The sequence below is a fragment of the Streptomyces sp. CB02959 genome (assembly GCF_002803155.1).
GTDB lineage: Bacteria > Actinomycetota > Actinomycetes > Streptomycetales > Streptomycetaceae > Streptomyces.
The window spans coordinates 1-57,671 of sequence record NZ_NNBP01000005.1 but is presented as its reverse complement, the minus strand read 5'-3'; the positions used below and the strand labels follow the sequence as shown (position 1 = coordinate 57,671).

At 72.3% G+C, this 57,671-nt stretch carries 50 protein-coding genes (1 of these 50 running past the window's edge); 32 read left to right on the top strand and 18 right to left on the bottom strand.

Features of this window, described 5'->3' with window-relative positions; translation table 11 throughout:
* The 5 genes from dnaG to CG747_RS09995 all read right to left on the bottom strand — a co-directional run.
* Positions 1–1,692, bottom strand: the 5' portion of a protein-coding gene (gene dnaG / locus CG747_RS10015) for a DNA primase (protein ID WP_100601324.1). The gene continues 219 nt to the left of window position 1, outside the view; only the first 1,692 of its 1,911 coding nucleotides appear in the window; it begins with the start codon at positions 1,690–1,692; the stop codon falls past the left edge of the window.
* Between the two features lie 67 nt (positions 1,693–1,759).
* The gene (locus CG747_RS10010) at positions 1,760–2,770 is read right to left on the bottom strand and encodes a pyridoxal-phosphate dependent enzyme (RefSeq protein WP_100601323.1); all 1,011 of its coding nucleotides are present in this window, start codon (positions 2,768–2,770) and stop codon (positions 1,760–1,762) included.
* A gap of 9 nt (positions 2,771–2,779) precedes the next feature.
* Entirely contained in the window at positions 2,780–4,042 is a 1,263-nt protein-coding gene (locus tag CG747_RS10005) for an NAD(P)/FAD-dependent oxidoreductase (protein ID WP_100601322.1), read from the bottom strand.
* Between the two features lie 224 nt (positions 4,043–4,266).
* Positions 4,267–5,601, bottom strand: coding sequence for a deoxyguanosinetriphosphate triphosphohydrolase (locus CG747_RS10000; protein ID WP_100601321.1), 1,335 nt, complete (start codon positions 5,599–5,601; stop codon positions 4,267–4,269).
* Positions 5,598–6,629 carry a sirohydrochlorin chelatase gene (locus CG747_RS09995; RefSeq protein ID WP_100601320.1) on the bottom strand — a complete coding sequence of 344 codons (1,032 nt, stop codon included), beginning with the start codon at positions 6,627–6,629 and terminating at the stop codon, positions 5,598–5,600. The genes CG747_RS10000 and CG747_RS09995 overlap by 4 nt, the downstream gene beginning before the upstream one ends.
* A 161-nt stretch (positions 6,630–6,790) precedes the next feature.
* Between CG747_RS09995 and CG747_RS09990 the strand changes: the two genes are divergently transcribed.
* Positions 6,791–8,944: a molybdopterin oxidoreductase family protein gene (locus CG747_RS09990; protein WP_100601319.1), complete on the top strand. Its 2,154-nt coding sequence runs from the start codon at positions 6,791–6,793 to the stop codon at positions 8,942–8,944.
* Between the two features lie 24 nt (positions 8,945–8,968).
* On the opposite strand, the gene CG747_RS09985 is transcribed toward CG747_RS09990, so the two are convergent.
* Positions 8,969–9,979 (bottom strand): adenosine deaminase, encoded by a 1,011-nt coding sequence (locus CG747_RS09985; RefSeq protein WP_100601577.1) that lies wholly within the window; start codon positions 9,977–9,979, stop codon positions 8,969–8,971.
* Between the two features lie 106 nt (positions 9,980–10,085).
* A complete protein-coding gene (locus CG747_RS09980) occupies positions 10,086–10,541 on the bottom strand; it encodes a gamma-glutamylcyclotransferase family protein (RefSeq protein ID WP_100601318.1) in 456 nt (151 codons plus the stop codon).
* Between the two features lie 195 nt (positions 10,542–10,736).
* On the opposite strand from CG747_RS09980, the gene CG747_RS09975 reads away from it, so the two are divergent.
* Positions 10,737–11,429, top strand: a complete 693-nt coding sequence (locus tag CG747_RS09975) for a vancomycin high temperature exclusion protein (protein ID WP_100601317.1) — start codon at positions 10,737–10,739, stop codon at positions 11,427–11,429.
* A 74-nt stretch (positions 11,430–11,503) separates the two neighbouring features.
* On the opposite strand, the gene CG747_RS09970 is transcribed toward CG747_RS09975, so the two are convergent.
* The gene (locus CG747_RS09970) at positions 11,504–12,445 is read right to left on the bottom strand and encodes a serine protease (RefSeq protein ID WP_257980313.1); all 942 of its coding nucleotides are present in this window, start codon (positions 12,443–12,445) and stop codon (positions 11,504–11,506) included.
* A 154-nt stretch (positions 12,446–12,599) separates the two neighbouring features.
* Positions 12,600–12,974, bottom strand: coding sequence for a divalent-cation tolerance protein CutA (gene cutA, locus CG747_RS09965; RefSeq protein ID WP_180985466.1), 375 nt, complete (start codon positions 12,972–12,974; stop codon positions 12,600–12,602).
* Positions 12,975–13,283: 309 nt separating this feature from the next.
* Here cutA and CG747_RS09960 point away from each other — a divergent pair, with 309 nt between their 5' ends.
* Both CG747_RS09960 and CG747_RS09955 read left to right on the top strand, forming a co-directional pair.
* Positions 13,284–13,649, top strand: a complete 366-nt coding sequence (locus CG747_RS09960; RefSeq protein WP_100601315.1) for a cupin — start codon at positions 13,284–13,286, stop codon at positions 13,647–13,649.
* 89 nt (positions 13,650–13,738) lie between these two features.
* Positions 13,739–14,788: a class I SAM-dependent methyltransferase gene (locus tag CG747_RS09955; RefSeq protein WP_257980312.1), complete on the top strand. Its 1,050-nt coding sequence runs from the start codon at positions 13,739–13,741 to the stop codon at positions 14,786–14,788.
* 31 nt (positions 14,789–14,819) lie between these two features.
* Here CG747_RS09955 and CG747_RS09950 read toward each other — a convergent pair whose 3' ends face one another.
* Positions 14,820–15,608 carry a TSUP family transporter gene (locus CG747_RS09950; protein ID WP_100601314.1) on the bottom strand — a complete coding sequence of 263 codons (789 nt, stop codon included), beginning with the start codon at positions 15,606–15,608 and terminating at the stop codon, positions 14,820–14,822.
* A gap of 58 nt (positions 15,609–15,666) precedes the next feature.
* Here CG747_RS09950 and CG747_RS09945 point away from each other — a divergent pair, with 58 nt between their 5' ends.
* The 9 genes from CG747_RS09945 to CG747_RS09910 all read left to right on the top strand — a co-directional run bounded on the left by CG747_RS09945 (position 15,667) and on the right by CG747_RS09910 (position 26,316).
* On the top strand, positions 15,667–16,731 hold the full coding sequence (locus tag CG747_RS09945) for an aldo/keto reductase (protein WP_100601313.1): 1,065 nt from the start codon (positions 15,667–15,669) through the stop codon (positions 16,729–16,731).
* A 401-nt stretch (positions 16,732–17,132) separates the two neighbouring features.
* Entirely contained in the window at positions 17,133–17,615 is a 483-nt protein-coding gene (locus CG747_RS09940) for a hypothetical protein (protein ID WP_257980311.1), read from the top strand.
* Between the two features lie 138 nt (positions 17,616–17,753).
* On the top strand, positions 17,754–23,930 hold the full coding sequence (locus CG747_RS09935) for a toxin glutamine deamidase domain-containing protein (RefSeq protein ID WP_146022050.1): 6,177 nt from the start codon (positions 17,754–17,756) through the stop codon (positions 23,928–23,930).
* Positions 23,927–24,283, top strand: a complete 357-nt coding sequence (locus tag CG747_RS09930) for a toxin-antitoxin system YwqK family antitoxin (protein ID WP_146022049.1) — start codon at positions 23,927–23,929, stop codon at positions 24,281–24,283. Before CG747_RS09935 ends, CG747_RS09930 begins: the two co-directional genes overlap by 4 nt.
* A gap of 145 nt (positions 24,284–24,428) precedes the next feature.
* Complete coding sequence (locus tag CG747_RS47095; RefSeq protein WP_146022048.1) at positions 24,429–24,674, top strand: toxin-antitoxin system YwqK family antitoxin; 246 nt, start codon at positions 24,429–24,431, stop codon at positions 24,672–24,674.
* Positions 24,671–25,075, top strand: a complete 405-nt coding sequence (locus tag CG747_RS09925) for a toxin-antitoxin system YwqK family antitoxin (RefSeq protein WP_100601310.1) — start codon at positions 24,671–24,673, stop codon at positions 25,073–25,075. Before CG747_RS47095 ends, CG747_RS09925 begins: the two co-directional genes overlap by 4 nt.
* Before the next feature lie 88 nt (positions 25,076–25,163).
* The gene (locus CG747_RS09920) at positions 25,164–25,475 is read left to right on the top strand and encodes a hypothetical protein (RefSeq protein ID WP_100601309.1); all 312 of its coding nucleotides are present in this window, start codon (positions 25,164–25,166) and stop codon (positions 25,473–25,475) included.
* Positions 25,476–25,605: 130 nt separating this feature from the next.
* Entirely contained in the window at positions 25,606–25,953 is a 348-nt protein-coding gene (locus CG747_RS09915) for a toxin-antitoxin system YwqK family antitoxin (protein ID WP_100601308.1), read from the top strand.
* Between the two features lie 51 nt (positions 25,954–26,004).
* Positions 26,005–26,316, top strand: coding sequence for a hypothetical protein (locus CG747_RS09910; protein WP_100601307.1), 312 nt, complete (start codon positions 26,005–26,007; stop codon positions 26,314–26,316).
* A 17-nt stretch (positions 26,317–26,333) separates the two neighbouring features.
* Here CG747_RS09910 and CG747_RS09905 read toward each other — a convergent pair whose 3' ends face one another.
* The gene (locus tag CG747_RS09905) at positions 26,334–26,636 is read right to left on the bottom strand and encodes a hypothetical protein (RefSeq protein WP_100601306.1); all 303 of its coding nucleotides are present in this window, start codon (positions 26,634–26,636) and stop codon (positions 26,334–26,336) included.
* Between the two features lie 203 nt (positions 26,637–26,839).
* Between CG747_RS09905 and CG747_RS09900 the strand changes: the two genes are divergently transcribed.
* The 4 genes from CG747_RS09900 to CG747_RS09885 all read left to right on the top strand — a co-directional run bounded on the left by CG747_RS09900 (position 26,840) and on the right by CG747_RS09885 (position 31,157).
* Positions 26,840–27,664, top strand: a complete 825-nt coding sequence (locus CG747_RS09900) for a helix-turn-helix transcriptional regulator (protein WP_100601305.1) — start codon at positions 26,840–26,842, stop codon at positions 27,662–27,664.
* Between the two features lie 2 nt (positions 27,665–27,666).
* On the top strand, positions 27,667–27,888 hold the full coding sequence (locus CG747_RS09895; protein WP_100601304.1) for a DUF397 domain-containing protein: 222 nt from the start codon (positions 27,667–27,669) through the stop codon (positions 27,886–27,888).
* A 22-nt stretch (positions 27,889–27,910) separates the two neighbouring features.
* On the top strand, positions 27,911–29,101 hold the full coding sequence (locus tag CG747_RS09890; protein WP_100601303.1) for a M20 family metallopeptidase: 1,191 nt from the start codon (positions 27,911–27,913) through the stop codon (positions 29,099–29,101).
* Between the two features lie 64 nt (positions 29,102–29,165).
* The gene (locus CG747_RS09885; RefSeq protein WP_257980310.1) at positions 29,166–31,157 is read left to right on the top strand and encodes a glycoside hydrolase; all 1,992 of its coding nucleotides are present in this window, start codon (positions 29,166–29,168) and stop codon (positions 31,155–31,157) included.
* A gap of 31 nt (positions 31,158–31,188) precedes the next feature.
* On the opposite strand, the gene CG747_RS09880 is transcribed toward CG747_RS09885, so the two are convergent.
* Both CG747_RS09880 and CG747_RS09875 read right to left on the bottom strand, forming a co-directional pair.
* Positions 31,189–31,851 (bottom strand): response regulator transcription factor, encoded by a 663-nt coding sequence (locus tag CG747_RS09880; protein WP_100601301.1) that lies wholly within the window; start codon positions 31,849–31,851, stop codon positions 31,189–31,191.
* A 28-nt stretch (positions 31,852–31,879) separates the two neighbouring features.
* Positions 31,880–33,262 (bottom strand): sensor domain-containing protein, encoded by a 1,383-nt coding sequence (locus CG747_RS09875; protein ID WP_100601300.1) that lies wholly within the window; start codon positions 33,260–33,262, stop codon positions 31,880–31,882.
* 109 nt (positions 33,263–33,371) lie between these two features.
* On the opposite strand from CG747_RS09875, the gene CG747_RS09870 reads away from it, so the two are divergent.
* The 11 genes from CG747_RS09870 to CG747_RS09820 all read left to right on the top strand — a co-directional run bounded on the left by CG747_RS09870 (position 33,372) and on the right by CG747_RS09820 (position 46,432).
* Positions 33,372–34,733, top strand: coding sequence for an NAD(P)/FAD-dependent oxidoreductase (locus tag CG747_RS09870; RefSeq protein ID WP_180985465.1), 1,362 nt, complete (start codon positions 33,372–33,374; stop codon positions 34,731–34,733).
* On the top strand, positions 34,733–37,372 hold the full coding sequence (gene nirB / locus CG747_RS09865) for a nitrite reductase large subunit NirB (protein ID WP_100601298.1): 2,640 nt from the start codon (positions 34,733–34,735) through the stop codon (positions 37,370–37,372). Before CG747_RS09870 ends, nirB begins: the two co-directional genes overlap by 1 nt.
* Complete coding sequence (nirD, locus tag CG747_RS09860) at positions 37,369–37,725, top strand: nitrite reductase small subunit NirD (RefSeq protein WP_100601297.1); 357 nt, start codon at positions 37,369–37,371, stop codon at positions 37,723–37,725. The genes nirB and nirD overlap by 4 nt, the downstream gene beginning before the upstream one ends.
* Positions 37,726–37,767: 42 nt before the next feature.
* Positions 37,768–38,706, top strand: coding sequence for an oxidoreductase (locus tag CG747_RS09855; protein ID WP_100601296.1), 939 nt, complete (start codon positions 37,768–37,770; stop codon positions 38,704–38,706).
* Between the two features lie 200 nt (positions 38,707–38,906).
* Positions 38,907–40,796 carry an APC family permease gene (locus CG747_RS09850; RefSeq protein WP_100601295.1) on the top strand — a complete coding sequence of 630 codons (1,890 nt, stop codon included), beginning with the start codon at positions 38,907–38,909 and terminating at the stop codon, positions 40,794–40,796.
* 452 nt (positions 40,797–41,248) lie between these two features.
* The gene (locus CG747_RS09845; RefSeq protein WP_100601294.1) at positions 41,249–41,908 is read left to right on the top strand and encodes a DUF5753 domain-containing protein; all 660 of its coding nucleotides are present in this window, start codon (positions 41,249–41,251) and stop codon (positions 41,906–41,908) included.
* Positions 41,909–41,911: 3 nt separating this feature from the next.
* Entirely contained in the window at positions 41,912–42,106 is a 195-nt protein-coding gene (locus tag CG747_RS09840) for a DUF397 domain-containing protein (protein ID WP_100601293.1), read from the top strand.
* A 54-nt stretch (positions 42,107–42,160) separates the two neighbouring features.
* A complete protein-coding gene (locus CG747_RS09835) occupies positions 42,161–43,417 on the top strand; it encodes an ABC transporter substrate-binding protein (RefSeq protein ID WP_100601292.1) in 1,257 nt (418 codons plus the stop codon).
* Positions 43,414–44,337, top strand: a complete 924-nt coding sequence (locus CG747_RS09830; RefSeq protein WP_100601291.1) for a carbohydrate ABC transporter permease — start codon at positions 43,414–43,416, stop codon at positions 44,335–44,337. Before CG747_RS09835 ends, CG747_RS09830 begins: the two co-directional genes overlap by 4 nt.
* 5 nt (positions 44,338–44,342) lie before the next feature.
* Positions 44,343–45,179, top strand: coding sequence for a carbohydrate ABC transporter permease (locus CG747_RS09825; protein WP_100601290.1), 837 nt, complete (start codon positions 44,343–44,345; stop codon positions 45,177–45,179).
* A 302-nt stretch (positions 45,180–45,481) separates the two neighbouring features.
* Positions 45,482–46,432 carry a TauD/TfdA family dioxygenase gene (locus tag CG747_RS09820; protein ID WP_100601289.1) on the top strand — a complete coding sequence of 317 codons (951 nt, stop codon included), beginning with the start codon at positions 45,482–45,484 and terminating at the stop codon, positions 46,430–46,432.
* Positions 46,433–46,460: 28 nt separating this feature from the next.
* Here the strand turns inward: CG747_RS09820 and CG747_RS09815 are convergent, their stop codons facing one another.
* Positions 46,461–47,303: a helix-turn-helix transcriptional regulator gene (locus CG747_RS09815; protein ID WP_100601288.1), complete on the bottom strand. Its 843-nt coding sequence runs from the start codon at positions 47,301–47,303 to the stop codon at positions 46,461–46,463.
* An 867-nt stretch (positions 47,304–48,170) separates the two neighbouring features.
* Here CG747_RS09815 and CG747_RS09810 point away from each other — a divergent pair.
* Complete coding sequence (locus CG747_RS09810; protein WP_100601287.1) at positions 48,171–48,737, top strand: GNAT family N-acetyltransferase; 567 nt, start codon at positions 48,171–48,173, stop codon at positions 48,735–48,737.
* A 162-nt stretch (positions 48,738–48,899) separates the two neighbouring features.
* Here the strand turns inward: CG747_RS09810 and ppdK are convergent, their stop codons facing one another.
* Both ppdK and CG747_RS09795 read right to left on the bottom strand, forming a co-directional pair.
* The gene (ppdK, locus tag CG747_RS09805) at positions 48,900–51,593 is read right to left on the bottom strand and encodes a pyruvate, phosphate dikinase (RefSeq protein ID WP_100601286.1); all 2,694 of its coding nucleotides are present in this window, start codon (positions 51,591–51,593) and stop codon (positions 48,900–48,902) included.
* Positions 51,594–52,411: 818 nt separating this feature from the next.
* Positions 52,412–52,606 (bottom strand): hypothetical protein, encoded by a 195-nt coding sequence (locus CG747_RS09795; protein WP_257980309.1) that lies wholly within the window; start codon positions 52,604–52,606, stop codon positions 52,412–52,414.
* Positions 52,607–52,610: 4 nt separating this feature from the next.
* On the opposite strand from CG747_RS09795, the gene CG747_RS09790 reads away from it, so the two are divergent.
* Entirely contained in the window at positions 52,611–52,739 is a 129-nt protein-coding gene (locus tag CG747_RS09790; protein WP_257980308.1) for a hypothetical protein, read from the top strand.
* Between the two features lie 86 nt (positions 52,740–52,825).
* On the opposite strand, the gene dusB is transcribed toward CG747_RS09790, so the two are convergent.
* A complete protein-coding gene (dusB, locus tag CG747_RS09785) occupies positions 52,826–53,953 on the bottom strand; it encodes a tRNA dihydrouridine synthase DusB (RefSeq protein WP_374701755.1) in 1,128 nt (375 codons plus the stop codon).
* Positions 53,954–54,027: 74 nt separating this feature from the next.
* On the opposite strand from dusB, the gene CG747_RS09780 reads away from it, so the two are divergent.
* A complete protein-coding gene (locus CG747_RS09780; RefSeq protein ID WP_100601283.1) occupies positions 54,028–55,485 on the top strand; it encodes an MFS transporter in 1,458 nt (485 codons plus the stop codon).
* 31 nt (positions 55,486–55,516) lie between these two features.
* Here CG747_RS09780 and CG747_RS09775 read toward each other — a convergent pair whose 3' ends face one another.
* Positions 55,517–56,485: a helix-turn-helix transcriptional regulator gene (locus CG747_RS09775; RefSeq protein ID WP_100601282.1), complete on the bottom strand. Its 969-nt coding sequence runs from the start codon at positions 56,483–56,485 to the stop codon at positions 55,517–55,519.
* A gap of 89 nt (positions 56,486–56,574) precedes the next feature.
* On the opposite strand from CG747_RS09775, the gene CG747_RS09770 reads away from it, so the two are divergent.
* Positions 56,575–57,671, top strand: a 1,097-nt coding sequence (locus CG747_RS09770) for an MFS transporter (RefSeq protein WP_100601281.1), incomplete at its 3' end; no start/stop codon positions are given.

Below are 57,671 nucleotides of genomic sequence, written 5' to 3'. Positions count from 1 at the left end.
CGGCTCGACGGCGAGTTCGGTGACCATGGCGCGGACGGTGTCGTCGGGGGCGGCTTCGCGCACCCGGGCCAGGTAGTCGCCGTCGGTGGATCCGGCGGTGGCGCCGCCGGCCTCCTCGATGCACTGGCGGACGACGGCGTACGGGGGTGCGGTGAACTCGTCGGCACCGTAGGCGTCGAAGGTCGGGGAGACGAGGTCGGGGCGCTGCAGGGCGAGTTTGAGGAGTTCCCGCTCGACGCGGTGGGCGGGGCTGCGGAGGTTGAGGGCGGGGCCGCCGGGGGCGGGGCGCTGCGGCTCGGCGGCGGGGGATGCCGCGCGGCGCTGCGGGCGGTCCTGGCCGGGGCCGCCGTCGCGGCCGCGCTCGCGGGCCCAGCGGGCGAGCTGGGAGACCCGGCGGACGACGAACTGGGTGTCCAGGATGCCGAGGATGCCGGCCAGCTGGACGGCGGATTCGTGCTGGATGGCGCTGTTCTTGATGCGGGCGACGATGGGGGCGGCCTCGTCGAGGGCGGCGGCGCGGCCGACCGGGGTGTCGAGGTTGTGCCGGGAGACGACGTGGCGGAGGGCGAACTCGAAGAGCGGGGTGCGGGACTCGACGAGGTCGGCGACGGCCTGGTCGCCCTTGGCGAGCCGCAGGTCGCAGGGGTCCATGCCGCCGGGGGTGATGGCGATGGAGGTTTCGGCGGCGAACTTCTGGTCGTCCTCGAAGGCGCGCAGGGCGGCCTTCTGGCCGGCGGCGTCGCCGTCGAAGGTGAAGACCACCTCGGAGCCGGAGTTGTCCATCAGCAGCCGGCGGAGGATCTTGATGTGGCCCTCGCCGAAGGAGGTGCCGCAGGTGGCGATGGCGGTGGTGATGCCGGCGAGGTGGCAGGCCATGACGTCGGTGTAGCCCTCGACGACCACCGCGCGGTTGGTGCGGGCGATCTCCTTCTTGGCGAGGTCGATGCCGTAGAGGACCTGGGACTTGCGGTAGAGGGGGGTCTCGGGGGTGTTGAGGTACTTGGGGCCGTTGTCGTCGTCGCGGAGCTTGCGGGCGCCGAAGCCGACGACCTCGCCGGCGATGTCGCGGATGGGCCACATCAGGCGGCCGCGGAAGCGGTCGATGGGGCCGCGGCGGCCTTCCTGGGAGAGGCCGGAGAGGATCAGTTCCTTGTCGGTGAAGCCGCGGCCGCGCAGGAAGCGGGTGAGGTGGTCCCAGCCGGCGGGGCTGTAGCCGACGCTGAAGTGCCGGGCGGCGTCCTGGTCGAAGCCGCGGTCGGCGAGGAACCGGCGGCCGATCTCCGCCTCGGGGCTGTCGAGCTGGTCGGTGTAGTACTGGGCGGCGGCCTTGTGGGCCTCGACGAGGCGGGTGCGTTCGCCCTGCTGGCGGCCGGGGGTGTAGCCGCCCTCCTCGTAGCGGAGGGTGATGCCGGCCTGGGCGGCGAGGCGTTCGATGGTCTCGGCGAAGGAGAGGTGGTCGATCTTCATGACGAAGTCGACGGTGTCGCCGCCCTCCTGGCAGCCGAAGCAGTGGTAGAGCCCCTTGGCGGGGCTCACGTGGAACGACGGGGACTTCTCGTCGTGGAAGGGGCACAGGCCCTTGAGGTTGCCGCCGCCGGCGTTGCGGAGCTGGAGGTACTCGGACACGACGGCGTCGATCGGGACCGCGTCCCGTACCGCCTTCACATCGTCATCGTTGATCCTGCCTGCCACGGGTGAATTCTACGGTGGGGGTCCGACAGTTCCCGTCGGGTGCGGGTCGGCCGGGGTGCGGGGCGGGTCAGCCGAGGAGTTCCCGGAAGCGGTCCGGGCCGATGTTGCCGCCGGAGATGATCACGCCGGTGCGGGCCGGGGGGTGGTCGAGGTGCCCGGCGAGCAGGGCGGCTAGGGCGCTGGCGCCGCTGGGTTCGACGACGATCTTGAGTCGTTCGAAGGCGAAGGCCATGGCGGCGCGGATCTCGTCGTCGGTGACGAGGACCACGGAGTCGACCAGCCGCCGGTTGATCGCGAAGGTCAGCTCGCCGGGGGTCTCGACGGCCTGGCCGTCGGCGATGGTGCGGGGTACGGGGACGGTGACGCGGTGGCCGGCGGCCAGGGAGCGGCGGGTGTCGTCGCCGGCGGCGGGTTCGACGCCGATCATGCGGATGCCGGGGGTCAGCGCGGTGGCGGCGGTGGCGGCGCCGGCCATCAGCCCGCCGCCGCCGACGGGCACCAGGAGGGCGTCGAGCGGGCCGGTCTCCTCCAGGAGCTCCAGGGCGGTGGTGCCCTGGCCGGCGATGACGTGCGGGTGGTCGTACGGGGGGATCAGGGTCAGGCCCCGTTCCCGGGCGATCCGGCCGCTGATGGCCGCGCGGTCCTCGGTGTAGCGGTCGTAGGTGACGATCTCGGCGCCGTAGCCGGCGGTGGCGTCCCTTTTGGAGCGCGGGGTGTCCGCGGGCATGACGATGACGGCGCGGGTGCCGAGTTCCCGGGCGGCGAGGGCGACGGCCTGGGCGTGGTTGCCGGAGGAGTAGGCGACGACGCCGTGGGCGAGTTCTTCGGGGGTGAGGTGGGAGAGGGCGTGGTAGGCGCCGCGGAATTTGAAGGCGCCGGCCCGCTGGAAGTTCTCGCACTTGAGGAATGTCTGCGTGCCGGTGCGCGCGTCGAGGGTGCGGGAGCGCAGTACCGGGGTGCGGTGGGCCGCGCCGGACAGCCGGCGGGCGGCGTCCCGGACGTCGTCGAGGGTGACGGCCGGGGCGCCGGTTCCGCCGGGGGCGGCGCTGCCGGTGGGGCTTGTGGGGCCAGGGCTCATACGGGCACGTTACGTGTGCAGGGAGGCCAGTGGAATGGTGGGATCGGCCAGTTCCTCGGGGTTCAACGGGGCACCGGAGCGGATCAGTTGCTGGATGTGTTCGGCGACGTCCCAGACGTTGACGTTCATGCCGGCCAGGACCCGTCCCTCGCTGAGCCAGAAGGCGATGAACTCCCGTTTGCCGACGTCGCCGCGGCAGACGACCTGGTCGTAGGAGCCGGGCGGGGCGTAGCCGGAGTACTCCATGCCGAGGTCGTACTGGTCGGAGAAGAAGTACGGGACGCGGTCGTAGCTGATGTCCTGCCCGAGCATGGCGCGGGCGGCGGCCGGGCCGCCGTTGAGTGCGTTGGCCCAGTGCTCGACGCGCAGCCGGGTGTCCAGGAGGGGGTGGTCGGCGGCGGCGACGTCGCCGGCGGCGTGGATGTACGGGTCGGAGGTGCGCAGTGCGGCGTCGACGGCGATGCCGCCGCCGTCGGCGCGGTCGACGACGTCGAGGCCGGCCTGTTCGGCGAGGGCGGTGCGGGGGGCGGCGCCGATGGCGGCGAGCACGTCGTGGGCGGGGTGTTCCTCGCCGTCGTCGGTGCGGACCGAGACCACCATGCCGTCGTGGCCGACGATCTCGGTGAGGCGGGCGCCGAAGTGGAAGCGGACGCCGTGTTCGCTGTGCAGGTCGGTGAAGAGGGCGCCGAGTTCGGGTCCGAGGATGCCGTGCAGGGGGGTCGGTTCGGGCTCGATGATGGTGACCTCGGCGCCGTAGGAGCGGGCCGCGGCGGCGACTTCGAGGCCGATCCAGCCGGCGCCGGCGATGACCAGGTGGCCGTTCTCGCGCCCTAGGGAGGCGAGGACGCCGCGGAGCCGTTCGGCGTGCGCGAGGCGGCGGAGGTGGTGCACGCCGGCCAGGCCGGTGCCGGGGATGTCCAGGCGGCGGGGTTCGGCGCCGGTGGCCAGCAGGAGCTTGTCGTAGGCGATGAGGGTGCCGTCGCCCAGGCGGACGGTGCGGCCCGCGGGGTCCAGGTGGACGGCGGGCTGGCCGAGGTGGAGTTCGATCCGGGCCTGGGCGTAGAAGGCGGGTTCGTGGACGAAGACGCTGTCCCGTTCCTCCTTGCCGAGCAGGTACCCCTTGGAGAGCGGGGGGCGCTCGTAGGGGTGGTCGCGTTCGTCGCAGATGAGGATCACCCGGCCGGTGAACCCTTCCGCGCGGAGTGTCTCCGCGGCCTTCGCCCCGGCCAGGCCACCCCCGACGATGACGAACGTCTGGTGCGTGTCGACCACTTGCTTCCTCCTCGTTGCGGTGCCGTACGTCCGCGTCCGCGTCCGTGAACGCCCCCGTTGGTCCCCCCGTTGCTGCCCCGTTTCCGGTGCCCCCCGTTTCCTCCTCGTTCCGTTGATGCGTTCGACGGTTTTCGGGTTCCCGTACGTCCGTGCGGGGACGAGCGTCCCGCACGGAGCGTGAGGGGGGAAGAGGGGCCGCCCCCCAAGGGTCACCCAGGGTTGCCCTAACGGTTACCAGGGGGACGTGTGAGGCGGGCGTGAAGAGTACGCGCCGAGGCGTCGGTGAGCGCGGCGATCTGGTCGATGACGGCCCGCATACGGGCGGTGTCGTCGGGGGCCGTGTCGAACAGCGAACGGAACTGCGGGTCAAGGCCGTCGGGGGCGCGGGAGAGCAGTGCCTCGGCGAGTTCGGCGATGACCACGCGCTGGTCGGCGCGGAGCGCTTCCTGGTCGCGGCGCTGCATGACGTAGCGGTCGGCGACCGCCTTGAGAACGGCGCATTCCAGCCGGGTTTCGGCCGGAACCACCAACTCCGCCGCGTAGCGGGTGAGCCGCCCGGTGCCGTGCCCGGCCCGGGTGGCGGCCTCCGCGGCCAGGCAGAACCGGCCGATGAGCTGGCTGGTGGCGTCCTTGAGGCGGGCCTGGGCGAGCGCCGAGCCGTCGTAGCCGTGCGGCCACCACTCCTGCTCCAGGAGGCGGTCCAGGGCGGCCGCCAGCTCCGCCTCGGCGGCGCCGGGGGCGTAGCGTTCCGCGGCGACCGCGAAGATCTCGGCGCGCTCGGGGTCGGCGAGCAGGACGTTGGGGTCCAGGTGGCCGGCGTGCAGCCCGTCCTCGACGTCGTGGACCGAGTAGGCGACGTCGTCGGACCAGTCCATGACCTGCGCCTCGAAGCTGCGCCGGGCGGGCGGGGCGCCCTGCCGGAACCACGCGAAGACCGGCTGGTCGTCGGCGTAGACGCCGAATTTCGGGGCGGTGGGGCCGTCGGGGTGGGCGCCGCGCGGCCAGGGGTACTTGGTGGCGGCGTCCAGGGCGGCGCGGGTGAGGTTGAGGCCGACGCTGACCGGGGTGCCGTCCGGGGACGGCACGAACCGCTTGGGTTCCAGGCGGGCCAGTAGGCGCAGCGACTGGGCGTTGCCCTCGAAGCCGCCGCAGGGGGCGGCGACCTCGTTGAGGGCCTGTTCGCCGTTGTGCCCGAAGGGCGGGTGGCCGAGGTCGTGCGCGAGGCAGGCGACCTCGACCAGGTCCGGGTCGCAGCCGAGGGCGGCGCCCAGTTCGCGGCCCACCTGGGCGCACTCCAGGGAGTGCGTGAGCCGGGTGCGGGGGCTGGCGTCCCATGCCTGGGTGGCGCTGCCCGGGGTGACGACCTGGGTCTTGCCGGCGAGCCGGCGCAGTGCGGCGGAGTGCAGGACCCGGGCGCGGTCGCGCTGGAAGGCGGTGCGCCCGGGACGCTTGTCCGGTTCGGGGACCCAGCGCTCGGCGTCCGCCGCGGTGTAGCCGGGGAGCGCCGCGTGCGGGTCCTGGCCCGGACTGGGAGGGGTTGCCCGTGTTGTGCCCGTCATACCGCGACGGTAGCCGCCCTGATGCCCTCGGCGCCGGATCCGGTACGTGCGGAGATCGCCTGGTCGTAGCGGTGCAGTACGAGGCGGGCCAGTGCGGGGTGGTCGCCCAGGGGTGCGGCGGCGGGCCCGGGGGCGAGGGCCGCGCACCGGTCGGCGAAGTGGCCGGGGGCGGCGAAGCAGCCGGCGACGGCGATGTCGCGGGGGTGGTGGCCGCGGTCGACCAGGGTGCGGACGGCTTCGGGGACGGTCGGGGACGCGGCAGTCGGGGAGGGGCGACGCGACGCGTCTCCGCTCGGGGCGGTGGCGGGCGACGGGTGGGCGTAGGCGGGCAGGACGGGGACGCCGCCGAGGCGGGTGGAGAGCAGGCGGGCGGTGCGGGCGGTGTCCCGGGCGGAGCGGGCGGCGCGGGAGCCGGCGGCGGCCAGGACGACGGCGGGGCGGCCGCCGCGGTGGGGGCCGGTGCGGAGGCCGGCTTCCAGGAGCCGGGCGTGCAGCGCCTCCACCAGGAGCGGGTGCGGGCCCAGGGGGGCGGCTGTCCGTCCGTTGAGGTGCGGGGCGGCGGCGAGCGCGGCGGGCAGGTCCCGGGTGACGTGGTGGCCGTGGCCGAACAACAGCGGTACGAGGACGACCTCGCCGACCTCCCCGGCCGGGCCGGTCGCGTCGGCTGGGGCGCGCAGTCCGGCGAGGGTGTCGGTGAGCAGCGGCCGGTCGAGTTCGAGGTGGCCGAGGTGGACGGGGAGGCCCGGGCGGAGTGCGCGGATCCGGGCGAGGAGGGCCCGCACGGCGGGCGCGGCCCCGGGGTGGCGGCTGCCGTGGGCGACGGCCACCAGGGCGGGGGGCGGTGCCGCGGGGTGGCGGAAGCCGTGCAGGCGGACCGTGCGGAGCCGGCTGCCGAGTTCGGCGCTGATCTCGGAGGCGAGGCCGGCGGCGCCCAGGGAGGCGAGGGGCGGGGTGTACGGGTCGGGGGCCGGCGGGGCGGCGGAGGGGCTCGGTTCCGGGGCGGGGTGGTTCGCTGTCGGCGCCGTCATGGGCCGAGCCTGGCAGCCGGTCGTTGCGGTGCTGTTTCCCGTCGGGGAACTCCGTGTACCGGGGCGGCGCCCCGGGCTCGGCGCCCGGTGGGAGGAGTCCGCCGCGTGCCGGAAACCGGGGCGACCCACCGGCGTAACACGCCCGTTCGACGCTGGCCGGTATGAACGCCGCCGGCACCGCCACCGTCGAGACCCACTGCCCCTACTGCGCCCTCCAGTGCGGCATGGGGCTGCGGACCGCCACCGGGGCGGACGGCCCGGCCGTGGAGGTCGTGGCGCGGACCTCCTTCCCCGTGAACCGGGGCGCGCTGTGCGGCAAGGGGCGGACCGCGCCGGAACTGCTGGCCCCCGGGGCGCGGTTGACCTCCCCTCTGGTGCGCGATCCGGCGACCGGGGAGTTGGTGCCGGCCGACTGGGACACCGCTCTGGACCAGGTCGCGGACGGGCTGCGGCGGGCCGGCGCGGCGTACGGGCGGGACGCGGTCGGGGTGTTCGGCGGTGGGGGGCTGACCAACGAGAAGGCTTATGCGCTGGGGAAGTTCGCCCGGGTGGTGCTCGGCACGTCGCAGATCGACTACAACGGTCGGTTCTGCATGTCGTCGGCGGCGGCGGCACAGGGCCGGGCGTTCGGGTTGGACCGGGGGCTGCCGTTCCCGCTGGCGGATGTGGCGCGTACCGGGTGCGTGCTGCTGGTCGGCTCCAACCTGGCGGAGACCATGCCGCCCGCGCTGCGCTACCTGACCGAGCTGAAGGAGAACGGCGGCCGGTTGATCGTCGTCGATCCGCGCCGGACCCGCACCGCCGAGCAGGCCGATCTGCATCTGGCGCCGCGCCCGGGCACGGACCTGGCGCTGGCGCTGGGGCTGCTGCACCTGGTGGTCGCCGAGGGCCGCACGGACGAGGAGTTCCTCGCCGGACGCACCACCGGCTGGCCGGCGGCCCGGGCTGCCGCGATGGCGCACTGGCCGGAGCTGGTCGAGCGCCTCACGGGGGTGCCGGTGCCGCAACTCCGCGAGGCCGTCGCGATGTTCTGCGACGCGCCGTCCTCGATGGTGCTGACGGCGCGCGGCCCGGAACAACAGGCGAAGGGCACGGACACGGTGGGGGCGTGGATCAACCTGTGCCTGGCCACCGGGCGGGCGGGCCGGGAGCTGTCCGGTTACGGCTGCCTGACCGGTCAGGGCAACGGCCAGGGGGGCCGTGAACACGGCCAGAAGGCCGACCAGTTGCCCGGATACCGGCGGCTGGACGATCCGGCGGCGCGCCGCCACGTGGCGGGGGTGGGGGGGGTGGAGCCGGATGCGCTCCCCGGGCCGGGCCGCAGTGCGTACGAGTTGCTGGACGCGCTGGGCGGGGAGGTCCGGGCGCTGCTGCTGATGGGCTCCAACCCGGCGGTGTCGGCGCCGCGCGCCGCCCATGTGGAGGAGCGCATACGGGCGTTGGACTTCCTGGCGGTGGCGGACGTGGTGCGGTCCGAGACGGCGGAGCTGGCGGACGTGGTGCTGCCGGTCGCCCAGTGGGCGGAGGAGACGGGGACGACGACGAACCTGGAGGGCCGGGTGCTGTTGCGCCGCCGGGCCGTGGACCCGCCGCCCGGGGTCCGTACGGACCTCCAGGTGCTCGGGGGGCTCGCGGCCCGCCTGGGGTACCCGGTGGGTTTCCCGGCCGACCCGGAGGAGGTCTTCGAGGAGCTGCGGCGGGCGTCGGCGGGCGGTCCGGCGGACTATTCGGGAATCACCTACGCGCGGATCGCGGCGGAGGACGGGGTGTTCTGGCCGTGCCCCGCGGGCCCGGCCGAGGCTGTGGCGGGGGCGCAGACGGCCCGCGCGGAGCCGGCCGGGGGTCCGGCCCACCCCGGCACGCCGCGGCTCTTCCTGGACCGGTTCGCGACGCCCGACGGCCGGGCCCGGTTCGTGGCGGTCACGCACCGTCCGGCGGCCGAGGAGACCGACGCCGGGTATCCGGTGGTGCTGACCACGGGGCGGGTGCTGGCCCAGTACCAGTCGGGCGCGCAGACCCGCCGGGTGGCCGCGCTGAACGCCGCCGAGCCGGGCCCCTACGTCGAGCTCCACCCGCGGCTCGCGGACCGGCTGGGGGTCGCCGACGGCGAGCCGGTGGCGGTGGTCTCCCGGCGCGGCCGGGCGGTGGCGCCGGCACGGGTGAGCCCGGCGATCCGCCCGGACACGGTGTTCATGCCGTTCCACTGGCCGGGCGAGGGCCGGGCCAACACCCTGACCAATCCGGCGCTCGACCCGGTGTCCCGGATGCCGGAGTTCAAGGTGTGCGCCGTCCGGATCGAGCGGTTGGAGCAGTAGCGGCGCGCGGGGCCCGCCAGCCGGTCAGCAGGCGTCGAGTTCCTTCAGGTAGGCGGCGCGGGTCTCCTCGTCCAGGAAGGACGCCAGGAAGGAGTTGCGGGCGAGCGTCCGCAGCGTCTCCTCGTCCAGGCCGAGGGCGTCCCGTACGGCGGTGAAGTTGTCGTCGGCGTACCCGCCGAAGTAGGCGGGGTCGTCGGAGTTGACGGTCACCAGCAGCCCGGCGTCCAGCATGGCGGGCAGCGGGTGGTCGGCGAGGTCGTCGACGACCCGCAGCCGCACGTTGGAGAGCGGGCACACGGTGAGCGGGATCCGGTCGGCCACCAGGCGGGCGACCAGGCTCTCGTCCTCCATGCAGCGCACGCCGTGGTCGACGCGGTCCACGCCGAGGAGGTCCAGCGCCTCCCAGACGTATGCCGGCGGGCCCTCCTCGCCCGCGTGGGCCACGCACTTGAGGCCGGCTTCCCGGGCCAGTTCGAAGACCTCCTGGAACTTCGACGGCGGGTGGCCGACCTCGGCGGAGTCCAGGCCGACGGCGGTGATCCGGTCCAGGTAGGGGCGGGCCGCCTCGAAGGTCGTCAGGGCCGATTCGGCGCTCTCGTCCCGCAGGAAGCACATGATCAGGCGGGTGGTGATGCCGTACGTCTCCGGGGCGGCGTCCAGCGCCCGGGACAGGCCGTTGACGACCGTGCCGATGGGGACGCCGCGGGCGGTGTGCGCCTGCGGGTCGAAGAAGATCTCGGCGTGCCGTACGCCCTGCTCCTTGGCGCGGGCCAGGTAGGCGTGCGCCAGGTCCGCGAAGTCGTCCTCGGTGCGCAGCACCTCCATCAGCGCGTAGTAGAGGTTCAGGAAGGACTGGAGGTCGGCGAAGGAGTAGGCGCGGCGGAGCTCGTCCTCGGTGGCGTAGGGCAGGGTGACGCCGTTGCGTGCGGCGAGCGTGAAGGCCAGGCCGGGCTCCAGGGTGCCCTCGATGTGGAGGTGCAGTTCGGCCTTGGGGAGGGGGCGGTGGGCTGGGGTGCTCGGGGGATTGGAGGGCACGGTCACACCTGTTCTGCTGTGCTGCGGGACGGGTTTCCTGCTCGGGCCGTGCGGAGCGGCGCGCCCGGTACGGGACGAGTCGCCTGTACGGGACGAGTCGTCCAGGCTATCGGGGGGACTTCCGGGCGGCACGGCCGGTCCAGTCGCCGCCGGCGACGGGGGTGCCGGTGGCCCGTAGGCGGGTGGCGAGCGGTTCGGCCGCCAGGTAGACCCAGGCCCGGACGGTCCGGCCGTCCGGGCGGACCGCCTCGGTGGCCACCCGCTCGTAGAGGTTGCCGGTGCCCGCCGGGGCGCCCGGGGTGTAGCCCTCCAGGAGGTCCAGCGCGGTGCGGACGGCGTCGTAGTCGGCGTCGCGGGGGCGGATCAGCGCGCCGTGCACCACGGCGTCGGCGGGCCCGGCGGTGGCGTACGGGTATCCGGGGCCCTCGTAGAGCAGTGCGCCGGATATCCGGGCCGGTTCCTCGGTGGCGGTCCGGCCGCGCAGGGTGCGGGCGTAGTTGGCCTCGCCGGGGCGCAGCGTTCCGTAGACGAAGAACGGCAGGCGCTCGGCCTCGGTGGTCATCGTGGCCCCTCCACGGGCGGTGCGGTGCGGTGCGGTGTTGCCGACGGGGCGTCGCCGACCGTGCGCGACCTGTTGTGACGTTGCCGACGGCGGTCCTCCCAGTGCAACCATGCCAGCCGGCGGCACGTCGCAGCATGCGACATCGGTCACGGGACGGTCCCGTCGCGGCGGGCGCCGGGGGAACGGGGGCAGGGCATGCGGGGGCTGCGGGGGTTTCCGGGGTGGATACGGCGCGTGCGGCTGCCGCGGACCCGGCGCGGGCAGCGCCGGGCGTTCCAGGTGGTCGTGGCGCTGGCGGTGCTCGCGCTGCTGCCGGCGACGTGGCTGAACGCCAGTGCCGGTCCGCGCGTCCGTACGGTCGCCGACGTGCCGGCCGCCCCGGTGGCGGTGGTGTTCGGCGCCGGCCTGTGGAACGGCGAGCCCTCGCCGTACCTCGCCCACCGGCTGGACGCCGCCGTCCGCCTCTACCAGGACGGCAGGGTCCGCGCCGTCCTGGTCACCGGCGACAACAGCCGCCACGACTACGACGAGCCGGACGCGATGCGCGGCTACCTGGTGCGGCACGGCGTCCCGGACCGCAGGATCGTCAGCGACTATGCGGGTTTCGACACCTGGGACTCCTGCACCCGCGCGCACCGCATCTTCGGGGTGGACCGGGCGGTACTGGTGAGCCAGGGCTTCCACATCCGGCGGGCGCTGGCACTGTGCGCGGCGGCCGGGATCGACGCGTACGGGGTCGGGGTCGCCGCGAACCACGACGTGACCTGGGCGTACGGCGGGGTGCGGGAGATCCTCGCGGCCGGCAAGGCGACCGCGGAGGCGGTGCTGCGGCCCGATCCGCACTTCCTGGGCCCCAAGGAGAAGGGCCTGGCGGCGGCGCTCCGTTAGCGCGCCGCCGCCGGGCCCTCCTCCTGGACGCGGGGCCACTGGGGCCCGTCCGGCGGGTCGGGGCCGGACCGGCTTCAGCCGCTCTCCTCCTGGTCCTGGGCCTCCGGGGCCTTGGCGGCCCGGTCGTAGAGGCTGAGGATCTCCTTGCCGAAGTACGGGCTGTAGGAGACGCGGTCGCTGTGCGGGCCCTGGGGGCCGCCGCCGTTGACACCGCCGATGACGCCGATGACCCGGCCCGTTCGGGTGCGCGGGTTGTAGCCGGTCAGCCAGGGGCTGCCGGAGGTGCCGCCGTAGAACCCGTTGCACTCCATGCGGAGTTGGCGGGTGCCCGCCAACTGCCCGGTGGTGGTGTCGCAGCGCACCGCCCGGTCCTCCGGGTCGCTGTGGACGCTGGGGTAGCCGATGACGCTGACCTGGTTGCGGTAACCGGGCGTCGCGGTGAGGACGTTGCCGCCGGTGACCTCCTCGATGCGCCGCCCGGAGTCGTCCGGGGCGACGGTGGCGAAGGCGAAGTCGAGGTCGGCGCCGCCGCCCGTGGTGCCGCGGTCGGAGTACGCGTAGGTGTCCTCGATGGCCCACACCCCGTAGGGCTGGGACTCCTGCCCGGACTGGTACTGGGGGACGAACGCGGCGCGGGCTCCCGGGTTGCAGTGCCCGGCGGTGAGGATCAGGTTGCCGTGCGGGCTGTGCACCACACTGGCGGTGCAGTGGTGCTCGCCGGCCTCCCCGTCGACGGAGAACAGCACGCCGACGGACGGGATCCCGTCGAAGTGCTCGGCGGTCGGCGCCTTTGGGGAGGTCGCCCCGGGCTTCCCGGTGCCGCGCTCGGGCGGGGCCGCCTGGGCCATCCGCCGCGGGGTCCAGAAGGCCTTGGCGTCCTTGCTGGTCCAGGTGGCGCGGGGGCGGGACTGGTGGCTGAAGGTGGACTGGGTGCCGTGGGCATGGGGGTCCTTGTCGGCCGCGTGGCTCACCGGGGAGGTGGCGAGGCCGAAGGCCATGCCCAGGGCGAGGGTCACCGCCCTCCCCCGCCGGCGCAACCGGCCGTCGGCCGCTCCCGGCCCGTCGCCTCCGCTTCGCGCGTCGCCCGCACGCGGTACGTCGACGCCCCTCCGTGCATCGGCCGTACTCGGCACGTCAGTTCTCCTCGGCACGTCAGTTGTCCGCGGCACGTCAGCTCGTCTCCTCTGCGACCCAGGCAAGGTATCCGGCGCCACCGTGGGTGATCGGGGTGGCGATGACCTCCGGGGTCTCGTAGTCGTGCGCGTCGAGGAGGTACGCCTCCAACGCCGCGTAGCGCGCGCTCGCCGTCTTGAACAGCACCTGCCACTCCTGGTTGGTCTCCACGGCGCCGTTCCAACGGAACACCGAGGTCACCGGCGCGCTGATCTGGGCGCACGCCGCGAGGCGGCCCTCGATGGCACCGCGCGCAAGCCGTTCGGCCTTCTGCTCGCTGTCCGTGGTCGTCAGCACGGTCAGGAAACGCGCCGGGGGCCCGGCCGGGGCGGGGGCGGCGGCGGGTTCGTTCAGTGCGGTGGGGTCGGCCACGGTTGCACAGCCTTCGCGGTCGGGATGGGTGTGGGACTTGCGGGTCGCACGTTTCGGCTCTCCGGCCGGTCGATCTTCCAATCTTTCGATCAAGGGATCGCCTCGCATCGTACGGACCGTGATGATCAACTGGCGCACGGCGGGCCGCCCCTTACCGGCAAGCACCCAGACGTCCCATTGCCTCCGGATTCGCCGCGACCACCGCGGAACGTCCCGGTTGCGCCGTGCGGGGCACGGAGAACCATGGAGGGGGGAGCCCTGCCGCCGGCCCCGGCCCGAAAGCCGGTCCGCACCTGAAAGGCGCGCGCCATGGTGAATCTCGAAACCCTCGTCCGCGACCAGCTCGACGACGCCAGAGCCTCCGCCCACGGACGCAGCGCCCACCTCTTCGTGCACGACGGGCCGCTGCGGCAGACCGTGATCGCACTGCTGGCCGGCACCTCGCTCGACGAGCACAACGCGCCGCCGGCGGCGAGCCTTCAGGTGCTGCACGGCCGGGTCCGGCTGACCGGCCCGGGCGGCGGCCAGGTACTGACCACCGGTCATGTCGAGGCGCTCCCCCACGCCCGACACGGCCTGCAGGCGCTTGACGACTCCGTGGTGCTGCTGACGGCCGTCACCGAAGTGCGCGAACGGGCCCGGGGCGTCACGGCGAGTGCGGCGGCCCGGACCTGAGGGCAGCGGCGACAGACGCCGGAGGCGGGTCAAGAACTCGACACCTTCCCGCACTTCACATTTTTGTGAATGTTCCGTACTCTCGAATCATGAACGCCAAGAACGCCAAGAACGCCAAGAACGCCAAGAACGTCATGAACTCCATGAACGATTCGAACCCGGCGCACCCCGTGGACCCCTCGACCTCACTGACCTCGCCGACCTCGCCGAACGCATCCAAGGCAAGCAACTCGCGGGATCCGCTGGGCCCTCGGTGCCGACCCGAGCGGCCGGAGCCCGTGGATCCGCCGGATCCGCCGGATCCGCCGGATCCGCCGAAGTCGGCGGAGGCGCGCCATCCGGTGCGGCTGACCGGGGCGAAGGAGACCCTGCTCGCCACGCTCTACGGCCGCGCCCTGGACTCCCGCGCCCCGCGACCGATCCTCGGCGACGCCATGGCCGTGGACGCCGTGCGGCGACTCGACTACGACTTCGGGAAACTCCGGGTGGGCCCCGGCGCCGCGGCCGCGGTCGCCCTCCGCGCCCGGCAGTTGGACATCTGGACGGCCCGCTTCCTCGCCACGCACCCCGAAGCGACGGTGGTGCACTTGGGCTGCGGTCTCGACACCCGCGTCCACCGCCTCGCCCCCGGCCCCGGGGTCCGGTGGTTCGACGTCGACTTCCCCGAGGTCATCGACCTCAGACGGCAACTCTTCACCGAGCCGCCGGGATACACCGCCATCCCCTCGTCCGTCACCGACCCGGCCTGGGTGGCGCGCGTCCCCGCGGACCGGCCCACGATGATCGTGGCCGAGGGGCTGCTGATGTACCTCACCGAGCGGGACGGCACCGCGCTGCTCCGCCGGCTGATGGCCCATGCGCCCGGCGGCGGGCTGGCGTTCGACTTCTTCAGCCGGTTCGCGGTCCGCGCGGCGCGCCTCAACACCGTGATCGTCCGCACCGGCTCGACGCTCCACTGGGGTGGAGGACCGGCGGACATCGCCCGGCTGCGCCCGGGGCTGGAGATCGTCGAGAGCTTCAGCGCCCTGGAGATACCGGACATCGGCCGGCTCCCCGCGCGCTATCGGACGCCGGTCCGCGCCGCGGCCCTGATACCCGGCGTCCGGGAGATGTCCCGGCTCTACAACTGCCGCTTCTGACGAGGGCTTTCCGCACGCCGCGCCCCTCCCCTCAGGCGGCGAACCACTGGTCGTAGGCCAGCTTGCAGAGGAGGACGATGACGACGCAGACGAGCACGCCGCGGACGAAGCCGGCGCCCCGCTTGAGGGCCATCCTGGCGCCGACCGCGCCACCGACGAGGTTGAAGAGGGCCAGCAGCGCGCCCAGTTGCCACAGCACCGTGCCCTGGATGGCGAACATCGTCAGCGCGCCGATGTTGGTGCAGACGTTGACGACCTTGGCGGTGGCGGACGAGCTGACCAGGTCCATATGGAGCACGGCGACGAGCGCGACGACGAGGAACGCGCCGGTGCCGGGACCGATCAGGCCGTCGTAGAAGCCGATCCCCAGGCCCGCGATCAACACGGCCGCCAGTACCCGCTGCCGCGAGACCGGGCCCGATGGTGTGGCGGCGGCCCCGAAGGTCGGACGGAAGAGGATGAAGAGGAGTACCCCCAACAGCACGGCCATGATCAACGGCCGCAGCACCTCGCTGTTGATCCCGGCCGCGAAGAACGCCCCGCCCAGGGATCCGATCACCGCCGCGGCACTGATCCTCAGTGCGATACCGACGTCGATCGGCGCTTTGCGGAGGTAAGTGATCGCGGCCGCGGAGGTGCCGACGAGGGCTGCGGACTTGTTGGTGCCGAGGACGAACGCGGTGGGCACCTGCGGCAGGCCCACCAGCAGCGCCGGGAGCAGCAGCAGCCCACCCCCGCCCACCACGGCGTCGACCCAGCCCGCGGCGAGGGCGGCAAGACAGAGCAGAGCCAGCGTGAACAGCGATATGTCGGGAGGCACCAGACGATCTTATGAAGGAGTCCGGGCGCGGGCCGCCTCGATGCCTAAGCTGCGGAGCATGGATGCCCAGACGACACCCGACGCCGCCATGGAACCCGAGATGCCCGGCGAGCCCACGAAGCCCACGGAGGCCGGGGCGGAGGCCGGGGCACACGCCGCGGCCCGAGCAGGTGCGGCAACCGGGGCGCACGCCGCAACCGGGGCCGGTGCGGCCGACAGTGGCCGTTCCGTCTTCTCCCTCGGTGGGTCGCTGGTCGTCGGGCGGCTGGGGTTCGGGACGGGTGGCCTGGTCGGCGCCGGGTACTGGGGGCCGCGGCACGAGGACCCGGAACGGTCCCTGGCGGTGCTGCGGCGGGCCGTCGACCGCGGCGTCACGTTGATCGACACCGCCGACAACTACGGCCCGGACGTGGCCGAGGAGCTGGTGGCCCGCGCCCTGCACCCGTATCCCGAGGAGCTCGTGATCGCGACCAAGGGCGGGGTCGTCCGCACCGGCCCGAACGTCTGGCACATCGCCGGCCGCCCGGAGCAGCTGCGCGCCATGTGCGACGCGAGCCTGCGGCGGCTCAGGACGGACACCATCGACCTCTACCAGCTGCACCGACTGGACCCCGATGTCCCCATGGCGGAACAGTTGGGCACCCTTGTGGAGCTCCGACAGGCCGGAAAGATCCGCCACATCGGCCTGGACAGCATCGGGGCCGCGGAGTTGGCGCGGGCGCGCGAGCTGGCCCCCATCGCCTCCGTTCAGAACCGCTACAACCTGATGGACCGCGCCTCCGAGGACGTTCTGAAGCTGTGCGAGCGGACCGGGACGGCGTTCCTGCCGTGGTTCCCGTTGGGCAACGGCACGCTGACGGGAGGCGGTTCCGCAACCCCCGCCACGGACGCCCTGACCTCGATCGCCACCGCACACGACGCGACCACCGGCCAGATCGCCCTGGCCTGGTTCCTCCACCACTCCCCCGCCCTGCTGCCCACCCCCGGCACCAGCTCCCCCGACCACCTCGACGAGAACCTCGACGCGGCCCGAATCAGCCTCACGAAGGAGGAGTTGGCGCGTCTCGACGCGCTGACGGACGGTTCGAACGGCTCCGCCGGGGCGGATGGCCGGAACGGCTAGGACAGCGAGGGCGGCGGAGGAGAACAGAGCGGCTGGCGGAAACGGTCGCCTAGTGACCGAGCGGTCGGCGGTCGACGGCCGGTGGTCGGTGGTCGGTGGTCGGTGGTCGGTGGTCGCGTCGCAGCGTCCGTGCCGGGCGTCCGTGCCCGCCATCTCGACGCGTGCCAGCGAGTGTTGAGCGGATTCTCACCCGCTGAGCCGTCGGCCTCGCCCGCCCCCCGAGCGGAGGCCAGACCCGCACCCGGGGGGGGCAGGCGCGAGGGCGGGGCCGGGCACGCCGCCGCGCCGTCGATCGCGGTGACCTCCCCCACGCGGCGCATACCTGGTGTGCTGTCAGTAAAGGCCGCTATGCTTTTGCTTGAACATCTCATGGGGTAGCCATTACGAACACGGGGGACGTCATGGCCGGCGCGAGTGGGTTCCAGACCGATGTGCAGGCCCTCAGGTCCGAGGGCACCAACTTCGTCAATCTCGGCGAGGACTTCTCCAGCTCGGTGGCGCGGCTGATGGACGGCCTCAGCGCGCTGGGCGCCGGTCCGCCGGCCAGCGGCCAGCAGTCGGAGGAGCCGAAGAAGTCGTTCGGCGAACAGTTCTGGAGCGGACTCACCTCGTTCGACAGCAAGGACGGCCGTCCGCCGTGGGGGGATGACGACCTCGGCGAGAAGTTCGGCATCGTCTACGAGGGCGTGCGGGACGGCATGTACGAGTCGATGGGGCATCTTTCCTCGAAGCTCCAGGAGATCGGCAAGGCGCTGACCGAGATGTCCAAGAACCACGAAGAGAACGAGGACTTCAACGACGCGCTGATGAAACAGCACGTCAAGAACGAACAGGCGTGGCAGGACCCGACTCAGCAGGCCACGGTCACCATGAGAGAAGTCTGAGAGAAGCCGGGCGGAATCCAAGTCCGCCCGTTGGTTCCGCGTCTGTGACGTGAGTGTGCCGGCCGCTTTCCGCGTTGCCGTCGCCCCGTCATGTCTTGTTGCACATTTTTTTCACGGGGGAGTTCCGTCTTGTCTGTCATGCTGCCGAATTCTCTGGAGTGGATCCTTGAGATGCTCGGCTTCAACTGGCCGACCGCAGACGAAGACAAGCTGATCGAATGCGCCGGCGTCTGGCGTCAGTTCGCCGCCGAGGTCCAGGGGCACCAGTCCCGCGGTATGACATCCGCATCCAACGTGCTCGGGCAGAACGCCGGCGATTCCATCGAGGGTTTCGCGAAGACCTGGGAGAAGTTCGACGGCGGCTCGGGCTACTTCGACGACGCCCGTGAAGCGGCCGAGGTCATCGCGTTCACTTTCGAGGCCGCCGCGACGCTAGTTATCGGCATGAAAATTGCCGTCATCGTCCAATTGGCGATATTGGCGGCCGAAATCATCGCGGCACAGGCCGCCGCGCCCTTCACGTTCGGCCTCTCCGAAATCGGCGGCGCGGCGGCCACACTGGCGACCCGTGAAGTCGTCCGCAAGATCCTCAAGGAGGTCGCCAGGCAACTGCTGGACGCGATCATGGAGGCCGCCAAGGAGCCGGTGATCTCCGCTCTGGAGGCCATGGCCTCGGACCTCATCGCCCAGACGGTCAACCAGAACTTCGGCGCCCAGCAGGGGTACAACGTCGGCCGGACCCTCAAGGAGGGCTACGCCGCCGGCAAGGACGCCGTGGAGAGCACCGGCGAGACGCTCGGCGAAAGCCTCCGCGACGGCGCCGGTCACCGCGCCGGGCACCGCGCCCGTGGCGGCCTGGACTCCGCCGCCGGACGCGGGGGTGAGCACGGCGGCGGCAACGGCAGCGGTGACGGCGGGGGGAGCGGGAGCGGAAGCGGGGGTGACGGCGGCGGCAGCTCCAACGACTCCGGCGGTGGCAGCGGCTCCGGGAGTGGCTCGGGCAGCGGCGCAGGCTCCGGGAGCGGTTCCGGTACCGGGAGCGGCTCAGGTGCCGGCGGTGGATCCGGTAGCGGCAGTGGATCCGGTACCGGCAGTGGATCTGGTGCCGGCAGTGGCGGGAGCGCCGGTGGTACGAGCGACGGCGCCAGCGGCAACGGCAACGGCAACGGTTCGAGCGACGGCGGTTCCGGCAGCGGCGGCGATTCCGGCGGCAGTGGCTCGCACAGCGCCGGCTCCGGTGGTGGCGGCAGCGGCGCCTCCGCCGGTTCCGGCGGCGGGAGCGACTCGGGCGGGAGCGGTGGCCGGGGCGGCTCGGACGGCGGGTCGCCCGGCCACGCTCCCCGCGCCTCCGACAACGCCGGATCGTCCGACGGAGCAGCGAGCGGCGACGGCGCCGCCCGCCCGTCCTCCTCGGAGAACCCCGCGGGGCGCCCCGCCGAGGGCCCGGACGGTGGTACGGACGCGCGGCGCCCCGTTCCCGACGCGCAGCCCCTCCCGCCGCCGGAGCAGCGCTCGCCGTTCGACGAGGGCTACCGCGGCAATGACGGTTCGCCCGCCGCCGCGCCCCATGCCCCCGATTCCGGACCGGCGCAGGATTCCCCGTCCCGCCCGGAATCGGATGCCCCGACCACCCGGCCGACGCACGACAACGCCAACGCCCCGGGTCCGGACCGTTCCGACATCGGCCGGGATCCCGTCGGCACCCAGCCCGCCCATGACGCCACGCCCGGCGGCGCACGCCCGGATGCGGGCCCGGTCAGCACTCAGCCCGCCCACGACACCACCCCGGACGCGGCCCGCCCGACCCCCGCCGCGGACCCCGTCAGCCCCCCGTCCGCGGACCACGCCTCCCGTCCCGACGCACCGCAGGCGCCGCATCCCGCACCGGCGCCCGAATCCGTGCCAGGCCCCGTTTCCGGCAACACGCCGTCGTACGACGCCAGTTCCGCGGGTTCCCACGACGGAGCCGACAACGGCACGACCACCGGCCACAACGCCGGCACCAGCAACAACGCCGACACCGGAAACAACACCGGTACCGGCAACGGCAACGGCAACGGCAACGGCAACGGCAGCGGCAGCGGCAGCGGCAGCGGCAGTACGAACGGGGACGGTGCCGGCGGAAGCGGCGGTGGCCGCGCTTCCATGCCGCACGTCAGCACGCCCCCGCAGGGCGCGCCCGTCCACCACACGCCGTCCCCCGGCCAGCCGGTCCAGCAGCGCGACCCGGCACCGGGCGATCCCATGCCCACGACCGGTCGGCCCGACGACGAAGCCGCCGTCACGACCCAGTCCGCCGGTAGCGCGACGCTCCCCCCGCCGACCCAGCACGCGCCCGAGCCCAACGGCGGCGCCCCGGCAGCCACCCCCGCCCCGCAGTCGGGCCAGGCCAACTCCGCGCAGGCCGGCGGCCCGATGATGATGGGTGCCGTTCCGCCGCAGGCCGGGCCCGCGGCCGCGGCACCATCCCGAGGCGGGTCGCCCGGCAGCGCCGGCAACGCCTCGTCCCCCACCGGCGGCAAACCGCCCGCCGCCGGCTCCGACGCCGCCCGGCGCCCGGACAACCGCCGCCCGGACGGTTCCCAGGCGGTCCAGGACCACACCCGGCAGCCCGCCCCGGACCGCCCGGCCTACAACCCGCGCCTCGACGGCCCCCGCCAGGAACAGACACCGCCCCCGCACGACGGCCCGGCCGGAAGCCAACCCCGCACGGACGCTCCGGCGCAGGCCACGCCCCCCTCCAGCCCCCCGGCCCCGACTGCCCCCACCCCGAACCTGCCCCCTCACCAGCCACAACCGCAGCCGCAACCGCAGCAACAACACCCTCAACCTCAGCAGCAGCCCGGCCCCTACGCCCAGCAGCAGCCGAACCCATACGCCCAGCAGCCCTACCAGCAACAGCCTTACCAACAGCAGCAGCCGTACCAGCAACAGCAGCTGTCCCCGTACACCCAGCAGCATCAACAGCAACAACCTCAGCCGCAGCCGTACGCCCAACAGCCGTACCAGGCCCCCCACCAGCAGCAACCACAACAGCAACCGCAACAACCCGGGCCATACCAGGCTCCTCATCAGCAGCAGCCCGCCCCTCAGCCCAACCCGTACGCCCAACAGCCCTACCAACAGCAGCCGCAGCCCTACCAGCAGCAACAGCTGCCCAACCAACAGCCGCAGCCGCAGCCGCAGCCGCAGCCGCAGCCGTACCAGCAACACCAGCAGCAACCGCACACGCAACAGCCGCACACCGCGCCGTACGCCCAGCTGCCCCATGCGCCGTACCAGCAGCAGCAACAGCCGGCGCCGTACACCCAGCAGCCGTACCAGCAACACCCCGCTCCACAACAACAGCCCGCGCCACACCAGCAGCAACCGCAACAGCAACAACCAGGCCCTTACGCGTATCCGCAGCAACAGCCCCAGCAGCAGGCCCCGTACCCCCAGCCCCAGCAGCAGCCGGGTCCGTACGCTCCGCAGCCGGGGCCGCCCCCGCAGCAGCACCCGTATGCCCAGCAACCGGTTCAGCAGCAGCCGAACCCGTACGCCCAACAGCCGTACCAGCAGCAGCCCCAGCCCAACCCATACGCCCAGCAGCCCTACCAACAACAGCCGTACCAGCAGCAGCCGCAGCCCAACCCCTACGCCCAGAACCCGTACCAGGCCCCCCACCAGCAGCAACAGCAACAACCCGGGCCGTACCAGGTCCCCCACCAGCAGCAACCGACACCGCAGCCGTACCAGCAGCACCCCCAGCAGACGGCCCCCCAACCGACTCCGCAGCCGACTCCGCAGTCTCAACAACAACAGCAGCAGCTGCCCCACCAGCAGCCGCAGACGGAACAGCCCTCCCAGGACCAGCCGGCAACCCCGGAGGAGAGCACCGCAAACCAGGACGACAACAAGCAGTCGGACCCCAACAGCCTGCCGTCGATCCGAGCCGATCTCGACGTGGAAAGGGGCGGCCTGCTAGCGCCCGACCCCAGCGACCAACAAGCGTTGGAGCAGGCGCACCCGACCAACGACGACGGCACGCCCCAGCGGTTCGCCGATCCCTTCGGGTCCTGGGCGCAGCTCCAGAACGACGGCGGCAACAACGTGCCCGGCCGCGGCAACAACTGCGCCGACTGCTCCCGTTCGTTCCTGGAGACCTGGTACGGAAACCCGCAGGTCTCCGCGCCTCGGACGCTGGACCCCAACGAGCACGGGACCCCCGATACGTTGGCGCCCGAGAACGACGCCAACGAGAACCAGATCCGGTGGAGCGGCGCCAGCCACACCTATGCCGGGCCCGGCAACGACCCGGACACCGCACGGCGCATCGCGTACGACCTGGAGCAAGCCGGCCACGGCGCGGCCGCCATCGTGCAGGTCGCCTGGCCCAACGAAGGCGGCGGTCATGCCTTCAACGCGGTCAATCACCACGGAAAGATCATCTGGATCGACACCCAGAGCGGAGAGGTCAGCGCCAAACCGATCCATCTCGGGAATGCGGAGCACGCCTGGTACATACCTCTCGGCCCGGACCGCGAGCCGCTCCGCCCTGACGACCCCACACCGAAGACCGACGAAAAGACCGACGCCGAGTCAGAGACCAAGACCGACGCCCAGCCCGAGTCCGAGGCCAAGTCCGAGTCCCAGACCCAGCCCGAGTCCGAGACCAAACCCGATTCCCAGCCCGAGACGAATCCCGACACCCAGCCTGAGGCCAAACCCGACACCCAGTCCGAGGCCAAGCCTGAGGCCGAGACCGACTCGAAGCCTGAGGCCGAGGCCAAGTCCGAGGACGACAACCAGGCTGAGGCCAATCCTGAGGCCAAGTCCGACACCCCGCCTCACGTCGAGTCAGACCCGCAGTCTCACGACTCTCCTGCCACTCCCCCCACGACCCCCGAACCGGATCACACAACAACCGACCCGGAGCACACGCCGGCCGAAGCGGATCACACGCCGACCGAACAGCAGTCCCCGGCAGAGCCGGTACACACGCCCGACGACCAGTCGCAGTCCCCCACCCCGTCCGACCACGACGACTCCCCCCTCTCCAACAGCCCTCCCAACACTGCCCCCAGGAACCGCGGCGCGGACATTTCCCAACACCTCGCCAACGCCCTGCGCCACGACGACAACCCGCTGCGCTACGGCAACACAAGGCCGACCACCGACCCATCGGACGGCGGGGCACCCACGTCAACGCCCCACCAGCGCGGCCCGGTCACGGAATCCACCACCGACGCTCCGGCCCCCCAAGACGGCCCCACGCCCACGGGTCCCGCAGCACCAGCCGGGAGTAACCACGAGCCACCCGCCGACTCGTCGGAGGACGAAGGCGACCCGTCGACCGGTGATCAGCACGCCCACCACGAGGACCAGAACGACAACCAGAGCGAGAACCAGGAACCGGCAGAGCGGTTCAAGGCCCCCTCGGCCAGTGACGTTCCCGTCGACAAACCGCCCGTCTTCCCAGAACCGGTTGACCCTGGCGAGACACCCGATACCCACGATCTGGACTCAGAGATGGAGGACAAGGCCCGCGGTGGGCTGGTCGAACAGATCGACCTCGACGATACGGATCGGATCCAATTCGACGAGAATGACCTGATCAGCCATATCGACGGGAAGCCCGTGAAGGAGTACCTGCAGGAATTGTCCGTAGAGCGGGCACGCTTGCACGGGGAGATGCGAGGGCCGGACGACGGACCCTGTTCAGCTGTAGCAATAGACCGTCGAACCGGAATGATCACCGAAGGGGTGAACGGAGAACCGAGCGATATCATCAAGAAGAAGGACCTCCATCCCATTCTGCGCGACAACTACATGGGTCTCGCGGCCTGGATGCACCCGATCATCGGCAGAGACGGAAACGTCCTCATCGGCAACAAGATCGCTCCGGACGGATCGGCGGAACGGGACGAGAACGGAAAGGTAGTCCCCAATTCGCCGATGGTTTTCACCGGGCGAGCCTACTTCGACGATCCACGGCGTCACGCCGAAGTCAAGGCCGTGAACGAACTCCTCTGGGCACGCCAGCGTAAGCTGGAGGAGCAGTGGCGAGCGGAGGGCGGGGAGAGCTCCAAGCGGCCCACGCTGGGCCGTGAAGCCCTGGACGAGATGCGGTTCGACCCACGCTGGATCGAAGACGCAGTGGTCAAGAAGGGGAAGAACAAGGGGAACGTCATCCACATGACGGGCGACTCGGCGCCGGCCTGCCCGAACTGCAACGCGATGCTCCGTGACGTACCCAGCTACGGGGGACGCCATCAGTACTCAATTGGCGACGCACGACGCAAAGACAGTGAACTGCCTCCAGTATCGGAATGACCATGCGTGTTGAATACGAAGACTGCTACCGCGACGAGGATGCGCGACTCCACTACGAAGACGACCCCTTCACCGGCGAAGTCGTCTCCCGGGACCGCCAGGGCCGAATGATCGGCCTCGCCTCGTACGTCGACGGTGTTCCCTCCGGCCCGCAAAACCAGTGGTATCCGGACGGAACGAAGAAAAAGGAAGGCCAGACGCGTTATGGGCTGGCCGTCGGCGAATGGCGCAGATGGCACCCCAACGGCCAGCTCGCCGAGTACTCGGTCTTCACCCCCCAAGGAGAGTACGAGCGTCTCCAGAAATGGGACAAGGAAGGAAACCTCACCAAAGACGAATCCTTCACATCGTGACAGCGCCCTGCTCACACAATTCCTGGCCCTAGGTAGAGATTTGTGCGTCGCCGAAGAAGACATTGGCCTTGAACACGGCAGCCTCGTCCACTACCAAGGTGAGCCGTTCACTGGCGAAGTCGTTACGCATGGCGAGGAGGGCCGGATGACCAGCCTCGTCAGTTATGTCGAAGGTTTCGAATCGGGCCCCCAAGCCGAGTGGTATCCCGACGGGACCAAGAAGGAAGAAGGCACTTGCCGGTTGGGAGTGGCCGTCGGCGAGTGGCGCAGCTGGCGCCCGAACGGCCAGCTCGCCGAGTTCTCCGCCTTCAACCCTGAGGGGAACCACCTACGTCGCCAGCGCTGGGACAAGGAAGGAAACCTCACGGTCGACAAGCGGTACACCCCTTGAGCGCCGCGCGACCCGCACGGCACACACCCGGGCTACCGGAAACGCTCGAACTCGTCGCCTACGAGGACTGCTACCGCGACGACGGCGCGCGACTCCACTACGAAGACGACGCCCCCTTCACCGGGGATGTCTTCGCGCGGGATCGGCAGGGGCGAGTGATCAGCCTCGCCTCCTACGTTGACGGCGTTCCCTCCGGCCCGCAGTACCAGTGGCATCCGGACGGAACGAAGAAAAGCGAAGGCCGGGCACGTTACGGACTGGCCATCGGCGACTGGCGCAGATGGCACCCCAACGGCCGGCTTGCCGAGCACAAGGTCTTCTCCCTCCAAGGGAGGTACGAGCGTGTCCAGAAATGGGACAAGGAAGGAAACCTCGTCAAAGACAAGTCCTTCACGTCGTGACGGCATGACATGACGGCGACCGTTGATGTGACTCCACTCCTGCCGCCTACCAGCTAGAAGCACCCCACCATCGAGGAGAGAGACGACCGTGCCGCAAGAAAACCCGGCCCCGCCGACCACCCCCGAAGAGGCGCTCGCCATCGCGCTGCGCCACTATGCACAGCCGAAGAACGCGGACGGTTCGCTGGTGCCGCTGCACGTCCATGAATTCGACATCGGGTACCTGGTGTACCGGAAATACCCCACTCCCACCGACGCGGCGGGACGGCCCCTGCCACCTCCCCCCGGTGGCGCGAAGATCATTGTGGCGAAGGAAACCGGCAAGACGCACATCGTGCCCAACCTGCCCACCGAATCGGCCATTGAGCTCTACCGCCGGCAGCGGGAGGAGGGGGAGTAGTCGGACCCCACCGCGGTGTCAGGCCGGCCGATCCGTAGGGGATGCGGCGCGCAGGCGGGCGCCGCGGCTTGCTGCGATGCGGCGGACAAAAGGGCCGTACGCATTCGCATCACCTGCCACGGAGCAAAGAGTGCGCGTCGACGAGGAAGACACCTACATGGAAGACGACATGCGCGTCTACTACGAAGGTGAACCATTCGAGGGTGAAGTCGTCACGCATGACGAAGAAGGTCGAATGATCAGCCTCGTCAGGTACCTCTGGGGAGTCGAGTCCGGACCACAGACCCACTGGCACCCGGACGGAACGAAGAAGGAGGAGGGGACGTGCTCCATGGGGCTGGCCATCGGCGAATGGCGCAGATGGCATCCGAACGGCCAGCTCGCCGAGCGTTCGGTTTTCAGCCCTGAAGGGAGGCATCTACTCCGTCAGCGCTGGGACAAGGGCGGAAATCCGACGGTTGACAAGTGCCATCCGTAGCCGGAGATCCACCCGTCAGAAACACCACGCCATCGAGGAGAGGGACCGACCGTGCCGCAGGAATCCCCGGCCCCGCCGACCAGCCCCGAGGAAGCGCTCGCCATCTTCCTGAGCCGTTTCGCGCAGCCCAAGCTCGCTGATGGTTCCCCGGTTCCCCTGCACGTCCTTGAATTCGACATCGGCTACCTGGTGTTCCGCGGCTGTCCGCCCGCCGTCGACGCGTCGGGCCGGCCCCAGCCCGCTCCCCCCGGTGGCGCGAAGGTCATCGTGGCGAAGGACACCGGCGAGACCTACACCGTTCCCAACCTGCCCACCGAATCGGCCATCGAGCTCTACCGCCAACAGCGGGATAAGCGGGCCTAGCCACCCCAACCGCGGCATCAGACCGGCCGATCCGCCGGGGACGCGGCCCGCAGGCGGGCGCCGCGGCTTGCTGCGATGCGGCGGATCTCCACCAGGGATTCGGTCAACTCGACTGCAAGGAGGTGGAGTTCGCCGGTCGTCCAGCTCCGGGCGTCGAGGAGGCGGCGGGCATCCTCCACCAGGCCGTCGGCGAGGAAGAGTTGGGCTTCCTCGATGTCGTCGGCCAGGCGGGAGACCATGCCGGTTCCGTCGCCGAGGACGTATGAGGGCTTGCCGTCGGGGCTCGACCACGGAAGAAGCCGCAGGGTAGCGTCGGTCATTGTCGTCAACCTCCAGGGGGTTGGTGGCCATGCCCCCGGACCGGTCGCACGGTCGCGGGGGTCTTCCCGTTGGGTACTGCGTGTAGCCATTCGGTCACGCAACTCCTCGGTGGGCAATAGGATTGCGGCACTTGAAGCGGCAGCGTTCAAGGCGCGGGCCGTCGCAACACCGACGCAAACGCACGTGGCGAGAGGTCATAGCGTTGGACGAGTCCACCGAACCCGAGAACTTGAATCCCCTGGAACGCTTCGGCCGTGACGTCCGGCAGGTGCGCCTGGCCCGCAAAATCACGCAGAAGCGCCTGGGTATTGTCATCGGCTACTCCGAGGGCTACGTGAGCAAGGTCGAGTCCGGAACGCTGCTGCCGAGGCCCAGCGAGAAGTTCGCCAAGGGCTGCGACACCGTGTTCGGCACGGGTGAGCTGTTCGCCGGCCTGCTGGAACGGATCGACGAGGGCGACCACCCGAGTTGGTTCTTCCCGTACCTGAAACTGGAGCGCAAGGCGACGCGGATACTGGACTACTCCGCAAGCCTCGTGATGGGCATCCTCCAGACCGATGCCTACGCCCGCGCCATCTTCAGTTCGTCGCACCCGCGCGAAAGCCCGGAGCTGATCGACGGCCGGGTCGCGGCTCGACTACGTCGTCGTGAGGTCTTCGATCGGGAGCGGCCGCCGCTGCTGTGGGTCATGCTGCACGAGGCGTGCCTGCGGACCGTCGTGGGTGATTCCGAGGTGATGGCCGAGCAGTTGACGTACTTGACGAGGGCCATGGCGTCACCGCAGATCGACCTCCAGGTCCTGCCCTTCTCGGCAGGTGCGCCCGGGGCGCACACGAGGCCGTTCACCCTGCTGACCTTTGACGGCTCCTCCACGGTGCTGTACGCCGACGGCCCGCAGGGCGGCAAGCTGTACGACTCCGCCGAAACCCTCGCTGTACATCTGGACAGCTACGATCGGCTACGGGCGAACGCGCTTTCCCCTGCACATTCGTTGGCTCTCATCAAGACCGTGCTGAAGGAGTACTGATCATGAGCAGCGACTTCGTTCTTGCGGGCGCCGATTGGCTCAAGTCGTCCTACAGCGACGGGGACGGCGGCCAGTGCCTCGAATTCTCCCCCACCCCCGCCCCCACCCACGCCCTCGTCCCCCTCCGGGACAGCAAGTGCCCCGGCGGCCCCGTGATCACCGTGTCCGTAACGGGGTGGTCCTCGTTCGTGGACGCGGTCAAGAATGGGGAGTTCGCCGTCTGAGGACCGTCTGAGGAGGAATCCCGTGGACCTGCGTGACGATGCCCGTGCCCTGTCCGGTGAGCTCGTGCGGTTGCGGCGGGCGCTGCACCGGATTCCGGAGACCGGGCTCGAACTGCCCCGTACGCAGGAGGCGGTGCTGGCCGAACTCGACGGGCTGCCGCTGGAGGTGAGCACCGGCGCGGGGCTGAGTTCGGTGACGGCGGTGCTGCGCGGGGCGGGGTCCGGGCCGGTGGTGCTGCTGCGCGGGGACATGGACGCGTTGCCGGTGGCCGAGCGCCTCGATCTGGACTTCGCCGCGGACAACGGGCGGATGCACGCGTGCGGGCACGATCTGCACACCAGCATGCTCACGGGGGCGGCGAAGCTGCTGTCGGCGCACCGGGACCGGCTCGCGGGGGACGTGGTGTTCATGTTCCAGCCGGGCGAGGAGGGGTACGACGGGGCCCGGCACATGCTGGCGGAGGGGGTGCTGGAGGCGGCCGGGCGGCGGCCGGTGGCGGCGTACGCGCTGCATGTGCTGTCGGCGGGGCAGCCGAGCGGGGTGTTCGGGGCGCGCGGCGGGCCGATGATGTCGGCGTCCAACGTGCTGCGGGTGACGGTGCGCGGGGTGGGCGGGCACGGGTCGATGCCGCACCGCGCGAAGGACCCGGTGCAGGCGGCGTGCGCGATGGTGACGGCGTTGCAGGCGTGGATCACCCGGAGTTTCGACGTCTTCGACCCGGTGATCCTGTCGGTGGGCACGTTCCACGCGGGGACGCAGCAGAACGTGATCCCGGAGTCCGCGGTGTTCGAGGCGACGGTGCGGAGTTTCTCGGCCGCGGCCCAGGCGCGGGTGAAGGACGGGACCGTGGAGGTGTGCCGGGGTGTGGCGGCGGCCCACGAGGTGGCGGTGGACGCGGAGTTCGTGGAGACGTATCCGGTGACCGTGAACGACGTGGCGGAGGCGGAGTTCGTGGCGCATACGGTGCGCGAGGCGCCGGGTGAGGAGCGGTTCGCGGCGCGGCGGAATCCGTTGCCGGCGTCGGAGGACTTCTCGCGGGTGCTGGACGAGGTGCCGGGCGTGATGATGATGCTGGGGGCGCCGCCGGCCGGGGCCGACCCCGAGCGGAGTGCCAACAACCATTCCCCGCTGGCCGAGTTCGACGACGCGGTGCTGGCGGACGGGGCGGCGGTGTACGCGGAACTGGCGGTGCGGAGGCTGGCGAAGGGGTAGCGGCGACCCGGTCGGCCGGGGGCTTCTTAGAAGGTTCTTAGACCGCGGCACTATTCACATGGGCATGACATCAAAGCTCATACGAGTGATCGCCGCATCGATGGCGTTGACCGCTACCGCGGTCGGGGTTTCCGGGTGCGGGAGCGCCGAGGCCGGGACGCTTCAGGACGGGCGGCTGGTGCTGCCGGTCGCCGGGGGGACCGCCACCGTGGACACCGCCACGCTGGCGGTGACCGCGCAGGCCGACGACGGGACGCGCATGGTGCTGTCCGAGGCGGCCGGGGGCGGGCTCGGGACGGCCGGGCCGGTGACCCGTACCGCCGACGGGGCGCGGTGGACGTATCCGGGCAAGGGGCTGTCGGTGACGGCCCGTACGGAGCAGGGGCGGCTGCGGATCGGGATCCGGGCGGACCGGGACCAGTCGGTGAGCTGGCCGGTGACCGGGACCGACCGGGCGGCGTCGGCCGTGCAGGTGCCGCGCGGGGAGGGACTGGACATCCCGGTGCGGGACGCGTTCTGGAATTCCGGGCGGGGCGGGCTGGCCGGGAGCACGGTGGACGTGGGGGCGGATCTGGCGCTGCCGCTGTGGGGGTATGCGATGGGGGGTGCGGGCGGTGCCTCCGGGGGCGCGCGGCACGGAGTGAGCTATGTGACGCCGACGGACCTGGGGACGTCGTTGGCGTTCGCGTCGCGGGGCGGGGCGCTGCGGGCGACCGCCGCGCACGACTTCTCCGCGGGGGACGGGACGCGGGACTACCAGGTGTCGTTCGCGTTGACGGACGGGGACCCGGTGGCGCCGGCGGCCGACTACCGGTCGTACCTCGCGCAGCGCGGGCAGTTGGGCAGCCTGCGGCAGAAGATCGCGAAGAATCCGGCGAACGGAAAGCTGCTGGGGGCGTTCCACGCCTACGTGTGGGGCGAGGCGCGGACCGCGGCGGGGGTGGCGCGGCTGCGGAAGCTGGGCGTGGACCGGATGTGGCTGGGGTACGACGCCGGGCCGGATCCGATGGACGCCGCGGCGGTGCGGGCGGCGAAGCAGGCAGGGTACCTGGTCGGGCCGTACGACTCGTTCGCCAACGGGCAGGACCCGAAGGCGGCGGACAGTCCCACGTCCAAGTGGCCCGGGACGGTCTATCCGGACTTCTGTGTGCGGAAGGCGGACGGGTCGGCGGAGACCGGGTTCGGGGGGCGGGGGTGCTACCTGAGTTCGCGGGCGTTCGAGAAGGCCGAGCCGGGCCGGCACTATCTGGCGGACCGGACCCGGGAGATGACCGCCAACGGGGCGGACAGCTACTTCCTGGACGTGGACGCGACCGGTGAGGTGTTCCGGGACCACGGTGCGGGCCACGAGATGACCAGGGCCGGGGACCGGGAGAACCGGCTGGCGCGGATGGGGCGGTTGGCGAAGGGCTTCGTGCTGGGCTCGGAGTCCGCGCAGCCGTGGGCCAACGGTGTGCTGGCCTTCGACCACGGTTCGGGGACGCCGGTCGCCGACGGGCTGTGGAAGCTGGAGCGCGACAAGGAGACCTGGGGCGGCTACTACCCGCAGAACGCCCCGAAGAACTTCTTCAAGCCGGTGGCGCTGCCGGCCGATCTGGCCACGGCCATGTACGACCCGAAGTACCGCGTGCCGCTGTACGAGACGGCGCTGCACGGGTCGCTGGTCAACGCCGAGCGGTGGGAGCTGTCGTACGACAAGCTGCCGGCGCAGAAGACCACCCGGGCGCTGCTGGCGATGCTGTACAACACGCCGTTGAACTTCGTGCTGGACGGGCCGTCGCTGACCCGGAACGGGGCCGAACTGGCCGCGTTGCAGAAGTACTTCGCGCCGTTGCACCGGGCCGCGGGGACCGAGCGGATGACGTCGTTCCGGTGGCTGACGGCGGACCGGAGCGTGCAGCGGACGGTGTTCGGGGACGGGGTGCTGACCGTGACCGCCAACTTCGGCGACCGGGCGTACCACGGGCTGCCGGGCGGATGCGTGGACGCCCGGCTGCGGGGGGACGCGCAGCCGCGGCGACTGTGCCCCGCGCGGGTCGGTACCCCGGCCGGGTAGGCGGCGCGGATGCCCGGGGGCGGCGGCGCGGCTACGGCCGGCGGGCCGCCTCCAGGTAGCGCAGGACGGCCAGTACGCGGCGGTGGCCGGTGTCCGAGGGCGGCAGGTCGAGTTTGCCGAAGAGGTTGGCGATGTGCTTCTCGACGGCCCGTTCGGTGACGGTCAGCGCGGTGGCGATGGAGTGGTTGGTGCGGCCCTGGGCCATCAGGGCCAGCACCTCGCGCTCGCGCGGAGTGAGGGCGTCCAGGGCGGTGGCGCGGCGGACGGCGCCGAACAGCTGGGTGACCACGTCCGGGTCGAGGGCGGTGCCGCCGGCGGCCACCCGGTGCAGGGCGTCGACGAACTCGCCGATGTCCACCACCCGTTCCTTGAGCAGGTAGCCGACGCCCGCGAAGCCCGCGCCGGAGCCGAAGAGCCGGTCCGCGTAGGCGGTCTCCACGTACTGGGAGAAGATCAGGACGCCGGTGCCGGGGTGCTGCCGGCGCAGCGTGACGGCCGCGCGCAGGCCCTCGTCGCGGTGGCCGGGCGGCAGTCGGATGTCGATCACGGCGGCGTCCGGCCGGTGGGTGTCGACGGCGGTGAGCAGCGCCTCGGCGTCGGCGACGGCGGCCGCGACCTCGACGCCGCGCAGTTCCAGCAGTTGGACCAGGCCCTCCCGCAGGATCGCGGAGTCCTCGGCGATGACGACGCGCATGGTTCCTGCCTGTGGGAGGGGCGGCCGGTCAGCGGGGCCCGGGGGCCTCGCGGGCGGCCGGGTACGGGAGCCGGACCACCGCCACGGTAGGCCCTCCGGGCGGGCTGTCGCAGGTCAAGGTGCCGTCCACGGTACGGATCCGGCCGAGCAGGCCGGTCAGGCCGCTGCCCGCGCCGATCACCGCGCCGCCGCGCCCGTCGTCCCGTACGGACAGCAGCAGGGTGCGGCCGTCGCCGCGCACCTCGACGGCGGCCCGGTCGGCGCCGCTGTGCTTGACGGTGTTGGCGAGGAGTTCGGCGGCGCAGAAGTAGGCGATGGACTCCAGGGCGGGGGTGGGGCGGGGGGTGATCCGGGTGTGCAGGGCGACCGGGATCGGGGCGTCGGCGGCGAGGGTGGACAGGCTGGTCTCCAGGCCCTCGTCGAGCGCCGGCGGATGGATGCCGCGGACCAGGTGGCGCAGGTCGGCGATGGCCTGGGTGGCGTTGTCCTGGGCACGGGCGACGGTCGCCAGCAGACGGTCCCGGTCGGCGTCCTGGACGAGGAGTTCGCGGATCAGGGTCAGGTGCATGCCCAGGCCGACGAGGCGGGCCTGGGTGCCGTCGTGCAGATCGCGTTCGATGCGGCGGAGGGTGGCGGCCGCGTCCTCGACGGCGTGCGCCCGGGTCTCCTCCAGGGTGCGGATCCGGGTGTCGGCGGCGCTCGGGCCGAGCAGGGCGCGCAGCAGGAGGCGGTGCGGGGTGCCGGTCCGGCGCACCAGCCAGGGCGCGAGGAGCAGCAGCAGCGCCCCGACCGCGACCACCGCGGTCCAGCGCGGCCAGCTGTCGAACTCGACGCCGTGGATCAGCACCCCCACCTCGCGGACGGTGCCGTCCGGTGAGCGGACGGTGAAGTGGTTCCAGCGGCGCAGGACGGGGTGGGCGAGGGCCAGCGGGCCGTAGACGTAGCCGAGGACGACGGCGAGCAGCGGCGGCAGGGTGGTCAGCGGGGTGAGCAGGGCGGCGGCCACCGCCCGCCAGCCGGCCGGGTCGCCGAGCACCGCCCGCCGCCAGCCGAAGGCGCCGGGTGCGCCGCGCCGCCCGGCAGCCGCCACCTCCTCCCCCAACAGGGCACGGGCCAGGGCGCGTTGGAGGTCGCCGAGGGCCAGCGCGCCGCGTACCGCCAGGGCCAGCAGCCAGGGGCCGAGCGCCGTCCAGGACAGCACCGCGCCGGCGGCCAGCCCCACCAGGACCAGGACCGCGCCCGGCAGGGCGAGCACCGGCGCGACCAGGGCGTGCAGCAGGGCCGCCAGGGCGCGGGGCGTGAAGGGGGCGGTCAGTGCCGTGCGGGCGCGCCGGGCCGGGTGGCGGGTGCGCGCCGAGGGCGGGCCGGCGGGGCGGCGGGCGCCCCCGGGGGTGCGGGCGGGGCGGGGCATGCCCCCAGCATCCCCTCACAGGGCGGCCGGCGGGCCGCTGAGGGCCGCGTTCCGCCGGGGTAACGCGGGCGATGCGGGCGGGTAACAGCGGCGTCGCAGGCTGTCGGGCATGACGCTGACGGGCATATCGTCCACGGGCCGCGGGCCCGCGGACACGACGGGCACCGGCCCCGCACCGGCACCTCCGGCGGGGGCGGCGGTGCGGGTGCTGGTGGTCGGCGGCGGGATGGCCGCCGCCCGGCTCGTCCACCAGCTGGCCGCGGCGGCGGACGGCGCGGGCCCCCGCCCGCTCCGGGTGACCGTCCTGGCGGAGGAGCCGCATCCGCCCTACAACCGGGTGCTGCTCGCCGAGGTCCTCGCGGGCCGCTATCCGCCGCAGGTGATCGCGCTGCCCGCGCCGGCCGCCGCGGTGGCCTGGCACGGCGGCGTACAGGTGGTCCGGATCGACCGGGGCGCGCGGCGGGTGCGGTGCGGCGACGGGCGGGAGTTCGGCTACGACGTGCTGGTGCTGTCGACCGGCGCCAATCCCGTACTGCCGCCGCTGCGCGGCCTGTTCGCGCCGGGCGGGTCGGAGCTGCCGGACGGGGTGCACCCGTTCCGCACCCTGGACGACTGCGCGGCGCTGGCCGCAGCGGTCCGGCCCGGGCTGCCGGCGGTGGTGGTCGGCGGGGGGCTGCTCGGGGTGTCGGCGGCCCGGGCGCTGGCCGCGTGCGGGGCGCGGGTCCTCCTCGCCCACCAGGGCACGCACCTGATGGACCGTCACCTCGATGCGGAGGCGGGGGCGCTGCTGCGGGACCACCTCACCGGACTCGACGTGGAAGTGCACACCGAGTGCCGGGCGCGCGGCGTCCGGACCCGGCCGGCGACCGGCCCCGACGGGACGGCCGGACGCCGGGTGCGCGCCGTCGAACTCGCCGACGGGCACCTGCTCGACGCCGGTCTGGCCGTCCTGGCCTGCGGGGTCCGCCCCCGCACCGGGCTCGCCCGGGACGCCGGCCTGGACGTCGGCACCGGCATCCGGGTGGACGACGCGCTGCGCACCAGCGACCCGCGCATCCACGCCGTCGGCGACTGCGCCGAGCACCACGGCACCGTCTACGGCCTGGCCGGCGCCGCCCAGGAACAGGCCGACGCACTGGCCCGGGTGCTGACCGGCCCCCGGCCCACCGCGCCCGCCTACACCGGGACCCGCGCCCTGACCCGGCTCACCCTGTCCGGGCGGGACGTCCTGGACCTCGCCGCGTTCGGCGAGACCGCACCGCGCCCCGGCGACGACGTCGTACGGCTCGCCGACGCCACCCGCGGCACCTACCGCAAGGTCGTCGTCCGCGGCGACCGCCTGGTCGGCGGGGTCCTCGTCGGCGCGCTGGGCACCGTCGGCACGCTCGCCCGCGCCTGGGAGGACGCCGAGGCGCTCCCGTCCGACGACGGCCCCCTGCTCCACCTGCTCACCAACGACGGAGGCTCCTGATGTCCACGACGGCTTCGCGTGACCGGTCACGCCCCACGATCGTGCTCGTCGGCCACGGCATGGTCGGCCAGCGCTTCCTCGAAGCGCTGGCCGAGCGCGGCCTGACCGCCACGCACCGCGTGGTCGTGCTGTGCGAGGAGCCGCGGCCGGCCTACGACCGCGTCCGGCTCACCTCGTACTTCTCGGGGAAGACCCCCGCGGAACTCTCCCTGACCGACGAGCGGTTCCTCGCCGAGCACGGCATCGAGCTGCACCTCGGCGACCCGGCGGAGACCGTCGACCGGGCCGCCCGGACCGTCACCGCCCGCTCCGGGCTGGCCGTCCGCTACGACACCCTGGTCCTGGCCACCGGCTCGTACCCCTTCGTGCCGCCCGTGCCGCACAAGGACGCCGAGGGCTGCTTCGTCTACCGCACCATCGAGGACCTGCTGGCGATCGAGGAGTACGCGGCGCGCCGGGCGAAGACCGGCGCGGTGGTCGGCGGCGGCCTGCTGGGGCTGGAGGCCGCCGGTGCGCTCAAGGGGCTCGGACTGGCCACCCACATCGTGGAGTTCGCGCCGCGCCTGATGCCGGTGCAGGTGGACGACGGCGGCGGCGCGGCCCTGCTGCGCACCATCGAGGAGATGGGGCTGACGGTCCACACCGGGACCGGGACCCAGGAGGTGGTGACCGGCGCGGACGGGGCGGTGACCGGGATGCGCCTGTCGGACGGCTCCGAGCTCGCCACCGACCTGATCGTGTTCAGTGCCGGCGTCCGCCCCCGCGACCAGCTGGCCCGGGACTGCGGGCTGGCGGTCGGCGAGCGCGGCGGCATCACCGTCGACGCGCAGTGCCGCACGGTGACCGACCCGCGGGTGTTCGCCGTCGGCGAGTGCGCGCAGGCCGTCGACGGGCGGGTGTACGGCCTGGTCGCGCCCGGTTACGAGCAGGCGGAGACGGTGGCCGCGACCCTCGCCGAGGACGCCGCCGCCTTCACCGGCGCCGACCTGTCCACCAAGCTGAAGCTGCTGGGCGTGGACGTGGCGTCCTTCGGCGACGCGCACGGCACCGCCGAGGGCTGCCTCGACGTGGTCTACGCCGACTCCCGGGCGGGCCTGTACAAGAAACTGGTCGTCGCCCGGGACGGCACCCTGCTCGGCGGCGTCCTGGTCGGCGACGCGGAGGCGTACGGCACGCTGCGCGCGCTGACTGGTTCGGTGCCGCCGCTGGCGCCGGAGCAGCTGGTGCTCCCGGCGGGCGCGGGCGCCCCGGCCCGGCTCGGCCCGTCCGCGCTGCCGGACGACGCCGTGATCTGCTCCTGCCACAACGTCACCAAGGGCACCATCCGCGGTGCGGTCACCGCGCACGCGTGCACCAGCGTGCCCGAGGTCAAGAAGTGCACCAAGGCCGGTACCGGCTGCGGCAGTTGCGTCAAGGTGCTCGGCCAACTCGTCGACGAGGAGCTGGCGGCGAGCGGGATCGAGGTCGACAAGGGCCTGTGCGGCTGCTTCGCGCAGACCCGCGAGGAGCTGTACGAGATCGTCCTCGCCCTGCGGATCACCTCGTACCGGCAGCTGCTGGACGGGTACGGCCGCGAGGGCGCCCGGGGCACCGACGGCTGCGAGACCTGCAAACCGGCGGTCGGCTCGGTCCTCGCCTCGCTGGCGCCCGCGATCGGCGCCGAAGGCCACGTCCTGGACGGCGAGCAGGCGGCGCTCCAGGACACCAACGACCACTTCCTCGCCAACCTCCAGAAGAACGGCTCGTACTCGGTCGTACCGCGCGTCCCCGGCGGGGAGATCACCCCGGAGAAGCTCATCGTGATCGGCGAGATCGCCCGGGACTTCGGGCTCTACACCAAGCTCACCGGCGGCCAGCGGATCGACATGTTCGGCGCCCGGGTCGAGCAGCTCCCGCTGATCTGGACCCGGTTGGTGGACGCCGGCTTCGAGTCCGGGCACGCCTACGGCAAGTCGCTGCGCACCGTGAAGTCGTGCGTCGGGCAGACCTGGTGCCGCTACGGCGTGCAGGACTCGGTCCGTATGGCGATCGACCTGGAGCTGCGCTACCGGGGGCTGCGGTCCCCGCACAAGCTCAAGTCGGCGGTCTCCGGGTGCGCCCGCGAGTGCGCCGAGGCCCAGTCGAAGGACTTCGGCGTGATCGCCACCGCGGGCGGCTGGAACCTGTACGTCGGCGGCAACGGCGGCGCCACCCCGCGCCACGCGGACCTGCTGGCCCAGGACCTCTCCGACGCCGAACTGATCCGCCTGATCGACCGCTTCCTGATGTTCTACATCCGCACCGCCGACCGCCTGGAGCGCACCAGCGTCTGGCTGGAGCGGATCCCCGGCGGCCTGGACCACGTCCGCGACGTGGTGGTCGAGGACTCCCTCGGCATCTGCGCGGAACTGGAGGCCCTGATGGCGGCCCACGTGGCGCACTACCGCGACGAATGGGCGGAGACCATCAAGGACCCCGGGAAGCTGGCCCGGTTCGTCTCCTTCGTGAACGCCCCGGACACCCCCGACCCGGTCGTCGGCTTCGTCGCCGAACGCGACCAGATCAAGCCCGACCTGCCGCTGCTCTCGCTCGGCCTGCGGCCGGCCGCACGCTCCCCGAAACCCCTGGCAGACGCCCTGGAAGGAAGCACCCAGCGATGACCCTGGCCCTTGAGAGCACCGACCTGAAGGTCCAACTGCGGCTGTCCGACGCCTGGTTCACGGTCTGCGGACTGAACGACCTGACCCCGGGCCGCGGGGTGGCCGCCCTCCTACCCGACGGCCGCCAGGTGGCCGTCTTCCGCGACCGGGCGGGCCGCCTCTACGGCATCGACAACCGCGATCCGTTCAGCGGCGCCGCGGTCCTCTCCCGCGGCCTGACCGGCACCCACCAGGGCCGGCCGTTCGTGGCGTCGCCGCTCCTCAAGCAGCGGTTCGACCTGGAGACCGGGGACTGCCTGGACGACCCGGCGGTGTCCGTCCCCGCATACCGGGTGCGGACCCGGGCGGCGTGAGGCACGGGCGTAGGCTGACCCTCCCCTACCGAGGAGTACGGCGTGACCCGGTGGAACACCAGCCACATCCCCGATCAGACCGGCCGCGCGGTGGTCGTCACCGGCGCCAACAGCGGTCTCGGCTACGTCACCGCCCGTGAGCTGGCGCGGCGCGGCGCCCGCGTGGTGCTGGCCTGCCGCAGCACGGAGCGGGGCGCGGCGGCACTGGCCCGGCTGCGGTCCGAAGTCCCCGTCGCGGAGGCGGAGTTCCGGCCGCTGGACCTGGCCGACCTGGCGTCCGTGCGGCGCTTCGCCGAGGACCTGGACGACTTCTGCGGCGACCGGCTCGACCTGCTCATCAACAACGCCGGCGTGATGGCGCTGCCGCAGCGCACCACCGCGGACGGCTTCGAGATGCAGTTCGGCACCAACCACCTGGGGCACTTCGCACTCACCGGGCGGCTGCTGCCCAAGCTCCTGGCGACCCCCGGGGCGCGGGTCGTGACGGTCTCCAGCATGCTGCACGCACTGGCCGACGTGGACCTCGACGACCTGAACAGCGAGCGGTCCTACCACCGCTGGACCGCCTACGGCCGGTCCAAGAGCGCCAACCTGCTCTTCACCCGCGCGCTGGCCCGGCGGCTGGCGGCGGCCGGCTCGCAGGTCGTCGCGGCCGCCGCGCACCCCGGCTACGCGCACACCAACCTCCAGACCGCGGGGGTGCGGATGGAGGGCCGCCGGGCCGCCGAGCGGGTCGTGGAGCTCGGCAACCGCCTGATCGCCCAGTCCGCGGACGGTGGCGCGCTGGGCACGCTGTGCGCGGCCACCGCCCCGCACATGCGGCCGGACGCCTTCATCGGCCCGCGCAACGGGCTGCGCGGCGCCCCGGCCCGCTCGTTCCGCGCCCCGTGGACCCAGCGGGACGACACCGCCGACCGGCTGTGGACGGCCTCGGAGGAACTCACCGGGGTGCGCTGCGACGTCACCGTCCCAGCGGTCTGAGCTGCGGCCCGACGGGCGCGCGAACCGTGTGCGGGGCGGGCCCGCGGGCCTTCGGGGCGCGCGGGCGGCGGGATGGCGTCAAGATCGCGTGAAGATCGCGGGGCCACCCGCCAAGGGCGCGCCAAGGCCGCTCGCGGGCCGCCGCCGGGCCCCGCACGCTGGGCTGGTCCCACCCAGTGCCGCACGGAGGTACGACGCACATGTCGACGGTGTCGCAGCCCGCAAACCGGCCCGAGCAGCCGCCCCCGGCGACCGCCCCCGGCCACCGCACCGCCGCCACCCCGGCACCCGGCCCCGACCCGGCCGGCGACCGGCACCGGCTGACCGCCCTCCAGGGCCTGGCCGCGCTCTCCCTCGACGCGATGGCCTCCGTCGCCTACGGGCCGGAGTCGATCGTGCTGGTGCTGGCCGCGGCCGGCGCCCACGGCCTCGGCTTCACCCTCCCGGTCACCCTCGCCATCGCCGCGCTGCTCGCCGTCCTGGTGGCGTCCTACCGCCAGGTCATCGCCGCCTTCCCCAACGGCGGCGGCTCCTACGCGGTCGCCAAGACCCACCTGGGACGCCGCTCGGCCCTGGTGGCCGCCGCCTCCCTGGTCCTGGACTACGTCCTCAACGTCGCCGTGTCGGTGACCGCCGGGGTCGCCGCGCTGACCTCCGCCTTCCCCGGCCTCTACGGCGACCGGCTGTGGATCTGCCTGGCGGTGCTGGTCCTGGTGACCGCGGTCAACCTCCGCGGGATCGCCGACTCGGCGCGGGCGTTCCTGCTGCCCACCGCGGTCTTCGTCGCCTCGATTCTGGCCATGATCGTGGTCGGGCTCTTCCGGGACGCGCCGGCGTCCACCGCCACCGCCGCGGGGCACGCCTCCGTCCTCACCCACAACGCCACCTCCGTCGGCGCGCTGCTGCTCCTGAAGGCGTTCGCGTCCGGCTGCTCGGCGCTGACCGGTGTGGAGGCGGTCGCCAACGCCGTACCGTCCTTCCGCGCCCCCGCCGCCCGGCGCGCCCAGCGCACCGAGGTCGCGCTGGGCGCCCTGCTCGGCGCCATGCTGATCGGCCTGTCGCTGCTCATCGGCCGCTTCCACCTCCAGCCGGTCGAGGGCGTCACCGTCCTCGCCCAACTGGCGGACGCCTCCCTCGGCCACAACTGGGCCTTCTACGTCGTCCAGTTCGCCACCATGGTGCTGCTCGCACTGGCCGCCAACACCTCCTTCGGCGGGCTGCCGGTGCTGATGGGGCTGCTGGCCCGCGACAACTACCTGCCGCACGTCTTCGGGCTGAAGGCCGACCGCCAGGTCCACCGCCACGGCGTGCTCGCGCTGGCCGCGGCCGCCGCCGCGCTGCTGGTCTTCTCCGGCGGCGACGTCAACACCCTGGTGCCGCTCTTCGCCATCGGCGTCTTCGTCGGCTTCACGCTCTGCCAGGCCGGGATGGTCCGCCACTGGTACCGGGAGCGGTCCGCCCGCTGGTTCGGCAAGGCCCTGCTCAACGGCTTCGGCGCGCTGCTCACCGCCGCCGCGGCGGTGGTCGTCACCGCCACCAAGTTCACCGAGGGCGCCTGGCTGATCGCGATCGCGCTGCCGCTGATGGTCCTCACCTTCGAGGCGGTCCACCGGGCCTACGGGCGGATCGGCGACCGCCTCGGCCTGGGCCGGGTGCCCGAACCGCCGCGCCGCACCCGCTCCCTCGTCGTCGTCCCCGTCTCCCACCTCTCCCGGCTGACCGGCGAGGCGCTGGGCGCGGCGGTGTCCCTGGGCGACGAGGTCATCGCGGTCACCGTCACCTACGACACCCCCGAGGACCGGTCGGCCACCGAGGCGCTGCGCCGCGACTGGGAACTGTGGAACCCCGGCGTGGACCTGCTGGAGCTGCCCTCCACCACCCGCTCCCTGGGCCGCCCGATCGCCGACTACGTCGCGGACCTGACGGCCCGTCGCCCCGACGCCCGCGTCACCGTACTGATCCCCGAGGCCGAGCCCGCGCACCTGTGGCAGCGGGTGCTGCAGAACCAGCGCGGAGCGGTGCTGGCGCATGCGGTGCGGCGCGATACGGGGGCGGTGATCTGCCGCCTGCGGTTCCGCCTTCGCGGGTGACCCCGCACGTTGTCGGCCGTCCCGCCTTCGCGGGTCACCCCGCACGTTGCCGGCCGTCCCGCCGTGGGGGTTTCCGTTCCGCCTTCGGCGGAGGGGGTTGGTTATGGGGTGGGGCCCCGGTGAGTGGTGGGTGACGGCTTCGGGGGGCCGGGGGTGGGTGTTCGGACTGCTTCGCTTTACGTCCGAACACCCACCCCCGGCCCCCCGAACCCTTCCGCGTGTGGAGGGGCCCCGCCCCGGTGGGGGGGGCAGGTGCAGACACGGCAACCCGGCCCCCTCCCGCCTCCACGCGATCAGGTTCTCCGCGTCGCCAGCTCGCACCACACCGTCTTACCGACCTGCCGTACCTGCACGCCCCAACGGTCCGAGACCGCCCCGACCAGCTGTAAACCGCGGCCGCCGGCGGCACCGGGCGCGGGTTCGCCCGCGCACGGCAGCCGCTCACCTCGCGCATGGCACTGTGCGTGCTGTACGGCGTGGACGACCCCTCGGTCGTGGGCGGGCTACTGGAACTGGCACGCGTCGACCGCGAACGACGCAAAGCCAAGGGCGGGTGGAACGACGCTCCCTTCGCCCCGCCGATGAAGGAGTACGCCGCCCTGGAGAGCGCAGCCAGGTCCATCAAGACCTGGCAAGTCGCCTTCATTCCCGGGCTGTTGCAGACCGTCGACTACATCCGCGCGCTGAACTCGGATGATCTCTTCATCAATGCGAGGTTGACTCGCCAACGACGCCTCACGGACGACCCGCAGATCCAACTCCAGGCAGTCATCTACGAGGCCGTACTGCGGAATCTCGTCGGCGGCGTGGACGTGATGCGCAAGCAGCTCGATCATCTCGCGGTCGTGGGCCAACGCCGGAACGTCAGCGTGCGGGTGCTCCCGTTCAGCGCGGGAGCCCAACTGGGCATGGGCTGCGGCTTCAGCATCCTCTCGTTCGCAGACCCCGGCGCGATGGACGTGGTCTACGTGCAGGTACCTCGTCAACCGCTGTGGCGGGAAGGCGGCGAGGGAGCCGCAGAGCATGATGAACTGTTCGAAGGAATCGCACAGCACGCCCTCAGCGAAAGCGATTCACGAACGTTCATCGGCAGCCTCAGCGAAGGGCTATGAACCATGCCCGAGTTCACCTATCAGAAGTCCAGCTACAGCGACCACGAGGACGAGTGCGTCGAGGTCGCCACCAACATCCCCCACACCATCGCCATACGCGACTCCAAAGACCCCCTCGGCCCCATACTCCGCCTCGGCCCGGCGTCCTGGGCCGCCTTCAACGACGCCGTCGCCGCAGGCAGGTTCGAACGCGGCTGACCGGTTCGTGAAGATGCAATGCGCGCGACACGCAGGTGCGGCAAGCTACCTGCCATGACGGTGATCGACAGACGACGGCTGCTCGCCGCCGGAGGCGGCATCGCGCTCGCGGGAGCGCTGGCGGCGTGCGGGTCCAACACCGGCCGCGGAGGCGGTGGTTCGGGCCCGGCGCTGGCGCAGTGGTACCACCAGTACGGCGAACCGGGCACCCAGCAGGCGGTGAAACGGTACGCCGCCGCGTACAAGAAGGCGGACGTCAGCGTCCAGTGGCGGCCCGGCGACTACGACCGGCAGACCGCGGCGGCGCTGCTCACCGACTCCGGGCCGGACGTCTTCGAGGTCAACGGGCCGCTGCTGGAGCAGATCCAGGGCGGCCAGGTGGCCGACCTGACCGACCTGGTCGCGCCCGTCAAGGACGACTTCAACCAGGCGGTGCTCGCACCGAAGATCTGGCAGGACAAGATCTGGGGCATCCCGCAGGCCACCGACACACAGCTGCTGTACTACCGCAGGAGCCTGCTCAAGGACGCCGGGGTGCAGCCGCCGCAGAGCGTCGACGAACTGGTCGACGCCGCGAAGAAACTCACCACCGGCAAGGTGAAGGGGCTGTTCCTCGGCAACGACGGCGGGGCCGGCGTGCTCGGCGGGACACCGCTGTTCGCGGCCGGGCTGAGCCTGATCACCGAGGACGGCCGGGCCGGGTTCGACGATCCGGCCGCGGCCCGGGTGCTGGCGAAGGTGCGGCAGTTGTACGCCGACGGGTCGCTGCTGCTGGGCGCGCCCACGGACTGGTCCGACCCGGCTGCCTTCATCCAGGGGCTGACCGCCATGCAGTGGTCGGGACTGTGGGCACTGCCGCAGATCAAGAAGGCGCTGGGGGACGATTTCGGGGTGCTGCCGTTCCCGAAGGACGGCGCGGGTGGGAAACCGACCGTGCCGGTGGGTGCCTATGCGTCCGCGGTGAGTGCCCGCAGCAAGCACCAGGCGGCGGCGAAGGAATTCGCCAAGTGGCTGTGGATCGACCGGACGGACTTCCAGCAGGATTTCGCGCTGTCGTACGGATTCCACATTCCGGCCCGCATTTCGCTGGCGAAGAAGGCCCGGCAACTCCGGCAGGGGGCCGCGGCGGACGCGGTGCGGTTCGCCACCGAACACGGTTATGCCGAACCGTTGCTGTGGAACAGCGCGGACCGCAATGCCTACCAGGACGCGCTGAGCCGGATCATCAAGAGCGGGGCGAACCCGGAGACCGAGCTGAAGTCCGTCCTGCGGACGGTCAACGCCGAGTTGCAGCGGACGAAGAAGAAGTGAGCGCGCGCACGGCCCGGCTGCTCGGCCCGCAGCGGCGCACCCTGTGGTTCTGGGTGTTCGTCGGGCCGTTCGCGATCGGGCTGGCCCTGTTCACCTACGTGCCGCTGCTGTGGAGCGTCTACCTCAGCTTCTTCAACGCGCACAACACGGTGAACCCGACGGAATTCGTCGGACTGGGCAATTACACCGCGATGCTCCGGGACGACGCTTTCCTCGGCAGTCTGGGCACCTTTCTGCTCTTCACCGCGTTCATCGTGCCGGCCACGTTCGCGCTGTCGCTGTCCCTGGCGCTGATGGTGAACCGGCTGCGTTTCGCGCAGGCGTTCTTCCGGTCGGTGTTCTTCCTGCCGACCGCGTGCTCCTACGTCGTGGCGTCGCTGATCTGGAAGTTGTCGCTCTTCAACGGGGTGCGTTTCGGGCTGGCGAACACCGTGCTCGGCTGGTTCGGGCTGGACCAGACGGCGTGGCTGTCGACGACCAGCCCGCCGTGGTACTGGCTGGTCATCGTGACCGTGCGGCTGTGGCTCCAGGCCGGCTTCTACATGATCCTCTTCCTCGCCGGACTCCAGCGGATCTCCCCGCAGTTGTACGAGGCGGCGGCGGTGGACGGGGCCCGGCCGGGCTGGCAGGTCTTCCGGCACATCACCTTCCCGCAGCTGCGGGCCACTTCGGTGGCGGTGGTGCTGCTCCTGGTGATCAACGCCTTCCAGGCGTTCGACGAGTTCTACAACCTGCTGAGCGACGCCCGCGGCTATCCGCCGTACGCCCGGCCCCCGCTGGTGTACCTCTACTACACCGCGCTCGGGCGGGACCAGAACCTGGGGCTGGGCAGTGCGGGCGCGGTGATCCTGGCCCTGATCATCGCGGTGGCGACGGTGGTCCAGGCCCGCTGGTTCGGGCTCGGCCGCAAGGAGGACTGAGCGGAATGCACGATGCCCTGACCCGGGCCGGCCGGGCGCTGCGGGTGGTGTTGCTGGTCGCGCTGGCGCTGGTCTTCCTCGTCCCGTTCTACCTGCTGGTCCGCAACGGGCTGGCGAGCGAGGCCGACATCACGGCGCCCACGTGGACGTTCTTCCCGCGCGAGCTGCACTGGTCGAACCTGACGGAGGTGTTCGCCGACCCGGACCTGCCACTGGCCCGGTCGCTGCTCAACTCGACGGTGATCGCGGTGTCGACGACCGTGGGCACGGTGGTGCTGGCCTCGATGGCCGGCTACGGCCTGGCGCGCATCCCCTACCGCCACGCGTCGGTGGTCTTCTACGCGATCCTGGGCACGCTGATGGTCCCGGCGGCCGTGACCTTCGTCCCCAGCTTCGTCCTGGTGTCGACGCTCGGCTGGATCTCGACGCTGCGCGGCCTGGTCATCCCGACGCTGTTCAGCGCCTTCGCGTGCTTCGTCTTCCGGCAGTACTTCCTCGGATTCCCCAAGGAGTTGGAGGACGCGGCGCGGGTGGACGGCCTGGGGTACTGGCGGACGTACTGGCGGATCGTGGTGCCCAACGCACGGCCGGTGTTCGCGGCGGTCGGCACCATCGTCTTCATCGGGGCGTGGAACTCCTTCCTGTGGCCGCTGGTGATCGGCCAGGACCAGTCGGCCTGGACGGTGCAGGTCGCGCTGTCCACGTTCACCACCGCGCAGAACCTCAACCTGCACGAACTGTTCGTCGCGGCGGGCGCGTCGATCGTCCCGCTGGTGGTGGTCTTCCTCCTGCTCCAGCGGTACATCGTGGCGGGCGTGGAGCGGACCGGCATCGACGACTGAGCGCGGCCGCGGTCCGCGGACCATGGGCGGCGGACCGCGGATGCGGTACGGTGCGTGCCATGTGCACGTACCTGGATCACCGTGAGGCGGCGCCGCGCGACCGCGGCCCTCACGGTGCGTGCGCACCCCGCGGCCTGAGCTTCCTGCGCCGCCGCGGCCGGGTGGGCTCTCCCCCGGCCGGCTGTCCCGGCACCCGCTGAGGACCCCGCACCCCGGCCCGGCCGCCGGCGCCCGCCGTTCCCCCTCCCCTCCCCCGCTTCCACCACCTCTCGCCTGCTCGACTCCGCTGCAAGGAGGACCAGTTGACGACCTTCACCGACACGCCCGCACCCGCCCCCGTACCGCCGCTGCGCCCCCACCGCATCCCCGCCGACGGCCTCTACGAAGGCCCCCGGATCCTGCGCCGCACCCCGGAAGACCGGCCGGACCGGCCGTACGAGCGGTTAGAGGTCGTCCCGCTGGCCGCCACCATCGGGGCGGAGATCCGGGGGCTGGATCTGTCGCGTCCGCTGTCCGCGGCGCTGCGCGCGGAGCTGAACCGGGCCCTGCTGGAGTGGAAGGTGCTGTTCTTCCGCGGGCAGCACCTGACCTCCGCCGCGCAACGCCAATTCGCAGCCAATTGGGGGGAGTTGGAGACCAACCCACTGCTCGCCCGGGGCGACTCGAAGGAGGTGGTGCGGTTTGACAAGACGGCCGCCGGTGCGCAGACGTTCGAGAACGTATGGCACACGGACGTAACCTTCCGCGAACGGCCCGCGATGGGGGCGGTGTTGCAGCTGCGCGAGGTGCCGGAGTCGGGCGGGGACACGCTGTGGGCCGATATGGCTGCGGCGTATGACAATTTGCCACTGGAAATCCGGGAGCGGATCGATGGGGCGCGGGCGGTGCACGACTATCTCCCGGGCTTCTCCCGATTCTTCTCCGCGGCCCAACTCGCGCCGTTCCAGGGGGAGTTCCCCGCGGTGGAGCATCCGGTGGTGCGTCGGCACCCGGAGACCGGGCGGCGGATGCTGTTCGTCAACGCGTCGTTCACCACCCGGATCGTGGGGCTGCCGGAGGCGGAGAGCGACCGGCTGCTGCGCCTGCTGTTCCAGCAGGCGCACGTGCCGGAGTTCCAGGTGCGGTTCCAGTGGCGGGCCGGGGACGTCGCGTTCTGGGACAACCGCGCCACCCAGCACTACGCGGTGTGCGACTACGGGACGCGGCGGCGGGTCGCGGAGCGGGTGGCGATCGCCGGGGACCGGCCGTACTAGCGGCCGCTCGGCCCGGGCGGCCGGCGGCTCACCGCTCGAAGGCCGCCGTCCCGTCGAGGTGGGCGCCGCGCAACAGGGCGGCGCCCAGCGGCGTCAGGGTGTGCAGCACGGCGTTGCCCTGGCGCAGGGTGGACAGCAGGCCGGCGTCCCGCAGGACGGTGGCGTGCTGGCTGGCGGAGGCCAGCGAGACGTCGACGCGGCGGGCGAGTTCGCTGGTGGTGCAGCCCATGCCGATGCCGTGCAGGATCGCCGAGCGGGTCTGGCCGACCAGGCGGCCCAGCGAGCGGTCGGCCGGGACCGGCGGGGCGAGGCGCGGTACCGGGTGCTCGACCGGGTAGACCAGGACCGGCGTCAGGTCCGGGTTGTGGAAGGTGACCGGGGTGCGGCGGCAGAAGTACGAGGGCAGCAGGAGCAGTCCGCGGCCGCCGAGGTGGAGGTCCCGGTCCACCGGGTAGTCGGCCTCCAGGACGGGCGGGCGCCAGCGCATCATCGGCGGCAGCGACGACAGCAGCCGGTCCGCGCCGCCGTCCAGCAGGGCCCGGCCGCGGGCCGCCCGGTCGGCCTCTATCCGGCACCGGACGCGGTGCCAGTAGGGGGCGACGGCCGCGTCGTGGTAGCGCTGGAGTATCCCGGCGAGGCGGCCCAGCGAGCGGGTCTCGCCGTCCGCCATGGCGCGTATCCAGGCGGGGAGCGGACGGCCCGCGGCGGGCGTCAGCCGGGAGAGTTCGGCGTGCAGCCGGCCGGCCGGGGTCTCCCGCAGCGCGGCGAGCGCCTCGCCCATGCCGAGCAGACCCTCGGCGGGCGTCAGGAAATCGGGGAAATAGCCGCGCGTGGGCACCAGCGGCGCCAGCAGACGCGTTTCGCCATTCAACCTTCCGCGGGTTTCCGATCGCCAACCACCGAACGTGGATTCGTCACGCCGGTCACGAAGTCGGTGAAAGCTTAAGACCGTCTCCCACAGCGCATCCGGGCGCGCGGCAATCCGCACGCGGGCCAGATCGAGTCCACTGAAATGGACGCGTAACACCGAACCCCCACTCTTTGGTTATCTCCGTCGGCCCCCGGCACGCCTGAGTATGCACGCAACCACACGCGGTCACCATGCCCTTTTGGCCAGAGTTGAAAAGGGTCGCGCCGGGCCCGCCCGGACGGAATGCTGGAGGCAATTCAACGTCGGTGCGCACGGCCCGGATTGCTCGATCCCGTGGGGGGTGATGGGCAAACAACCGGCCGAGCACAGCCCCGTTGAAGGCCGCCTCCCACGCCGACTGGGAGGGCGGCAGCTCCCGAGGGGGGAGTCCGGAGAAAAGCAAGGGCGGCACCCGTGCGCACGGGTGCCGCCCTTGCCGTGCCGGGGCGGACACGAGGTGTCCCGCACGGCGCACCGCCGCCCGGTCGCCCTCCGTGGCACCCCCGAGATCGGCCGACAACCGACTGTCGCCCATCCGGTTGAACAGTTCCGCCACGGACGGTTTCCGTTCGGACGATTCAATGGCGGACGATTCGACGGTAAAAGATTCGGCAATGGACGATTCCGGTACCGGCAATTCCGCCGCGGACGATTCCGGCGCGGCCACCTCCATCACCGACGGATCCCGCGGCAACGGCCGCGCAGGGGATCTCCGCACCCCGGTTCCCGGGCACAATCCGGACGTTCCGGTGCACCGTCGCCGGAATCCACCCGGCGGCCGCCCGCGAGCGCGGCGACCGCCTCCGCGAGACCACCGAGGGGCACCACATGACCCGACCCGTAGCCCTCACCGTCGCCCGCCTGGACGGCCCGGCCGCCGAGCAGGCCGAAGCCGACTTCACCCTCGTGCACGCCGACGCGTTCGCCGAGCCGCCCTACCGCGAGACCGCCGACGACGTCGCCGCCGCCTTCCGGCGCTTCCGCTCCCGGACCCGGAGACCCGCCTTCCGGGCCGCCCTGGCCCGCACCGCGGACGGCACCCCGGTCGGCATGGCGTACGGCTGCCCCCTGGCACCGCAGACCGGCTGGTGGGACACGCTCACCCGGCCCGTGTCCGACGCCATGCGCCGCGAGGACGGCCACCGCACCTTCGGGCTGATGGAGCTGGCCGTACGGCTGCCGTGGCGCGGACACGGCATCGCACGCCGCCTGCACGAAGCACTCCTCGACGGCATCGACGCCGAACGCGTCCTGCTCGACGTCCATCCGGCGAGCGAGGCGGCACAGGCCGCCTACCGCTCATGGGGCTACCGCAAGGTCGGCGAGGCCCGCCCGTGGGGCGGCGCCGATCTCCACGACGTGCTGGTCCTCGGCCTCGGACGCACGGACGGGTAGGGCGGCGCGGTTCCGTTCGGGAGCCCCCGCCGCCCCCGGACGAGAACGAGGGCGGCACCTCCGCACAGGTGCCGCCCTCGTAGGGGTGCCGGAGTGGGCGGCGGGCGTTGAGGGTGTGCCCGCCGCCGGTTCCGGAGGTGTGGGGGCATGTGCCCCCGGGGGTCAGCGGCTGTCGCTGCCCTGGGATTCGGCCGCCGCCCGGCCCGCTTCCAGTCGTGCGACCGGGATGCGGAACGGGGAGCAGGAGACGTAGTCCAGGCCGACCTCGTGGAAGAAGTGGACCGACTCCGGGTCGCCGCCGTGCTCGCCGCAGACGCCGAGCTTGAGGTCGGGCCGGGTGGCCCGGCCGGCCGCCGCGGCGCTGCGGACCAGGGAGCCCACGCCGTCCTTGTCGATGGTCTCGAACGGGCTGACGCCGAAGATGCCCTTCTCCAGGTACGCGGTGAAGAAGCTGGCCTCCACGTCGTCGCGGGAGAAGCCCCAGACCGTCTGGGTGAGGTCGTTGGTGCCGAAGGAGAAGAAGTCGGCGGACTCCGCGATCTGACCGGCCGTGAGGGCGGCGCGGGGCAGCTCGATCATCGTGCCGAGGGTGAGCTTGAGGTTGACGCCGCGGGCCTGCTCGACCTCGGCGATGACCTGCTCGGCCTCCTCGCGGACGATCTCCAGCTCCTGGACGGTGCCGACCAGCGGGATCATGATCTCCGCCCGGGGGTCGCCCTTGGCGTTCTTGCGCTCGGCGGCGGCCTCGGCGATGGCCCGCACCTGCATGGCGAACAGGCCGGGGATGACCAGGCCGAGGCGGACGCCGCGCAGACCCAGCATCGGGTTCTGCTCGTGCAGCTTGTGCACGGCCTGGAGGAGCCGGAGGTCGTTCTCGTGCTTCTCGTGGCGGGCCTCGGCGAGCGCGACGCGCACCGACAGGTCGGTGATGTCGGGCAGGAACTCGTGCAGCGGCGGGTCCAGCAGGCGGACGGTGACCGGCAGGCCGTCCATCGCCTCGAACAGCTCGGTGAAGTCGGCCTTCTGGAGCGGCAGCAGCTCGGCGAGGGCGGCGTCCTTGTCGGCGTCGGTGTCGGCCAGGATCAGCCGCTCGACCATCTCCCGGCGCTCACCGAGGAACATGTGCTCGGTGCGGCACAGGCCGATGCCCTGGGCGCCGAACCGGCGGGCGCGGGCGGCGTCCTCGGCGTTGTCGGCGTTGGCGCGGACCCGCAGGCGGCGGACCCGGTCGGCGTAGGCCATGATCCGGTGGACGGCCTGGACGAGCTCGTCGGCGTCGTCGGCGCCGGCGTGCATCCGGCCCTCGAAGTACTCGACGACCGGGGACGGCACGACCGGGACCTCACCGGCGTAGACCTTGCCGGTGGAGCCGTCGATGGAGACGACGTCCCCCTCCTCGATGACGGTCCCGTCCTTGGTGGTCAGCTTGCGGGTCTTGGTGTCGACCTCCAGCTCCTCGGCGCCGCAGACACAGGTCTTGCCCATGCCGCGGGCGACGACGGCGGCGTGCGAGGTCTTGCCGCCGCGGGAGGTGAGGATGCCCTCGGCGGCGATCATGCCGTTGAGGTCGTCGGGGTTGGTCTCGCGGCGGATCAGGATGACCTTCTCGCCGGAGCGCGACCACTTGACGGCCGTGTAGGAGTCGAAGACGGCCTTGCCGACCGCCGCGCCCGGGGAGGCGGCGATGCCGCGGCCGATCAGCTCGGACTTCGCGTCCAGGTCGAAGCGGGGGAACATCAGCTGCGCGAGCTGGCCGCCGGTGACCCGCTGGAGCGCCTCGGCCTCGTCGATCAGACCCTGGTCGACGAGCTGGGTGGCGATGCGGAAGGCGGCGCCGGCGGTGCGCTTGCCGACCCGGGTCTGGAGCATCCACAGCTTGCCGCGCTCGATGGTGAACTCGATGTCGCACAGGTCCTTGTAGTGCGTTTCGAGCGTCTCCATGATCTGCATCAGCTCGTCGTACGACGTCTTGTCGATCGACTCCAGGTCCGCGAGCGGGACCGTGTTGCGGATGCCGGCGACGACGTCCTCGCCCTGGGCGTTCTGCAGGTAGTCGCCGTAGACGCCCTGGTGACCGCTGGCCGGGTCGCGGGTGAAGGCGACGCCGGTGCCGGAGTCGGGGCCGAGGTTGCCGAAGACCATGGAGCAGACGTTGACCGCGGTGCCGAGGTCGCCGGGGATGCGCTCCTGGCGGCGGTAGAGCTTGGCACGGTCGGTGTTCCAGGAGTCGAAGACCGCGCGGACCGCGAGGTCCATCTGCTCGCGCGGGTCCTGCGGGAAGTCCCGGCCGGTCTCCTTGCCGACGATCTGCTTGAAGCGGTCGACCAGCGCCCGGAGGTCGGCGGCGTCCAGGTCGACGTCGACGGTGACGCCCTTGGCGTGCTTGGCGTCCTCCAGGGCCTCCTCGAAGAGCTCGCCGTCGACGCCCAGCACGGTCTTGCCGAACATCTGGATCAGGCGGCGGTAGGAGTCCCACGCGAACCGCTCGTCGCCGGCCTGCGTGGCGAGGCCGGAAACCGACGCATCGGAGAGGCCGATGTTGAGGACGGTGTCCATCATGCCGGGCATGGAGAACTTCGCCCCGGAACGCACCGAAACCAGCAGGGGGTCGTCGGCCTGGCCGAGCTTCTTGCCCATCTTCTGCTCAAGGGCGGCGAGGTGCTCGGAGACCTCGGCACGGAGTGCCGCGGGCTCGTTGCCGCTCTCCAGGTAGACCTTGCAGGCTTCGGTGGTGATCGTGAAGCCGGGCGGGACGGGAAGCCCCAGGTTGGTCATCTCCGCAAGGTTGGCGCCCTTGCCACCGAGGAGGTCTTTGAGGTCCTTGTTGCCCTCGGTGAAGTCGTAGACGAACTTCACGGAAGAAGACTGGCTTACGTGGGGATCTTGTGTTTCCGGCACGGGTCTGACTCCTCGCCGACGGGCTGCCCTGACGGCGAGGAACATACCCAGATCGAAGGCGTATGGGTACGTCCACTTGGTCGACATACGTGCGTAACCCGACGTCCGCCAGCAGATCGAATGTGATCATGCATTTCGACCATCGTTTACTACCTGAATGCATCATCGCGCTCCGCAGTCACTTGGGCGCCGGATACTACACATCGCAATGTTTCACTTGATGGGTTGAACGGATGGCGAGTGGCACCGGGTGCCACCTTTGCGAGAGGTGGAGTCCACCCCCAAGTGCTCATCTGAGCGCAACCCCTATCAGGGGTGGCGAGAATCACGCGCTCATGTGTGACGCGGGTCCATCATTTGGACCCCCTACCGCGATGTGATCAAGGAACGCGCCGACCGGAACGCGGGCCCGTTCCCGTACAGCGGGCAGCTCGGCGCGCAATCCGGCCACCCGCCCTTCCTGGTCGGCACCGGCCCGCACCGGGAGTTCCGGATCGCCCCCGGTGAACGGGGCCCGCAGGACCTGCGGCATTCGGCTCCGGGCGGCGTTCCGGGAGCGTCGCGCAGGGCGGCGGGAGGTGCCTGCCGGGCGTCGGCCGGCAGGCACACCGGCCGCGGCGCACCGGGCGCCCGTATCAGGCCATAGTTCGCCGACCGCGGGAACACCGCCCCGGTGTCCGGAGTCGTATACCGAGCGACCCGGCGACCGGTGGTGCATCGGGCCGGTCACTTCGGCAGGGATACGGGCGGGCGCGGGGAGCGGGTGCCCATCGCCGTCACCGGCGCCGCAGCAGCGGCAGCACCGCCAGCGCGGCGAGCAGGCTGCCGACCGCCACCGGGAGCGCGGTCGCGTACAGGGCGTGCGCCGAGGCCGCCGCCCGCCCGCCGGGCTCCGCGGTCCGGGCCAGGAAGACGCTGCCGTAGCCGGCCACGCCGATCACCTGGGCGAGCTGCGGGACGGCGCCCGACACCAAGATGTGGATCTACACCCCGGCGGACCCGGACGGGGCGCGGGTGATCGGTGAACTGCTGGCGCGCTACCGGGAGGTCGGGGCGGCCGGGCTGCTGGCGGACGCGGCGCACCCGCCGCGGCCGGGGGCCTGACCTCCGGGAGCCTGACCGGCACGGGGCCGATCTCCGGGAGTTCGACCGCCGCGCACCGGCCCGGCCCGCTCGCCAAGATCCGGCCGTCAGCCGCCGGAGGTGTCCAGCTCGGCGTCCTCGCCGACGCCGGCGCAGTCGTACGGGTCGCGCAGCCAGCCGTCCGGGAGCACCACGCGGTTGTTGCCGGAGGTCCGGCCGCGCGGGCCGTCGGCGCCGACCGGCCAGGGCTGGTCCAGGTCGAGCTCGTCCAGCCCCGCTGCCAGCTCGGCCAGCGACGAGCTGATCGCCAGCCGCTTGCGCATCTCGGAGCCGACCGCGAAGCCCTTGAGGTACCAGGCGACGTGCTTGCGGAAGTCGATCACGCCGCGGGCCTCGTCGCCCAGCCACTCCCCGAGCAGGGTGGCGTGCCGCACCATGACGGCCGCGACCTCGCGCAGGCCGGGTGCCTTGGGGGCGCCGGTGCCCTCGAAGGCGGCGACCAGGTCGCCGAAGAGCCAGGGGCGGCCGAGGCAGCCGCGGCCGACCACGACGCCGTCGCAGCCGGTCTCCCGCATCATCCGCAGCGCGTCGTCCGCCGACCAGATGTCGCCGTTGCCGAGCACCGGGATCTCCGGGACGTGCTCCTTCAGGCGGGCGATGGCGTCCCAGTCGGCGGTGCCGCCGTAGTGCTGGGCGGTGGTGCGGCCGTGCAGGGCGATGGCGGTGACGCCCTCCTCGACGGCGATCCGGCCGGCGTCGAGGTAGGTGAGGTGGTCGTCGTCGATGCCCTTGCGCATCTTCATCGTCACCGGCAGCTCACCGGCGCCGGTGACCGCCTCGCGGAGGATGGCGCGCAGCAGGTGCCGCTTGTACGGAAGGGCGGAGCCGCCGCCCTTGCGGGTGACCTTGGGGACCGGGCAGCCGAAGTTGAGGTCGATGTGATCGGCCAGGTCCTCTTCGACGATCATGCGGACGGCCTTGCCGACCGTGACCGGGTCGACGCCGTACAGCTGGATCGACCGCGGACGCTCGCTGGCGTCGAAGTGGATCAGCTGCATGGTCTTCTCGTTGCGCTCGACCAGCGCCCGAGTGGTGATCATCTCGCTGACGAAGAGGCCCTTGCCGCCGCTGAACTCCCGGCACAGCGTCCGGAACGGGGCGTTGGTGATGCCGGCCATGGGGGCCAGGACCACGGGGGGCTGCACCGTGTGCGGACCGATCTGCAGCGAACTCATGGACCCCATTGTCCCGCACTCGGCCCGGAGCCCCGCCGCGGGCCGTCCGGACCGGATCGTTGTAGCGTTCAACCATGCCTGACCTCAGCCGTCGGCGGCGTCTGCTCGTCCTGGCGATCTGCTGCATGAGCCTGCTGATCGTCAGTCTCGACAACACCGTCCTCAACGTCGCCCTGCCGTCGATGCAGCACGAACTGGGTGCCTCGATCTCCGGGATGCAGTGGACGATCGACGCCTACACGCTGGTGCTGGCCTCGCTCCTGATGCTCGCCGGCTCGACCGCGGACCGCCTGGGCCGCCGCCGGGTCTTCATGGCCGGCCTGGTGGTCTTCTCGCTCGGCTCCCTGCTGTGCAGCCTGGCGCCCGGCCTGGGGTGGCTGGTGGTGTTCCGGATGGTGCAGGCAATCGGCGGCTCGATGCTCAACCCGGTCGCCATGTCGATCATCACCAACACCTTCACCGACCCCCGGGAGCGGGCCCGCGCCATCGGGGTGTGGGGCGGGGTGGTCGGCATCAGCATGGCCGCCGGGCCGGTGGTCGGCGGGCTGCTGGTGCAGAGCGTCGGCTGGCGCTCGATCTTCTGGATCAACGTGCCGATCGGCGCCCTGGCGCTCTTCCTCACCTCCCGCTACGTGCCCGAGTCCCGCGCCCCCCGGCCGCGCCGGGTCGATCCGGTCGGCCAGCTGCTGGTGGTCACGCTGCTCGGCTCACTGACGTACGCGATCATCGAGGCCCCGGACGCCGGCTGGACCTCGGTGGAGATCCTGGCGTTCGTGATGGTGGCGCTGATCTCCCTGCTCACCCTGATCGGCTACGAGCGGCGCCGCTGGGAACCGCTGATCGACCTGCGGTTCTTCCACAGCGCCCCGTTCGCCGGCGCGACGGTGATAGCGGTCTGCGCGTTCGCCGCGCTCGGCGGCTTCCTGTTCGTCAACACCCTCTACCTCCAGAACATCCGCGGCCTGTCCGCCCTGGACGCCGGCCTGTACATGCTGCCGATGGCCGGGATGACGCTGGTCTTCGCGCCGCTGTCCGGCCGGCTGGTCGGCAGCCGCGGGCCACGGCTTCCGCTCCTGCTGGCCGGCTGCGCGACGGCGGCCAGCGGCGTCCTCTTCGCGGCCTTCAACACCGAGTCGGCCCCCGCCCTGCTCTTCACCGGATACGTCCTCTTCGGCATCGGATTCGGCCTGGTCAACGCGCCGATCACCAATACCGCGGTGTCCGGTATGCCGCGCACCCAGGCGGGCGTCGCGGCGGCCGTGGCCTCCACCAGCCGGCAGGTCGGGCAGTCGCTGGGCGTCGCGGTGATCGGCGCCGTACTGGCGGGCGGTGCGCACGTCGGCGCCACCCGCCCCGAGTTCCTGGCCGCCGCCCACCCGGCCTGGTGGATCATCACCGGCTGCGGCGGCGCCATCCTCCTCCTAGGCGCCCTGACCACCGGCCGCTGGGCCGCGGCCACCGCCCAGCGCACCGCCGCCCTCTTCGAGGACGAGACGGCGCACGGCCACAGCAGGGCGAGCGCCGGCTCGTGACGACGGCCCGGACCGGGCCCCGCGGGACGCCCTACACGGCCGCCGCCACGGCCCCCGCGGGCACCGCCGTCCGCGCCAGCTCCGCCAGCTCCACCAGGCGCTCCCGGGACACCTCGTCCACCGGCGTGTACGTGAGCACCTTCGGACCGGTGTTGGGTCCCAGCCACAGATTGGTGCCGGTCAGCTGGAGGAGGCCGACGACCGGGTGGCGGAAGACCTTGACCGCGCCGGCCGTCCGCTCGACCTCGTGCTGCGCCCATATCTCGCGGAACTCCGGTGACGCCTCCGCCAGCCGGGCCACCAGCGCCTTCCACGCCGGCTCCGCGATGTGCTCGGCCATCGAGGCGCGGAACTTGGCGGTCATCGTGCGGGCCGTGGCCTCCCAGTCGACCAGGAGCTCCCGCCACCCGGGGTGGGTGAACACCAGCCACATGCAGTTGCGGTCCTCAAGGGGCAGGGTGTCCAGGTCGCACATCAACTTCCCGTAGGCGGCGTTGTGGGCGACGATGTCGAACCGGCTGTTCTGGACGACGGCCGGATACGGCGCGAGCCCGTCGACGATCTCCCGCAGCGCCCGGGGGACACCGGTGCACTCCTTGCCCGGCAGCGGATCGACCGCCCCGGCCAGGGCGAAGAGGTGGCTGCGCTCGGCGCGGTCCAGCAGCAGGGCGCGGGCGACGGCGTCCAGCACCTGCGGGGAGACGTGGATGTCCCGGCCCTGTTCGAGCCAGGTGTACCAGGTGACGCCGACGGCGCCGAGATGCGCGACCTCCTCGCGGCGCAGCCCCGGTGTGCGGCGGCGGGTGCCGCGCGGCAGCCCGACCTGCTCGGGGGTGATCCGCTCGCGCCGACTGCGCAGGAAGGCGGCGAGCTCCGCCCGCCGGACCGCGTCGTCGGCACGGTGCCCGGCGCCGCCCGCCGGCCCCGTCGTGCTCCTGGTGCGCGTCGCCCCGGCACCCGGCTGGGCCGCCCTGGCGGCCTTGGTCACATCCACCGTCATGGGCCCAGCCTGCCCCAGCGCACAGCCAGTTGCCAGGTAGCGCCGGTACCAGGATAAAGACACTCTGGTACCCGGCTGAGCCGGACAGGATGCTCATCTCCGTGAGCCAAACCCCGACAGCATCCGCCGTCCCCGCCGCCCCGTCCACCACACCGTCCGCCGCCGCCCCGAGCCGCCCGGCGACCGCCCCGCTGCTGACGCCGCTGGGCCTGCTGACCGTCCTGCTCGGCGCGGCCCTCCCGATGATCGACTTCTTCATCGTCAACGTCGCCCTGCCGACCATCGACCACGATCTGCACGCCGGCCCCGCGATGCTGGAGATGGTCGTGGCCGGCTACGGGGTCGCCTACGCCACGCTGCTGGTGCTCGGCGGCCGGCTCGGCGACATGGCCGGCCGGCGCCGGCTGTTCCTGTGGGGACTGGCCGCCTTCGGCCTGACCTCGCTCGCCTGCGGACTGGCCCCGGACGCCTGGACCCTGGTGGCCGCCCGGGTCGCCCAGGGTGCGGCGGCCGCACTGCTGCTGCCCCAGGTGCTGGCCACCATCCAGGCCGCCACCACCGGCAAGCGGCGCGCCAGGGCCGTCAGCCTCTACGGCGGCACGGCCGGGGTCTCCAGCGCCGTCGGACAGGTGCTCGGCGGGCTGCTGGTCTCGGTGGACCTGGCGGGCAGCGGCTGGCGCGCGGTGTTCCTGGTGAACGTCCCGATCGCCGCCGCGGCCTGGCTGCTCGCGGCCCGTACGGTGCCGGAGAGCCGCTCCCCGCACCCGAGCCGCGTGGACGGCGCCGGCACCGCCCTGCTCGCCACCGCACTGATCACCCTGCTGCTGCCGCTCACCGAGGGCCGGGCCGCCGGCTGGCCCCTGTGGTCCTGGCTGCTGCTGGCCGTCTTCCCTTTCGCCGCCGCGGCGTTCGTGGCCGTGGAGCGCCGCGCCGAGCGCACCGGCCGGACCCCGCTGGTGCCGCCCTCGCTCTTCCGCATCCCCTCCGTCCGCAGCGGCCTGACCATGCTGGTGCCGTTCTCGCTGGGCTTCGGCGGCTTCATGTTCGTGGTGGCGGTCGCCCTCCAGAGCGGACTGCACTACGGACCGCTGGCCGCGGGCCTCTCCCTGCTCCCGCTCTGCGTCGCCTTCTTCCTCGCCTCGCTGGCCGGGCCCCGGCTGGTGCAGCGCTTCGGACGCCGGGTGGT

Excerpts from the sequence above, each read along its gene's own strand:
- CG747_RS09960 (WP_100601315.1), top strand. The coding sequence starts at position 13,284 with ATGGTGAATCTCGAAACCCTCGTCCGCGACCAGCTCGACGACGCCAGA.
- CG747_RS09840 (WP_100601293.1), top strand. The coding sequence starts at position 41,912 with ATGCCCGAGTTCACCTATCAGAAGTCCAGCTACAGCGACCACGAGGAC.
- CG747_RS10010 (WP_100601323.1), bottom strand. The coding sequence starts at position 2,770 with ATGAGCCCTGGCCCCACAAGCCCCACCGGCAGCGCCGCCCCCGGCGGA.
- CG747_RS09880 (WP_100601301.1), bottom strand. The coding sequence starts at position 31,851 with ATGCGCGTCGTCATCGCCGAGGACTCCGCGATCCTGCGGGAGGGCCTG.
- CG747_RS09775 (WP_100601282.1), bottom strand. The coding sequence starts at position 56,485 with ATGACGGTGGATGTGACCAAGGCCGCCAGGGCGGCCCAGCCGGGTGCC.
- CG747_RS09875 (WP_100601300.1), bottom strand. The coding sequence starts at position 33,262 with ATGCCCCGCCCCGCCCGCACCCCCGGGGGCGCCCGCCGCCCCGCCGGC.
- CG747_RS09995 (WP_100601320.1), bottom strand. The coding sequence starts at position 6,629 with ATGACGGCGCCGACAGCGAACCACCCCGCCCCGGAACCGAGCCCCTCC.
- nirB (WP_100601298.1), top strand. The coding sequence starts at position 34,733 with ATGTCCACGACGGCTTCGCGTGACCGGTCACGCCCCACGATCGTGCTC.
- CG747_RS09885 (WP_257980310.1), top strand. The coding sequence starts at position 29,166 with ATGACATCAAAGCTCATACGAGTGATCGCCGCATCGATGGCGTTGACC.
- CG747_RS09845 (WP_100601294.1), top strand. The coding sequence starts at position 41,249 with ATGGCACTGTGCGTGCTGTACGGCGTGGACGACCCCTCGGTCGTGGGC.
- CG747_RS09955 (WP_257980312.1), top strand. The coding sequence starts at position 13,739 with ATGAACGCCAAGAACGCCAAGAACGCCAAGAACGCCAAGAACGTCATG.
- CG747_RS09825 (WP_100601290.1), top strand. The coding sequence starts at position 44,343 with ATGCACGATGCCCTGACCCGGGCCGGCCGGGCGCTGCGGGTGGTGTTG.
- CG747_RS10000 (WP_100601321.1), bottom strand. The coding sequence starts at position 5,601 with ATGACGGGCACAACACGGGCAACCCCTCCCAGTCCGGGCCAGGACCCG.
- nirD (WP_100601297.1), top strand. The coding sequence starts at position 37,369 with ATGACCCTGGCCCTTGAGAGCACCGACCTGAAGGTCCAACTGCGGCTG.
- CG747_RS09835 (WP_100601292.1), top strand. The coding sequence starts at position 42,161 with ATGACGGTGATCGACAGACGACGGCTGCTCGCCGCCGGAGGCGGCATC.
- CG747_RS09940 (WP_257980311.1), top strand. The coding sequence starts at position 17,133 with ATGGCCGGCGCGAGTGGGTTCCAGACCGATGTGCAGGCCCTCAGGTCC.
- CG747_RS09905 (WP_100601306.1), bottom strand. The coding sequence starts at position 26,636 with ATGACCGACGCTACCCTGCGGCTTCTTCCGTGGTCGAGCCCCGACGGC.
- CG747_RS09895 (WP_100601304.1), top strand. The coding sequence starts at position 27,667 with ATGAGCAGCGACTTCGTTCTTGCGGGCGCCGATTGGCTCAAGTCGTCC.
- CG747_RS09870 (WP_180985465.1), top strand. The coding sequence starts at position 33,372 with ATGACGCTGACGGGCATATCGTCCACGGGCCGCGGGCCCGCGGACACG.
- CG747_RS09790 (WP_257980308.1), top strand. The coding sequence starts at position 52,611 with ATGTGGATCTACACCCCGGCGGACCCGGACGGGGCGCGGGTGATCGGT.
- CG747_RS09935 (WP_146022050.1), top strand. The coding sequence starts at position 17,754 with ATGCTGCCGAATTCTCTGGAGTGGATCCTTGAGATGCTCGGCTTCAAC.
- CG747_RS09780 (WP_100601283.1), top strand. The coding sequence starts at position 54,028 with ATGCCTGACCTCAGCCGTCGGCGGCGTCTGCTCGTCCTGGCGATCTGC.
- CG747_RS09975 (WP_100601317.1), top strand. The coding sequence starts at position 10,737 with ATGCGGGGGCTGCGGGGGTTTCCGGGGTGGATACGGCGCGTGCGGCTG.
- CG747_RS09945 (WP_100601313.1), top strand. The coding sequence starts at position 15,667 with ATGGATGCCCAGACGACACCCGACGCCGCCATGGAACCCGAGATGCCC.
- CG747_RS09850 (WP_100601295.1), top strand. The coding sequence starts at position 38,907 with ATGTCGACGGTGTCGCAGCCCGCAAACCGGCCCGAGCAGCCGCCCCCG.
- dusB (WP_374701755.1), bottom strand. The coding sequence starts at position 53,953 with ATGAGTTCGCTGCAGATCGGTCCGCACACGGTGCAGCCCCCCGTGGTC.
- CG747_RS09810 (WP_100601287.1), top strand. The coding sequence starts at position 48,171 with ATGACCCGACCCGTAGCCCTCACCGTCGCCCGCCTGGACGGCCCGGCC.
- CG747_RS47095 (WP_146022048.1), top strand. The coding sequence starts at position 24,429 with ATGACCAGCCTCGTCAGTTATGTCGAAGGTTTCGAATCGGGCCCCCAA.
- CG747_RS09930 (WP_146022049.1), top strand. The coding sequence starts at position 23,927 with ATGACCATGCGTGTTGAATACGAAGACTGCTACCGCGACGAGGATGCG.
- CG747_RS09980 (WP_100601318.1), bottom strand. The coding sequence starts at position 10,541 with ATGACCACCGAGGCCGAGCGCCTGCCGTTCTTCGTCTACGGAACGCTG.
- CG747_RS09990 (WP_100601319.1), top strand. The coding sequence starts at position 6,791 with ATGAACGCCGCCGGCACCGCCACCGTCGAGACCCACTGCCCCTACTGC.